Source organism: Duganella lactea, assembly GCF_009857505.1.
In the GTDB taxonomy this organism is placed as follows: Bacteria; Pseudomonadota; Gammaproteobacteria; order Burkholderiales; family Burkholderiaceae_D; genus Rugamonas; species Rugamonas lactea.
Genome location: NZ_WWCP01000018.1, coordinates 57,672 through 109,498 on the forward strand (window position 1 = coordinate 57,672; position 51,827 = coordinate 109,498).

At 64.8% G+C, this 51,827-nt stretch carries 36 protein-coding genes (1 of these 36 only partly in view); 20 read left to right on the forward strand and 16 right to left on the reverse strand.

What is annotated here, in order from left to right:
- The 3 genes in view from GTP44_RS15625 to GTP44_RS15635 are tightly spaced (each overlapping or abutting the next) and all read left to right on the forward strand, a layout consistent with a single transcriptional unit that may run on beyond the window.
- Positions 1-683 carry the 3' portion of an MFS transporter gene (locus GTP44_RS15625; protein ID WP_161020160.1) on the forward strand. It extends 532 nt beyond the left edge of the window, so only the last 683 of its 1,215 coding nucleotides appear in the window; its start codon lies beyond the left edge, outside the window; it ends in the stop codon at positions 681-683.
- Positions 680-1,450: a TIM barrel protein gene (locus tag GTP44_RS15630; RefSeq protein WP_202424098.1), complete on the forward strand. Its 771-nt coding sequence runs from the start codon at positions 680-682 to the stop codon at positions 1,448-1,450. Before GTP44_RS15625 ends, GTP44_RS15630 begins: the two co-directional genes overlap by 4 nt.
- A complete protein-coding gene (locus GTP44_RS15635; protein ID WP_161020161.1) occupies positions 1,434-2,336 on the forward strand; it encodes a TIM barrel protein in 903 nt (300 codons plus the stop codon). The genes GTP44_RS15630 and GTP44_RS15635 overlap by 17 nt, the downstream gene beginning before the upstream one ends.
- Before the next feature lie 37 nt (positions 2,337-2,373).
- Here GTP44_RS15635 and GTP44_RS15640 read toward each other — a convergent pair whose 3' ends face one another.
- Entirely contained in the window at positions 2,374-3,981 is a 1,608-nt protein-coding gene (locus GTP44_RS15640; RefSeq protein ID WP_161020162.1) for a family 43 glycosylhydrolase, read from the reverse strand.
- 217 nt (positions 3,982-4,198) lie between these two features.
- On the opposite strand from GTP44_RS15640, the gene GTP44_RS15645 reads away from it, so the two are divergent.
- A complete protein-coding gene (locus GTP44_RS15645; RefSeq protein ID WP_161020163.1) occupies positions 4,199-5,167 on the forward strand; it encodes a LysR family transcriptional regulator in 969 nt (322 codons plus the stop codon).
- On the opposite strand, the gene GTP44_RS15650 is transcribed toward GTP44_RS15645, so the two are convergent.
- Positions 5,141-6,460 (reverse strand): family 1 glycosylhydrolase, encoded by a 1,320-nt coding sequence (locus tag GTP44_RS15650; RefSeq protein WP_161020164.1) that lies wholly within the window; start codon positions 6,458-6,460, stop codon positions 5,141-5,143. The two genes, GTP44_RS15645 and GTP44_RS15650, sit on opposite strands and share 27 nt — an antisense overlap.
- A gap of 10 nt (positions 6,461-6,470) precedes the next feature.
- Complete coding sequence (locus GTP44_RS15655) at positions 6,471-9,839, reverse strand: glycosyl hydrolase (RefSeq protein WP_161020165.1); 3,369 nt, start codon at positions 9,837-9,839, stop codon at positions 6,471-6,473.
- 250 nt (positions 9,840-10,089) lie between these two features.
- On the opposite strand from GTP44_RS15655, the gene GTP44_RS15660 reads away from it, so the two are divergent.
- Positions 10,090-12,297 (forward strand): TonB-dependent receptor, encoded by a 2,208-nt coding sequence (locus GTP44_RS15660; RefSeq protein WP_161020166.1) that lies wholly within the window; start codon positions 10,090-10,092, stop codon positions 12,295-12,297.
- A gap of 62 nt (positions 12,298-12,359) precedes the next feature.
- Here the strand turns inward: GTP44_RS15660 and GTP44_RS15665 are convergent, their stop codons facing one another.
- From GTP44_RS15665 to GTP44_RS15680, 4 genes are read right to left on the reverse strand one after another with little or no spacing between them, the layout of a single operon-like run.
- Positions 12,360-14,252, reverse strand: a complete 1,893-nt coding sequence (locus GTP44_RS15665; protein WP_161020167.1) for a glycoside hydrolase family 3 protein — start codon at positions 14,250-14,252, stop codon at positions 12,360-12,362.
- 16 nt (positions 14,253-14,268) lie between these two features.
- Complete coding sequence (locus GTP44_RS15670; RefSeq protein ID WP_161020168.1) at positions 14,269-15,732, reverse strand: MFS transporter; 1,464 nt, start codon at positions 15,730-15,732, stop codon at positions 14,269-14,271.
- 21 nt (positions 15,733-15,753) lie between these two features.
- The gene (locus GTP44_RS15675) at positions 15,754-16,662 is read right to left on the reverse strand and encodes a LysR family transcriptional regulator (RefSeq protein ID WP_160989916.1); all 909 of its coding nucleotides are present in this window, start codon (positions 16,660-16,662) and stop codon (positions 15,754-15,756) included.
- 13 nt (positions 16,663-16,675) lie between these two features.
- Positions 16,676-17,695, reverse strand: a complete 1,020-nt coding sequence (locus tag GTP44_RS15680) for a LacI family DNA-binding transcriptional regulator (RefSeq protein ID WP_160989917.1) — start codon at positions 17,693-17,695, stop codon at positions 16,676-16,678.
- Positions 17,696-17,884: 189 nt separating this feature from the next.
- Here GTP44_RS15680 and GTP44_RS15685 point away from each other — a divergent pair, with 189 nt between their 5' ends.
- From GTP44_RS15685 to GTP44_RS15725, 9 genes are all read left to right on the forward strand, one after another.
- The gene (locus tag GTP44_RS15685) at positions 17,885-19,117 is read left to right on the forward strand and encodes an MFS transporter (protein ID WP_161020169.1); all 1,233 of its coding nucleotides are present in this window, start codon (positions 17,885-17,887) and stop codon (positions 19,115-19,117) included.
- Positions 19,118-19,147: 30 nt separating this feature from the next.
- Positions 19,148-20,137, forward strand: coding sequence for a sugar phosphate isomerase/epimerase family protein (locus GTP44_RS15690; RefSeq protein WP_160989919.1), 990 nt, complete (start codon positions 19,148-19,150; stop codon positions 20,135-20,137).
- 12 nt (positions 20,138-20,149) lie between these two features.
- The gene (locus GTP44_RS15695) at positions 20,150-20,527 is read left to right on the forward strand and encodes a C-glycoside deglycosidase beta subunit domain-containing protein (RefSeq protein WP_160989920.1); all 378 of its coding nucleotides are present in this window, start codon (positions 20,150-20,152) and stop codon (positions 20,525-20,527) included.
- A gap of 4 nt (positions 20,528-20,531) precedes the next feature.
- Positions 20,532-21,590 carry a sugar phosphate isomerase/epimerase family protein gene (locus GTP44_RS15700; RefSeq protein WP_161020170.1) on the forward strand — a complete coding sequence of 353 codons (1,059 nt, stop codon included), beginning with the start codon at positions 20,532-20,534 and terminating at the stop codon, positions 21,588-21,590.
- 9 nt (positions 21,591-21,599) lie between these two features.
- Positions 21,600-22,760, forward strand: coding sequence for a Gfo/Idh/MocA family protein (locus tag GTP44_RS15705; protein WP_161020171.1), 1,161 nt, complete (start codon positions 21,600-21,602; stop codon positions 22,758-22,760).
- 222 nt (positions 22,761-22,982) lie between these two features.
- Positions 22,983-25,196, forward strand: coding sequence for a TonB-dependent receptor (locus tag GTP44_RS15710; protein ID WP_161020172.1), 2,214 nt, complete (start codon positions 22,983-22,985; stop codon positions 25,194-25,196).
- An 11-nt stretch (positions 25,197-25,207) separates the two neighbouring features.
- Entirely contained in the window at positions 25,208-26,368 is a 1,161-nt protein-coding gene (locus GTP44_RS15715; protein WP_161020173.1) for an alpha/beta hydrolase family protein, read from the forward strand.
- A gap of 12 nt (positions 26,369-26,380) precedes the next feature.
- Entirely contained in the window at positions 26,381-27,316 is a 936-nt protein-coding gene (locus GTP44_RS15720; RefSeq protein ID WP_160989925.1) for a VOC family protein, read from the forward strand.
- A 3-nt stretch (positions 27,317-27,319) separates the two neighbouring features.
- Positions 27,320-28,132, forward strand: coding sequence for a cyclase family protein (locus GTP44_RS15725; protein ID WP_161020174.1), 813 nt, complete (start codon positions 27,320-27,322; stop codon positions 28,130-28,132).
- 12 nt (positions 28,133-28,144) lie between these two features.
- Here the strand turns inward: GTP44_RS15725 and GTP44_RS15730 are convergent, their stop codons facing one another.
- The 6 genes from GTP44_RS15730 to GTP44_RS15755 are packed head-to-tail and all read right to left on the reverse strand — an operon-like array spanning position 28,145 to position 34,989.
- The gene (locus tag GTP44_RS15730; RefSeq protein ID WP_161020175.1) at positions 28,145-29,518 is read right to left on the reverse strand and encodes an FGGY-family carbohydrate kinase; all 1,374 of its coding nucleotides are present in this window, start codon (positions 29,516-29,518) and stop codon (positions 28,145-28,147) included.
- Positions 29,515-30,531, reverse strand: a complete 1,017-nt coding sequence (locus GTP44_RS15735; protein ID WP_202424099.1) for an ABC transporter permease — start codon at positions 30,529-30,531, stop codon at positions 29,515-29,517. The genes GTP44_RS15730 and GTP44_RS15735 overlap by 4 nt, the downstream gene beginning before the upstream one ends.
- Positions 30,528-31,526, reverse strand: coding sequence for an ABC transporter permease (locus GTP44_RS15740; protein WP_161020176.1), 999 nt, complete (start codon positions 31,524-31,526; stop codon positions 30,528-30,530). Before GTP44_RS15740 ends, GTP44_RS15735 begins: the two co-directional genes overlap by 4 nt.
- Entirely contained in the window at positions 31,523-33,109 is a 1,587-nt protein-coding gene (locus GTP44_RS15745; protein ID WP_161020177.1) for a sugar ABC transporter ATP-binding protein, read from the reverse strand. Before GTP44_RS15745 ends, GTP44_RS15740 begins: the two co-directional genes overlap by 4 nt.
- Before the next feature lie 12 nt (positions 33,110-33,121).
- The gene (rhaS, locus tag GTP44_RS15750) at positions 33,122-34,126 is read right to left on the reverse strand and encodes a rhamnose ABC transporter substrate-binding protein (protein ID WP_161020178.1); all 1,005 of its coding nucleotides are present in this window, start codon (positions 34,124-34,126) and stop codon (positions 33,122-33,124) included.
- Positions 34,123-34,989, reverse strand: coding sequence for a DeoR/GlpR family DNA-binding transcription regulator (locus GTP44_RS15755; RefSeq protein WP_161020179.1), 867 nt, complete (start codon positions 34,987-34,989; stop codon positions 34,123-34,125). The genes rhaS and GTP44_RS15755 overlap by 4 nt, the downstream gene beginning before the upstream one ends.
- A 311-nt stretch (positions 34,990-35,300) precedes the next feature.
- On the opposite strand from GTP44_RS15755, the gene GTP44_RS15760 reads away from it, so the two are divergent.
- Positions 35,301-37,400, forward strand: a complete 2,100-nt coding sequence (locus GTP44_RS15760; RefSeq protein ID WP_161020180.1) for a bifunctional rhamnulose-1-phosphate aldolase/short-chain dehydrogenase — start codon at positions 35,301-35,303, stop codon at positions 37,398-37,400.
- A 21-nt stretch (positions 37,401-37,421) separates the two neighbouring features.
- Positions 37,422-38,717, forward strand: coding sequence for an L-rhamnose catabolism isomerase (gene rhaI, locus GTP44_RS15765; protein ID WP_160989933.1), 1,296 nt, complete (start codon positions 37,422-37,424; stop codon positions 38,715-38,717).
- A gap of 43 nt (positions 38,718-38,760) precedes the next feature.
- On the opposite strand, the gene GTP44_RS15770 is transcribed toward rhaI, so the two are convergent.
- Both GTP44_RS15770 and GTP44_RS15775 read right to left on the reverse strand, forming a co-directional pair.
- The gene (locus tag GTP44_RS15770; RefSeq protein ID WP_161020181.1) at positions 38,761-40,050 is read right to left on the reverse strand and encodes a glycoside hydrolase family 28 protein; all 1,290 of its coding nucleotides are present in this window, start codon (positions 40,048-40,050) and stop codon (positions 38,761-38,763) included.
- Between the two features lie 86 nt (positions 40,051-40,136).
- Complete coding sequence (locus tag GTP44_RS15775; RefSeq protein ID WP_229256933.1) at positions 40,137-41,798, reverse strand: sodium:solute symporter family transporter; 1,662 nt, start codon at positions 41,796-41,798, stop codon at positions 40,137-40,139.
- Positions 41,799-42,133: 335 nt separating this feature from the next.
- On the opposite strand from GTP44_RS15775, the gene GTP44_RS15780 reads away from it, so the two are divergent.
- Entirely contained in the window at positions 42,134-44,872 is a 2,739-nt protein-coding gene (locus tag GTP44_RS15780; protein WP_161020182.1) for a glycosyl hydrolase, read from the forward strand.
- Positions 44,869-46,065: a glycoside hydrolase family 88/105 protein gene (locus tag GTP44_RS15785; protein WP_161020183.1), complete on the forward strand. Its 1,197-nt coding sequence runs from the start codon at positions 44,869-44,871 to the stop codon at positions 46,063-46,065. The genes GTP44_RS15780 and GTP44_RS15785 overlap by 4 nt, the downstream gene beginning before the upstream one ends.
- Here GTP44_RS15785 and GTP44_RS15790 read toward each other — a convergent pair.
- Positions 46,050-47,462 carry a glycoside hydrolase family 88/105 protein gene (locus GTP44_RS15790; RefSeq protein WP_371867232.1) on the reverse strand — a complete coding sequence of 471 codons (1,413 nt, stop codon included), beginning with the start codon at positions 47,460-47,462 and terminating at the stop codon, positions 46,050-46,052. The genes GTP44_RS15785 and GTP44_RS15790 overlap by 16 nt on opposite strands.
- A 264-nt stretch (positions 47,463-47,726) precedes the next feature.
- Here GTP44_RS15790 and GTP44_RS15795 point away from each other — a divergent pair, with 264 nt between their 5' ends.
- Together GTP44_RS15795 and GTP44_RS15800 are read left to right on the forward strand one after the other, a co-directional pair.
- Positions 47,727-50,678 (forward strand): TonB-dependent receptor, encoded by a 2,952-nt coding sequence (locus tag GTP44_RS15795; protein ID WP_161020184.1) that lies wholly within the window; start codon positions 47,727-47,729, stop codon positions 50,676-50,678.
- A 52-nt stretch (positions 50,679-50,730) separates the two neighbouring features.
- A complete protein-coding gene (locus GTP44_RS15800) occupies positions 50,731-51,741 on the forward strand; it encodes an RpnC/YadD family protein (protein WP_161020185.1) in 1,011 nt (336 codons plus the stop codon).
- The last annotated feature ends 86 nt before the right edge of the window (positions 51,742-51,827 follow it).

Genomic DNA, 51,827 nt, shown 5'->3' on the forward strand with positions numbered 1-51,827 from the left:
ACTGGCGTTATCCGTTCCTGTTGTACCTGAGCGGCTTCGCGGTGCTGGCGCTGGCGTGGGCGGTGTGCTGGGAGCCGGTCAAGGCGGCTGCGGCGTCGGACCAGCCGCCGCGGCCCGCCGCCGCGCCGTTCCCGTGGCGCTTGTCGCTGCTGGTGTGCGGCGTGACCGTGTTGTTCTCGCTGGTGTTCTTCGTCCAGGCGGTGCAGCACGGCCGCATCTTCGGCGACATGGGGGTGGCGTCGCCGGAGCGCATCAGCGTACTGGCCACCATCGCCAGCCTGGGCACGGTGGTCGGTGGCTATCTGTTCAAGCGCTACGCCAACGTCACGGTCACTCGCTGGATGGCGATCCTGCTCGGCTTCTACGGCGTCAGCTACATCGGCGTGGCGTGGGCGCCGAATCTGAGCGTCGGTCTGCCGCTCGACGCGCTGGGCCAGATCGGCGGTGGCCTGATGCTGCCGGTGCTGGTGACCTGGGCTTTGCAGCACTACGGCTTTGAGCATCGCGGCCGCGGCATGGGCCTGTGGGGCGGCGCCTTCTTCCTTGGCCAGTTCCTCAGCCCGCCGATGGTGACGCTGATCGGCGGCTTCGGCTTCAGTTTCCTCGGCAGCGTGGCGGTCATCGGCGTGGTTTGCCTGATCGCGTCCGCCATCCTGACCCTCACTCACAAGAAAGAGCAATGATCATGCAATTAGCAGCTTGTATCGAATGGATGTTCCCCGAGGCCGGCGACGCGCTGGCCGACCGCATCCGCGCCGCCCATGCGGCCGGTGTGCCGGCCGTCGAGTTTCACCTGTGGCGCGAGAAGCCGCTGGACGCGATTGCGGCGGCGCTGAATGAAACCGGCGTGCGCCTGCTCAGTTTTTGCGTCGAGCCGCGCCGCAGCCTGGTCGATCCGGCCGATCACGAGGCGGTGCTGGCCGCCGTGGCCGACGCCATCCCGGTGGCGCGGCGCTTCAATAGCGCGATGATTCTGGCCTCCGGCTTTACCCGGCCGGGCGTGGCCGAGGGCGAGCAGTTCGACGCCGCCGTCAGCGTGCTGCAACGCGCCGCCGAGCTGGCGCGGCAGGCCGGCGTGATGCTGTGGCTGGAACCGGTGTACATGGTGATCAATGGCCAGCGCATGTTCGTCGACACGGTCGGCCGCGGTCTTGATATCGTCGCGGCGGTGGACAGTCCGGCGCTGCGCCTGCTGGCCGACGCCTACCACTCGGCGCAGACGCAGGAAGACTTTGCCGCAGCAATTTCCGGCCGGCTGGCGCTGATCGGTCACGTGCAGGTCGCCGATACCAACGGTCGCCACGAACCGGGGACCGGCGACATCCCGTGGCGGCGCATCATGACGGTGCTGCGCGAGCAGGGTTATTCCGGCCAGATCGGCCTGGAATACTTCCCGACCGTTGGGGATGGCGCATCGCTGACCCAGAGCCGTCATGCGCTTGGTCTTTGATCGTCGGCAGTTTTTATCGGCACTCGCCGCTGGCACGGCGCTGGCAGCGAGTCCGCGTGTGCTGGCGCGCGGACGCCTGCGCCAGGGATTGACGCCGCACCTGTTCGATGCCGATATCGAAGCGACCTGCCGCATGGCGAAGCGGCTGGGGATCGACGGGCTCGACTTCGTCAGCCATCCTGCCGACTGGCCCACGCTGAAGCGTCATGGTCTGACTATGACCGTCTTGCGTGTCGATTATGGCGGCGGCATTTCCACGCTGGCCAGGGCGCCGGCGGGGCCGCCCGGCTGGAACGCCATCGGCACGCCCGATCAGCACGGCCAGTTCGAAGCGGCGTTGCGCGAGCGGATTGATGCGGCCGCCCGCGAAGGCATCCCCAATATCATCGTGACCTGCGGTGCGCGCGGCAGCTTGTCCTACGAGGAAGGCAAGCGCAATGCGATCGGCTTTTTGCAGCGCGTCCGTGCCCAGGCCGAAGCGCGCGGCGTGACCCTGGTGATGGAGAATATCAACTCCGGCCACGCCGGCGGACCACCGGCGCCGCCAGGCAGCATGTTCGACCATTTGCCCTGGGGGCTGGACGTGGTCACGCAAGTGAACTCGTCACGCGTGAAGTTGCTGCTTGACCTTTATCACGCCCAGCTTATGGACGGGAATATCACCAACTTCCTGCGCAACAATATCCAGTGGATAGGGCACATTCATACGGGCGGTGTGCCTGGCCGGCATGAAATCGACGAAACCCAGGAACTGAACTACCGCCACATCGCCCGCACAATCGTCGAGCTGGGCTATAGCGGCTTTATCAGCCATGAATGGACGCCCTCGGCCGGGCAGGACAAGCTGATCGCGCTGCGCAACAGCATCGCTATCCTCGACGTTTGACAAGCATGGCCTGGCGCTGGGACTGAATCGGCGCCGCTTACCCGCGCGCCTGATAATGGAAGTTGCGGAAACGGACGCTGCCGCTGCCCGTCGCGAACAGGGCGGGCCGCAGGCTGAGCAGCTCGCCGCCGGTGTTGGTGTTGTAGCCGGAGGTCTCGGCGCGCAGACCGTGACGCTTCCATTGGCGGCCGTCCTCGCTGTAGTACATGGTCACGATGTGGCGGTCATTGACGATTTTCAGGTGCAGCCGGCGTACCGCCGGCGCCGGCTCCTTCCAGTACGGCGAGGCCTGGCCGAAACGGTAGCTGCTCATGCGCGTGCCATTGTGGCCCATGCCGACATACAGTGCCCGGCTGTAGAACAGCAGCAGGCCACCCTGTACATCGCCGATCAGTTCCAGTTCGACGCTGAACTCATAAGCGTGGTCGCCCACCAGGCAGGTGAGCGGCGAACAGTCCGACGGCGTGCTCCCTTTGCCTTGCAGTACCAGCGCCGCCGGTTCGTAACGCACGCGCCGCAGTTCGTTCAGGCCCGGATCGTAGAGGTTCCATTTAAGGCCCAGCAGGTTCTGGCTGAAATCGTCCGACAGCGCGATGCCGTGCGCCTGCGCCTGGCCGCCGCGCGGCTTGGGCAACGGTTGCGACAGGTCGCCGCCGCGCGCCTTGAACCAGCCGTCGCTGGTCCACTCGACCGGTTCGAGCAAGGTCTGGCGACCGAGCGTCCAGTAGCCGTTTTCGTAGCCGTGGTAGACCATCCACCAGTCGCCGGCCGGGCCTTCGACCAAGGTGGCATGGCCGCGCGACCACCATTTTTCGCTGGCGTCGCGGGTGCGCACGATGGGATTGTGCGGGCAGTTTTCCCACGGGCCGTTGACCGAGCGCGAACGGGCGGCGATCACCATGTGGCCGGTCGGCGGGCCGGCGGTGCCGCCCACCGCGCTGACCATGTAGAACCAGTCGCCGCGCCGGATCAGTTTGGGGCCCTCCAGCGCGTAGGCCTCGGTGACCCAGTCGTCCGGGTAGCGCCAGCCGTCGTAGACGTGCTCGATGGGACCGCTGGTGGACAGGCCATCGTCGCTCAGTTGCACGCGGCTGACGCCGCTGAGAAACAGGTAACGCTTGCCATCCTCGCCGACAATGTGACCGGGATCGATGTGGCCGGCGATGTTGAGCGATACCGGTTCGCTCCACGGTCCCTCGATGCGCTCGGCGTGAATGACGTAGATGCCCGGCTGCTGGCCCAGCCCCTGCGAAATGGCGGTCGGGATGATCGGAATGTAGAGGTAATAGCGGCCCTGGTGCTTGACCAGATCGACGGCGAATACGCTGCCCGGCGGATGGGCCAGCGCCGGCCCCAGCGGCTGCCAGTTGACCAGATCGCGCGAATGCCAGACCACCAGCGCCGGCGTGGCTTCGAACGAGGTGAACGTCATGTAGTAATCGGCGCCGTCTTTCAGGATGCTGGGGTCGGGATGGTCGCCGGCGAAGATCGGGTTCAGGTAGCGGCCGTCGCCGAGGTCGGCGACGCGCTGGCCGTCATGGCCCCGGCGATACGGCGGCGCGGCCCTGGCGACGGCGGCGGCCGGCACACCAAGGGCGGCACCGCCCAGCAGGGTTTGTTTCAACATCTGACGACGGCTGTTCATCTTTATGCCTCCTTGTTGTTTATCTGCCGCATGGCAGGGAATTTTTGTCAGCCATTCTGCGGCGGCTCTGTCATTCGGACAAATGGCGAAAGCCGATACCTGCTAGCGTCAATGCGGATAGCAGGGGCATGGCGCGCATGGTGAAAATAGCTATAATCGAAACGCTGGTTGTGCCTCAAGCCGTCACGGCCAGCGATAAAAAAAAGGAGACATGAACATGAATGTTCAGAGTATGCGGTTCAATCGGCTCGACCTGAATTTGCTGATCGGTCTGGACGTGCTGTTAAACGAATGCAATATCACCCGCGCGGCCGGCCGTTTGTGCCTGAGCCAGTCCACGGTCAGCGGGATACTGGCGCGCCTGCGCGAGTATTTCGGCGACGATCTGCTGGTGCAGTCCGGCCGGGCCATGGTGCCGACGCCGCTGGCGCTGTCGCTGATGGAGCCGGTGCGCGACATCCTCACCCGCATCAAGCAGACGGTGGAGACGGTCACGGAGTTCAACCCCGAGACCACGCTGCGCCATTTCCGCCTGGTGGCCTCGGATTATTTCAGCTCGGTGGTGATGACACGGCTGGTGGCGCAGCTGAATCAGATCGCGCCCTTCGTCACGGTGGAAATCCTGCAGCTGACCGATCGCTCGATGCTGCAACTGGAGCGCGGTGAAATCGACATGGTGGTGCTGCCCGAGCGCTATCTGTCGCGCAGCATGCCATCGGAGACGCTGTGCTCGGACCATTTCAGCTGCATCGCGTGGGACCGCAACCTGGAGGTGGGCGCGCAGTTGAGCGAGAGCGACTACCTGCGGCTCGGGCATGTGGTGACGTCCTTTGGCTCGCACCAGGAGTTCGCCTTTGACGAATTCTTTTTCCGCAGCGTCGGGCTGAGCCGGCGCATCGAGGTCACCTGCGCCGCGTTCAACCTGCTGCCGCAGTTTGTCGTCAACACCCAGCGCATCGCCACGTTGCAGACCACGTTGGCCAGGCAGCTGGCGCACCATTATCCGATCCGCGTGATGGACTTGCCGGTCGCGGTGCCGCCCCTCGTTGAGTGCATGCAGTGGCACGCGTCGAAACACAACGAACCGGCCCATATCTGGTTGCGCTCCATGCTGCGGCAGGTGGCCAAGGCGGCCGGTGACGCGCCGGCCGCCACCGCGTCAGAGCCCGTTCTTGCGGGCGATTGATCCCAGCACCAGCGCGCTGGGCTTGGCGGTGCGCTGGAAGGTGGTGCGGTCGACGCTGTGCAGGCCGAACTTGGCCTTGTAGCCGGCGTTCCATTCGAAGTTGTCGACCAGCGACCAGTGCAAGTAGCCCAGCACCGGCACGCCGTCGTCCATCGCCTTTTTGAGTGCCGCCAGCGCCGGCGGGATCAACTGGGCGCGGACGCGGTCGTCCACGCTGTTGACGCCGTGTTCGGTGACCATCACCGGCACGCCGGCCACCGCATGGGCATAGCGTACCGCGCCCGCCAGCGATGGCGGATAGACTTCGGAGCCGGCCATGTTGCGCACCACGCCGGCCGGCGCCGGCACTTTGCCTTGCGCGTCCCAAACCGTGCGTTCATAGTTCTGCACTCCGACAAAGTCGTCGTGGCGGACCGCGCGCAGCCACTCGCCGTACAGTTGTTCGCGCATCGCGTCGCGCTTGCTGTCGGGGCCCGCGGCCTGGTCGTCGATAATGGCCAGGCTGGCGCCGACCGGCAGATCGCCGCGCACCGCCTTGATGGCTTGCCGGCCCAGCTTGTGCGCCTGCAGCATGTTGCGGCGCACCCGCTCGGCATCCGGCAGCCACAGGCCATTGCCCAGCAAGAACAGTGGCACGTTGAATTTTTTCGCGATCGCCTCGCTCATGGCCTTATCGGATGCATACAACCGCTCGCCGACGCCAGGCGGGAGCACCAGGTGCAGCACGCCGGACAGGTTGGGCTCGTTGAGCGTGAGCGCATAGCCGATGTGGGCCGACAAGTGGCGCGCGGCGCGGTCGCAGAAGCGCGCGAACAGGTCGGGCGAGTCATCGTTCATCCAGCCGCCGCGCAGGGCGAACCAGCGCGGCGTGGTGAAGTGGTTGAAGGTGACGACCGGCACGATGTGGCGCGCGCGGCAGCCCTCGATCATGGCTTTGTAGTGGTTCAGCATGGCGATCGAGAACATGCCCGGCTCCGGCTCGATGCGCGCCCATTCGAGGCTGAAGCGGTAGCTGTTCAAGCCCATGCCGCGCACCAGATCGAGATCGGCCGGCCACAGTTCAAAACTGTTGGCGGCGTCGGCCGACGGTTCCTCGAAGCCGGAATTTTCGATGTGTTCGGCCACCCAGCAATCGCTGTTGACGTTGTTGCCTTCCACCTGGTGCGCGGCGGTGGCGGCGCCCCACAGAAAACCTTTGGGGAATTTGGCGGGTGCGCCACCGGCGCCCAGTGCGGGTACGCTGCTCACCGTTGCCGCGACACCGGCGGCGGCCATGAAAGTACGACGATCCATAAAGTCTGCCTTAAAAATGAAGAGGGGAAGAAACCGCGCCATCGAGACAGCTGGCGGCGGGGGCGGTGAGCAAGCGAACCGGCCCGATCAGGCCGGACCCGCGTAACGGCGCTTGCGCGTCGTAGACGCCGCGCATGTTGGTGATGCTGGTGGCGCCGGGCTGGGCGTCGCCGATCAGGCGGTTTTGCCACGGGTTGGTGACGTCGACCTCCAGCCGGTTGTCGCCGGCTTGCAGCAGTTGACCCAGGTCGATGCGATAGGGCGGCTTCCAGGCGATGCCGGCGTCCTTGCCGTTCAATCGCACGCGCGCGATATCGCGCACCTCGCCAAGGTCGAGGATGACCCGCGCCGGTGCGCCCGCGCCGACGCTGATGGTGGTGCTGTAGGTGGCGGTACCGGAGAAGTAGCGGATGCCGGGAACCGGACTCTGGGTCCACGACTGGAGTTGCGTCAGACGGATGCTGTCGTCGGGCGCGCCGCGGCCGGCAGCGAATCTGAGTTGCCAGGGTTGGTCCAGCGTGGTCCACGACGTTGGCTCGGCCAGCGTCGCGGCGCGACCGGGCGTGGCCGCGCGCGGGAAGACGACGAACAGCGACTGCTGCGGCGCCAATCGCAAAGGCAGGCGGACAGCGGCTGCATCGGCGCCGCGCTGGTGCGGCGCGGCGGCGATGCAGCCGCTGTCCGCCTGCCAGATTTCCGGTGCCTGCCGGCTGTCATGGCCATCGCGGAACAGCGCCTCAATGGTGCGTGTCGCGCCGCCGGTGTTGGCGATGAAGTAGATTTCATGCGTGCCGCTGTGGCGCTGCGTCACCATGACATCATCCCCGGCGCCTTTGATTTGCACCGACGGCGCCAGTTTGATGCGGGCCAACGCGGCGCCCAGGTGGCCGCCGCCGTCCACGCTGCCGCGACCGACGCGGCGCACACTGGCGCGGCTGCCGGTCGCGCCCCACAGGCTGTCGGCCAGCCGCTCGAATGTGCGCCGGTCGTCCGCCAGGCTGGGTGTGCCTTGCGGCCGTTTGCCGACCACGGTGGCGCCGGCGCGCGCCAACGCGACGATGCGTTGTAGCGCGCCCAGCGTCATGCGGTTGCTGGAGCCGCCGAGATACAGCACGCGGTAGCGCGCGCCGCTGCGGCTGAGCAGCTGATTGCCGCGCACCGACAACTGCTGGCGCAGCGCGGTCAGATTCACGTAGTCGTAGGCGTAGCCGGCTGGCACGTCACGGTTCGGCGCGTTGCCGAACAAGCTGGTGATGGGCGCGTCCTCGCCGTAGAAGTAGGCGATATCGGCCACATGGCGGCCTTGTTGCAGCAGGTAGGCGCTGCGCGCCAGGTAGTCGATCCACGGCCTGGCCTGATCGGCCCAGGTCTCGTGACGCGAGAAGTACTGGCCGAGGAAGGGCGCCAAGCTCATGCCCGGCGTCACGCCGTCGAGCGGCTGGTGTGCCGAGGTGTGGAGGACGATGCGGTTGACGCCCAGCGCGAATTCAATGTCGGCGGTTTTCTTCAGGTCGCGCGGCGTGGCGTTCCATGGTTGGCCGAACACGGTCATCGATTCGGCGGCCACCAGGTTCTGACCCCACACATGGGCCACCGAGGCCGCGCCCTGCACGTCGGCCACAAAGGTGGGGCGCGGCTGGCCGCCGGCCGGCACCGACCACATGGCCGCCATCGGCACATCGGCGTGGCGGCGCATGTCCATGTCGTCGCCCAACTGCGGGCGCTGGTCTTCCAGCGCTTCGCCGTACACCTTCATGCCGCGCTGATGCACCTCCCGCGCGATGGTGGCGTAGTGGCTGTCCGAGAACAGCTCGCCGATGGTGCGGCGGAAGTCCCACAAGAAGCTGTCGCTGGCCGCGGCGCTGTCGACGATGCGGCCGGTGATGGCCGGCAGCCAGCGCGTGAGCGCATAGCCGCGCCGCGACTGGAAGGCGGCGGCCATGTCGTCGGTCCAGTTCTGGAAGCCGGACTCGATGGAGTCGTTCAGCAGGGCGCGCACGCCGCGCTGGCCGATCAGGTCCGGGCCCACGGCCTGTTCGATTTTTCCGAGATAGGTGTGCAGGTAGTCGCGCACATGGGTGGCGCTGAGTTTGTCCACTTCCAGTCCGGTGGCCTCGCTGGGCGCGGGGCCGTTTTGTTTGCCGGTCAGCGTGTAGCCAAAGCGCAGCACGGTCCAGCGGCCGGGCGGTGGTGTCCAGTCGAGGTGGCCGTCGGCCCGCATCCTCGCGCTCAGGTCGATGATGTCGCCGGCAGCGATGGCGCCAGGGGCGTCCGTGCCGGACGGCGTGTCAATGGCGTAGTAGTCCGGCGCGGCGGCGTAGCCGGCCTTTTCCTCGGCGCGGTGCACGCGTGGTTCGGCGTGCAGGGTTACTTCAGATAAGGGGACGGTGGTGGCGGGCTGGCCGAACGGCGGCAGCAGCACGCCCGGTGCGGCCGGCGGCGCGGCGCTGTTGGCGGCGCCCTGCAACCGCACGCGCCAGTGCTGCGCGGTGTGGGCGGGGAAGGCGATGGTTTGCTGTGGCGCGGTGCTCAGGGGCACCGGGGCGATGTCGGTGTAGTGCGCGCCGTCCGCGCTGGCTTGCAGCGTGACCGTTGGCAGCGGGGCGGCGCCGAAGCCGCGTGCCGCCGGCAGCGCGAGGGTCAGGGCGCGGAAGGTTTCGGGGCGGCTGTAGCTCAGCGTGACCCAGGTCTGGCCATCGGCGGCGAGCGGCAGATTGACTGGGTCGCCGAGCAGGCCGTCGCTCAGTTGGCGCGCCACGTCGGCGTGGTCACGGCTGAGGATACGCGCCGGCGTCGCGGTCGGCGCGCCGGCCGGCACGGCCAGCACCGCGATGTCGCGAAACCATGGGGCGGGCGCCGCGTCGGGGTTTTCCAGACGAGCTGCGATATCCAGGTAGGGGCCGGCCACGGTGGGCGGCTGCGGCAGCAGCAACGATTGGGGTTGCGTGGCGCCGTCGATCGTCAGCTCGCTCCATACCAGTTTTTTCATCGCCTGTTCCGGCCTGACCCACGGCCCGCCGGTCTCGCTCCAGCCGGGGGCGCTGGCGACGGCCATTTCCAGTCCCAATCGCTGCGCTTCGGTCGCCGCGACCCGCAGCAGTGATTGCCATTCCGCACTGCCATACACCGCCCGCTGCGCCACCACCTGCGGCGTGTGCAGGTTGCCATCGAATTGCTGCATGCCGCCGATGCCGGTGCGCTTCATCCATTGCAGGTCTTGCAGAATGCCCGATGACGTCACATTGCCGTCCATCCAATGCCACCACACCCGTGGCCGCGCGCTGTCCGGTGGCTGGGCAAAGCCTTCCTCAAGCGGCGCCGCCAGCAGTGGCAGGGAGCACAGCGAGGCGAGTGCAAAACAAAGTCGGCGGATGCGCATGATGTGGCCGGGAAGTGATCGTCAGCGCCGATTGTAGGGATGGCCGCGCCGCCGGCGTTAGTTGGCATTATGGATACCTGGGATTGGTTTTACCGATACCCGGCGCTATTGGAAAAGCTAATACATCACCATCGGGAATGCCCACTTTCCGATGCGTTTCAATTGCCGTACCCTGATTTGGTCGCTGCGCAAGGTGGTGACCAACAAGAGAATAAATCTGTCCCCAAGGGACTTCCACAGGAGACGCTTCATGCAATACAAACGATTACTTGAGTGCCTGCTCGCTAGCGGCGCGATGATGATTTCCGCGCAAACCGCTTTTGCCCAGGTCGGGCCGCAGCCGGCGAGCGACACCGCCAAGGCCGCCGTGCCGGAAGAGAACACGGTGGTGGTGACGGCCAACCGGGTCCGCAGCAACGCCCAGACCACGGCGGTGGCGCTGTCGGTGTTCAACGGCACCGCGCTGGCCGACGCCGGCGTCGGCAACGTGCAGGCGCTGCAAACCATTGATCCCAGCATCAACGTCACCAGTGCCGCCGGCGGCGCCTATGTGGCGGTGCGCGGTGTCGCCTCGACCGACACCACCGAGACCGGCGATCCGGCGGTGCCGATCGCGCGCGACGGCTTCTTCACCAATCGTTCGTTCAGCATCGGCTCGTCGATGTACGATCTGGAACGGATCGAGGTGCTCAAAGGCCCGCAAGGCACGCTGTTTGGGCGTAACTCGACCGGCGGCCTGATTAACATCATCACCGCCAAGCCGCGCGAAACGCTCGGCGGTTATCTGAGCGTGGACCTTGGCGCCTTCAGCACCGTGAACCTGGAAGGCGCGGTGAATGTGCCGCTGAGCGACACGGTGCAGATGCGCTTCTCGGCCGTCTCGCGCCGCCATGATGGCTACCGTCAGCTGACCGGTGTGAATATGGACGGCGACGATGAGGACGCCAAATCGGCGCGCCTGCAATTTGCCTTCCAGCCGGTGAGCGGCTTTGAAGGCTTGCTGTCGTACCAGAAGGACAAAATTGGTGGTGTTGGCGAGGTGACCAAGAATTCGCCGCTGGGCGTGGCGACGCCCGTCGGCGACGCGCGCACCTTCGAGGGCTTTGCGCCGGTATCGACCAAACTCGATGGCGAGCGTTGGCGCTGGGAGTTCAGCTACAACCGCTTGCCGGGCGACCTGACGCTGACCTACGCCGGCGGCTACGATACGCAGGACTACCGGCGCAACACCGACGCCACCGGCTTCACCGTGTATCCGGCCACGCGCTGGTTCCGTCAGGGCGAGTCGCCGGCCACGCGCAACCATGAGATTCGGCTGTCCACGCCGCAGAACGGCCGCTTTACCGCGCAGGCCGGCTATTTCTACTTCACCGAAAAGAACGTCATCGACAGCGGCATCTATAACCTGGCGATGCAGCCGGGTGTGCCGGTTAGCTTTGCCAACACCTACGGCCTGAAGTTCGACTATCTGATCGAGACCAAGACCCAGGGCCTGTTCAGCCAGCTTGGCTGGAAACTGACCGATGACCTCAAGCTGACCGTCGGCGCGCGCTATTCACGCGACGAGAAACAGCGCACCGGCAACGCGCGCCTGTTGCTGGGGGCACTGGTCAATCCTTTCATCGGCGCGCCGGCCATCGTCAACCCTGGCAACGGCAACATGGAAGAATCGAAGCCGACTTTCCAGGTCGGCCTGGACTGGATGCTGACGCCGCAGAACTTCTTGTACACCAAGTACGCGACCGGCTACAAGGCGGGCGGCTTCAACTCCAATGGCAGCGCCGCTTCGATTCCCTACGATCCGGAGACGGTCAAGTCGTTTGAGGTGGGCAGCAAGAACAGCTTCTGGGACCGCAAGGTCAAGTTCAACGCGGCGCTGTTCTACCAGGATTACCAGAACTACCAGGCCTCGCAGATGACCGATGCCTTGAGCAGCGGCGGCATCTTCAACGTCGGCAAGGCCAAGATCAAGGGGCTGGAGACGGAGCTGGTGGTCACGGTGCCGGAGCTGGCGCGCTTTGACTTCAACGCCACCTTCCTCAATACGCGCTTTGGCGACGGCATCGTCGTCAGTGAAGCGACGACGCCGCCAACCAATCGCAATATCGGCGGCAATGCGTTGCCGAACGCGCCCAAGCTGGCGATGACGGCTGGGGTGCAGCGCAACTTCGGCGTGGCCGGGGGCGATATGATGGCGCGCCTGTCGGTCAAACATTCGGATGATTTCTACTACTCGGTGTTCAACGACCAGGACACGCGCTCGTCAGCCTACACCACGGCCAATGCGCTGCTGACCTTCAAGCCGGCGGACAGCGCATGGGAGTTCCAGACCTATGTCAACAACCTGACCGATAAAGTGGTGGTGTCCACCATCACGCGCAACTACAACAGCCGCCAGAACGTGACGCAGTTCCAGCCACCACGCACCTACGGCCTGCGCGCCCGCTACAGCTTTTAGACGAGCAGCATCGTCTCCTTTCACCCGTACATGTCAATGTACGGGTTTTTTTTCGTTCACGCTTAGTAGGACAGACCGTGGCCGAACGGGAACAGCGGCTTGACGCTGTCGTGCGGCAGGTCGGAGCGTTGGGCGGCCGCCGCCGCGTCGGACGAGGGCAGTTCGATTGGCAGCTTGCCTTGCGGCGCGCTGCGACCGGTCAGCACGTCGAGCAGGGCGATATCGCTGACGCCGAAATTGGCCACCACGGCGGCGGCCTTGTCGACGATGTTGGTCAACACCGCCGGACGGTCCAGATAAATGGTGACGATGGTCGGCACTTTGGCGGCGCTACGCTTGATGGCCGCGTAGTCGGCGTTGTCGTCACCGAATTCCAGATTGCCTTCGTGCGTCATGGCGCCAAAAATGTAATTCGGGTGCAGCATCTGCGATGGCGCGGCCACGCGCATGATGGCGACATCGGCCAGCTCCGGCGCGTCAACCACCCGCATGCCATAGCGCTGCGCCACCTTGGCGTCGACGCCGTGCAGGTACACCCGCTTGCCGCCGGCCAGCGGCAGGATGCGGTCCTTGTTCTGCAACAGCACCAGCGAGCGGCGTTGCGCGTCCAGCGCCTGCTGTTGCGCTGCCGGGGTGTTGACGCGCGCCGCCGCTTGTTGTTCATCGACGAACGGCGCTTCAAACAAGCCTTGCTGGAATTTTTGCAGCAGGATGCGGCTGGCCGCGCGGTTCAGATCTTCCACGCCGAGTTCTCCCGCGTTGACCGCCTCGACCAGCAGTTCGGACGCCTCGGTGCCACCAAACTGGTCGACGCCGGCCCGCACCGCCTTGACCATGCGCGCGCGTGGGCTGAGCTGTTCGACGCCCCACGGCGTGCCCCATTTGGCGAAGTAGGCGAACGGATTGGCGCCTTTGGGAATGCCTTCGGCGCAGTCCTCGGCACAATCGCTGGTCACCGCCCAGTCGCTGAGGACCACGCCGTCAAAGCCCCTGTTTCGGCGCAGCAGACCATCGATCAGCGGCTGGTTGAAGGCGCCGCCGACGCGCTCCAGCGTGACGCCTTCCACCGTCACTTCGCCATCCGGCATCGAGTAGGTGGGCATGACGGCGCCCACCTTGGCGGCAAAGGCGCCGTCGAAAGGCTTGAGGTGGTAGGCGAAATTCGCCGACGGGAAGGTCATGTGTTTGCCGTAGGGGTTGTGGCTGTCCCAGCCATCCTTGGCGGCGCCATAGCCGGCCCAGTGCTTGACCACCGCCACCACGCTGCCGGCGCGCACGCCGTCGGCGCCGTTTTGCACGCCCTGGATATATGCCTGCACCTGCCGGCCGGCGATGGCCGCGTCCTCGCCGAAGGTGCCGGCGACGCGCGACCAGCGCGGATCGGTCGCGAGATCGGCCTGCGGCGACAAGGCTTGCCGGATGCCGACCGCCAGATATTCCTGGCGCACGATGTCGCCAAAGCGCGCCGTCAGCGCTGGATCGTTGATGGCGGCCATCCCCAGCGGGTCGGGCCAGGCCGAGAAGGAGCCAGCGGCCACGCTTTGCCCCACGGTGTGCTGGAACTGGTTGCGCGGATCGGTGCTGACGGTGACCGGTATGCCGAGGCGCGTGCGTTCCGCCGAGGCTTGCAGCGTATTGTTGGCCGCCGCCAGCGCGGCCGCATCGCCGCTTTGGCGGGTGATCAGGGTGTTGAGGTGTTTTTTGCCGATCAGCGCGGCGGCGGCGGCGCCGTCCAGCTGCTTGCCGCCGGTGGCCAGCGGCACGGTGCCGTGGATCATGGTGCCGGCTTTTTCCTCCAGCGTCATCCGCGCCACCAGATCGCGCGTGCGCTCGGCGGGCGACAGGCGCCAGTCTTCGTAGGGATCGAGGCGGCCATTGTGGTTCAGGTCACGGAACTGCTGGCCGTCCACCGTGAGCAGGCTGGCCGCCAGCAGCGGCAAATAAAGCAGGGGCATAAAAGTCTCCTTTGTTTTAATGACGGCTGGCGCCCATGACCCTGGCCAGGCGATGGGCACCGGCCATGGCGATCATCACCAGGCCGGCGAACAGCGGCAACACGTGCAGATACGCTTGCGCGTAGTGCGCGGCGGCGGCCAAGGCCGTTGGCTGGCGGTGAAAGAATACCAGACCGGCCAGCGCCACGCCGAGCGCGGCGGCGACTTGCTGTACCGCCGTCAGCAGCCCGGCGGCGACGCCGGCGTCCGACATCGGCACATCCTGCAAGGTGGCGTTGGACAGTTGTGGCCCGCACAACCCCATGCCCAGTCCCATGCCGAACTGCGCCACCAGCAGCGGCCAGTATTGCAGCGCGCCGCCGTACACCGACCAAGCGGCCAGACACAGGCTGGTGCTGGTGATGGCCAGGCCGACCATCATCACGCGCACGCCCAGCAGTTTGAACAGCCTTGGTCCGATCAGCGTGATGCCGCCCATGGCGCCGAGGGCGATCGGGGCGCAGGCGTAGGCCATCTGCAAGGCGCTCAGGCCGATGCCTTGTTGTAGCACGAAGGTCATGACCAGCAGGTAGCCGGGCAGGATGGGATTGATGCTCAGCGTGCAGATCAGGCCGAGCGCCACCTTGCGCAGCTTGAACAGCGACGGCGGCACCAGCGCGTCGCCGCGCGCGGCCTGGCGCCAGCGCAGGTAGCGCAGCGCGCCCCAGGCCAGCGGAACGGTGGCGATCAGCAGCATGATCAGGCCGACCGGCCAGCCATGTTCGGGCCCCTCGATCAACGGTCCCAGCAGGGCAAACAGCACCAGTACCGACAGCGCCGCGCCGATCACGTCCACCGGCACGGCGTTGACACCACGGCCCGGCGGCAGCAAGCGCCACCCGGCGACCAAACTGAATAAGCCTATCGGCAGATTAATCAGGAACGTCAGCCGCCAGCCCAGGTTGAACCAGTTGGCGTCGATCAGCAATCCGCCGATGATCGGCCCCAGCGCGGCCGAGAAGCCGCCAAGAAAACCGAACACCGTATAGACCTTGTAGCGCTGCTCGGGCGGATACATCACCTGCACCAGCGCCATCACCTGTGGCACCATCATGGCCGCCGTCGCCCCCTGCAGCACCCGCGCGATCTGCAGCGACAGCGCGTCCGGCGCCAGGCCGCAGGCCATGGAGGTCAGTGTGAACAACGTTATCCCCAACAGGAACATGCGGCGGTAGCCGTAGCTGTCGCCCAACCGGCCGCCGACGATCAGCAGCACCGCGAAGGCGGTGGCGTAGCCGGCGATGATCCATTCCAGCGCGGCGCGGTCGGCGCCGATGGTGCTGCCGATCGACGGAATGGCGACGTTGACGATGGTGGTGTCGAGCAAGTCCATGACGAAGGCCAGCGCCACCGCCACCAGGGCGAGCTGGCGGCGGCGCGGCGAGAACGCGGCGGCGGCGGCGTAGGCGCTGCCCTCCGTACCTGAAACGGCGTGGTGCATCGGTTTTCCTTTGATATTGGTTTAGACGCCGGCGGCGGCGGTGACGATTTTGTCGCGTATCCAGCGGATGGCCGGATCGTTGCTGCGGTGCTTGTGCCATTGCAGCATCTGCACCAGCCGCGGTATGCGCGGCGGCGGTTCCCAGACCTTGATCGGCAGCGTGGCCTGGGCGCGCAGCGCGATGCGGCGGTGCACGGTGGCGATGCGGTCAGTGCCGATCACCATCGAGGGCAGGGCGCTCAGCGTCGGCGCGGTGACCTCGACCCGGCGCTTGACGTCGAAGCTTTCCATGAACCAGCCGTCGAAGGTGGACAGCGGGTTGGTGTGCTCAAAGGTGGCGATCACGTGGCCGCAGGCGAGGTAGTCGTCGAAGGTGAGGCGCTCCTTGACGCGCGAGTTGCCTTCCCAGGTGACGCACAGGTAATCTTCCTCGAACAGCGCGGCCGACGGATGGTCCTTGGCCAGGTATTGCGACGGGATCACCAGGAAATCGGCCTCGCCCTGTTCCAGTACCTCGTCCGGACGCTCGGCCTGGTTGCGCAGGCGGATGCGCAGATTGGGCGCCTCCCGATACAGTTCGGCCAGCAGGGTCGGGATCAGCACCGTGGAGGTGTAGTCGGACACCAGCAGCGTAAACACGCGCGACTCCGTCGCCGGATCGAACTGCGGCTGGGCGGCGATGGTGGTGTCGATGCGCATCAGCACCTCGCGCACCGGGTCCACCAGCTCCTTGGCGCGCTGCGTCAGCATCAGCTGGCGGCCGGACGGCACCAGCAGCTCGTCGTTGAAATAGGCGCGCAGGCGCGACAGCGCGCCGCTGGTGGCGGGCTGACTCAGGTACAGCTTTTCCGCCGCGCGGCTGATGTTGCGCTCGGTCAGCAGCGCGTTCAGCGCCACCAGCAGGTTGAGATCGAGTTTATTGAAGCGCATGTGGGCTCCGCAATCAGGCCGAGGCGCGCACGATCAGCGCGTGGTCCAGCGTGAGCGACTCGCTGGCGCCGCCGGCCAGGCGCTTGAGCAGCAGCTGGGCGGCGGCGGCGCCCAGTTCGCGCACCGGCTGGGCGATGGTGGTCAGCGCCGGCTCGAACACTTGGGCTACCGGGATATCGTCGAAGCCCATCACCGCGACGTCTTCCGGCACGCGCCGGCCGACGCGGCGGAAGGCCTTGATGGCGCCGATGGCCAGCGTGTCGGCCACGGCGAACACGGCGGTGGGCGGCTGTTCCATCGCCAGCAGCGCGCCGGCCGCGTCCATGCCGTGTACATAGTCGGTGCCGCGCGCCACCCGCACCAGTTGCGGCTCGATCGGGATGTTGGCGCGCCGCAGCGCGAACTCGTAGCCGGCATGGCGTTGGCGCGCCCAGCGGTAGTCCTCGCTGGCGCTGAGCAGGGCGATGCGCTGGTGGCCGCGGTTGAGCAGGTACTGCACCGCGTCAATGGCGGCCTGGCGGTGGTCGATGCTGACGCTGGGCACGTCGCTGTCGTCGACGAATTCCGAGCAGGCCACCCACGGCAGATCGGGGATTTCCTGCAGCAGCGGCTTGAGGTCGGCGAAGCGCGCCAGGCTGATGACGCCGTCCGCCATGCGGTTGTACAGCGAGTCGAGGGCGGCGCTGTCGCGCGACAGCGTTTGCGAAGCCTCGGCGATGACCAGGCCGTAGCCGTTCTCGCGGGTCACCGATTCCACGCCTTTGACGATTTCGGCGAAATACGGATTGGCGAAGTCCGGCACCAGCACCAGCAGCAAGCGCGTTTCGCCGCGCATCAGGCTGCGCGCCAGCGCGTTGGCGCGGTAGCCCAGCGCCCCGACCGCCGCCTCGACCCGGGCGCGGGTGTCGGCGTTGACCGCCTTGGTACCGTTGAGCACGCGCGAGACGGTGGCGATGGACACGCCGGCATGTTCGGCCACGGCGGAGATGGATGCGGTGGCGGACGCCTTGGCTTTATTGGTTTTAACGGACATCGGATGTAAAGATGGGAAAAGTTTTCCTAATATAGCCGAAAACCGCCCGTTGCAATACATTCCCGGGTATCCAAGATATGAATACGACATATCGGTAAAAAGCCAAAACGGCAAGGTGGGAAAGCGTTATCATTTTTTGCCGTATAGATTTTCCTGCATAGACAGGCAAACAACAATAGGAGACAGACAATGCGTAGTTCTGAATACCCGCAAGGGCAGGGAGGTGCGCCGGCGGCGCCACGAAAAGCCGACTGGCGCCAGGGCTGGATACTGGTGTTTTCCGGCTTCCTGCCGGTGATGGCGATTATCGCGCTGGCGCCGACCCTGCCCACGCTGCTGGCGCACTTCCACGACGTGCCGAACGCCAGACTGATGGTGCCGCTGCTGATCACCGCGCCGAGCGCCTGCATCGCCCTGTTCGCGCCAGCCGCCGGCGCCATTGCCGACCGCTTTGGCCGCCGCCGCTTGCTGCTGTGGTCGATGGCGTTTTATGGCGCCGGCGGCCTGATGCCGTTCGCCATCGATAATTTCTGGGCCGTGGTGGCCGGCCGCGTGGTGATCGGCGTCGGCGAAGCCGGCGTGCTCACGGTGGTCAACACCCTGCTGGCCGACTATTACGAAGAGAAGGAGCGCCACCGCTGGCTGATGATTCAGGGTGTGGTCGGTTCGGTGCTGGGCACCGTCACCATCGCCAGCTCCGGCTTCCTGGCGGCGCAGGGCTGGCAATATCCGTTCCTGGTGTATGCGGTCGCCATTCCTATCCTGCTGGCCAGCCTGGCCTTCCTGTTCGAGCCCGAGCCGCGCAAGCAAGCCGCCGGCCAGACGGCGGCCACCACGCCGTTCCCCACCATGACGGCGTTGATGGTGTGCGGCGTGACGGTGGTGCTGTCGACCATCTACTACGTGCAGGTGATTAACTTCTCGCTACTGCTGAAAGAACTGGGCCTGGCCGATCCGAAATCGATCGGTTTGAGCATGGCGCTGCCCAGCATCGGCGTGCCGATCGGCGCGGTGCTGTTCAAGCTGACCACCCGCTACGGCGCCGGCGCGCAGATCGTGCTGGTGTTCCTCGGCTACGCGATTGGCCTGGGCGGCATCGGCATGGCGCCGGATTACCAGACGGCGCTGGCCTTCGCCTTTGTGCAGCAGCTGGCCAACGGCATCATCGTGCCGGCGCTGATCGCCTGGACGCAGAGTAAGTTCTCTTTTGAGCACCGTGGCCGCGGCATGGGCTGGTGGGCCAGTTCCTTCTTCGTGGCGCAGTTCCTGTCGCCGGCCGTGGTCAACCTGATGCGCGGCTATGTCGGCAACCTGCAAGGCGCCTTCCTGGCCTTCGGCCTGATCGCCGCCGCCTGCGCGCTGCTGGCCTGCCTGCTGCGCTGGCGCGCGCCGGCGGCGCCGTCGTCGAGCGCCGTTCTTTGATTTTTGTTTGACTTAACCGAGGTCCATAGTATGAATACTCAACACAGCATCAAGCGCGGTGTCTCGCTCTACAGCTACCAGTACGAGACGTTCCTGCGCAAGATGAATCTGGACGACTGCATCGCCCACGCCGCCGGCCTTGGCGCGCGCGGCATCGAAGTGGTCAGCGAACAATCGTTCACCGGCTTTCCCAATGTGCCGCAAGCGCAGATCGACGGCTGGTTCGCGTCGCTGGAGCGGCACGGCGCCTACGCGCAATGCCACGACATGTTCCTGGACGTGAAGCTGTACAAGGATCGCAAGCTCAATTTCGAGGAGATGGTGGCCTCGCTGAAGCGCGATCTGCACTTCGCCAAGCGCGTTGGCTGCCGCAATGTGCGCGTCATCGTCAACACGCCGCCGGAAGTGGTGGTGGCCTGCGTGCCGCTGGCCGAGCAGCTCGATGTACGCATGGGCATCGAGGTGCATTCGCCGTTCCACTTCGACCATCCATGGATTTTGCGCTACACCGAGCTGACCCGCGCCACCGGCTCCGATCACGTTGGCTATGTGCCGGACATGGGCATGTACACCAAGAACTACCCGCCGGTGTTCCGCGACCGCTTCCTGCGTAACGGCGCGACGCCGAAGATTGTGGAATTCATTCTGGAAGCGCATGCCGCGCGCGTGCTGGCCGACTATGTGCTGATGGATGTGCGCAAGCTGGGCGGCAACGCGGTCGACCTGCAAATGGCCGAGACGCTGCGCCACAATATCTGGAGCAATCCACGCCGTATGTTGGAGTTCATGCCATGGATCTTCAACATCCACGCCAAGTTCTACGAAATCGACGACAGCGGCAAGGAGCCGGCGATTCCGTATGAGGAAATCATTCCGGTGCTGATCGAGGGCGGTTACGACGGCCACCTGTCGAGCGAATACGAAGGTCAGCGTCACATCGAGGATGCCTTTGAGGTCGATGGCCGCGAGCAGGTGCGCCGTCAACAAGCAATGTTCAAGCGCCTGCTGGGCGAAGCGTAAGGGAAAGCAGATATGTACGATCAACACATCATTTATCCGGGCAGCGTGGAAAACACCAGCGATGGCTGGCGCCTGGGCGCGCGGCTGCCGTATTATCGCGGCCAGATCCTGTCTGCCGTGGAGGACGTGGCGCTGACCGTGGACGGCGTGCAGGTGCCGCGTGAGAACGTGCGCTTCACCGTGCGCGGCAAGACCTACACGCTGGCGCAGCTCGAAACCACCTATGACGAGCGTTGGGAGTTCGGCGAGGTGGCCGAGGTGTCGGTGCTGCAGCCGGGCGGACTGACGGCCGGCGAGCACACGGTGACGGCGGCGGTGCAGTTGCGGATTTCGTATCTGCCCTGGAGCCCGGTCACCAGTTGCACCGTCAGCGCCACCGTCGCGGGTTAAGATCATGGCGACCACCATCAAGGGGCCGGCCATCTTCCTGGCGCAGTTCATGGGTGAGCAGGCGCCGTTCAACAGTTGGGACGTGATCACGCGCTGGGCCGGCGATCTGGGCTACCGTGGCGTGCAGTTGCCGACCAACGACGCCCGCATGTTCGACCTGAAGCTGGCGGCGGAGAGCAAGAATTACTGTGACGAGGTGGCCGGCATCGCGCGCCAGAACGGCGTCGCCATCACCGAGCTCAGTACCCACTTGCAGGGCCAGCTGGTGGCGGTGCATCCGGCCTACGACGAGGCGTTCGACGGCTTCGCGCCGGCCGAAGTGCGTGGCAAGCCGCAGGCGCGCCAGCAATGGGCGGTGCAGCAGATGCTGTTGGCGGCGCAGGCCTCGGCCAACCTCGGACTGGACGCGTCGATCAGCTTTCCCGGTGCGCTGGCGTGGCCGTTCGTCTACCCTTGGCCACAGCGTCCGGCGGGCCTGATCGAGTCGGCGTTCGATGAGCTGGCGCGGCGCTGGCTGCCGATCCTGAACGCATATGACGAGGCGGGCGTCGATCTGGCGTTCGAGCTGCATCCGGGCGAAGACCTGTTCGACGGCGCCACCTTCGAGATGCTGCTGGAGCGCGTGCAGCATCATCCGCGGCTGTCGATCGCCTATGATCCGTCGCACTTCCTGTTGCAGCAGCTCGACTACCTGGGCTTCATCGACCGCTATCACGAGCGCATCAAGGTGATGCACGTGAAGGACGCCGAATTCCGTCCCGATGCGCGCCAGGGTGTGTACTCCGGCTATCAGCCGTGGACCGAGCGCGCCGGCCGTTTCCGCTCGCTAGGCGATGGCCAGGTCGATTTCAAGGCCATCTTCTCCAAGTTCGCGCAGTACGGCTTTAAAGGCTGGGCGGTGCTGGAATGGGAATGCTGCCTCAAACACCCGGAGCAGGGCGCGGCCGAAGGTGTGGCCTTCATCCGCGATCACATCATCCGCGTCACCGACAAGGCGTTCGACGATTTTGCCGGCAGCGGCGCGGACCCGCAGCGCAATCTGCGCATGTTGGGCATAGGCTGAGGAGCGGGCATGCAACACGATTCCTCATTCCCGGGGCGCGTGCGGCTCGGCATGGTCGGCGGTGGCGAGGGCGCTTTCATCGGCGCCGTGCATCGCCATGCGGCGCGCTTCGACGACCGTTACGCGTTGCTGGCCGGGGCCTTGTCGTCCCGCGCCGACGCGGCGCAGCGTTCCGGCCTGGCGCTGGGCCTCGACCCGGAGCGCATCTACGACGATTACCTGCAGATGGCGCGTGCCGAAAGCGTCCGCGAGGACGGCATCGAGGCGGTGTGCATCGTCACGCCGAATCATATGCACGCGCCGGTGGCGCGCGCTTTTCTCGAAGCCGGCATCCACGTCATCTGCGACAAGCCGGTGACCACCAACAGCGACGATGCGCGCGCGCTCAAGGCGCTGGCCGAAGAGCGTGGCCTGCTGTTCGCCGTCACCCACAACTACTCGGCGTATCCGATGGTGCGCCATGCGCAGCAGATGGTGCGCGAGGGTGCGCTGGGCACGATCCGGGTGGTACAGGTCGAGTATGCGCAGGACTGGCTGGCGTCTCCTCTGGAGCAGAGCGGGCAGAAACAGGCGGCATGGCGCACCGATCCGGCCAAGGCCGGCGGCGGCGCCATCGGCGATATCGGCTCGCACGCGTGGCAACTGGCGGACGCCATCACCGGCTTGCGGCTGGAGGCGCTGGCGGCGCAACTGAGTTCCTTCGTGCCGGGTCGTGTCATCGACGACGACGTGCAGGTGTTGCTGCGTTACGAGGGCGGCGCGCGCGGCATGCTGTGGGCCAGCCAGGTGGCGCCGGGTTGCGCCAATGAGCTGCGCATCCGCGTGTTCGGCAGCGCTGGCGGCATCGAGTGGGCGCAGCAGCAGTCGAACGAGCTGCATTGGACGCCGTTGGGCGAGCCGACCCGCATCCTCACCCGTGGCAGCGGCGCGATGAACGCGGCCGGCGCGCGTGTCAGCCGCATTCCAGCCGGCCATCCGGAGGGCTATATCGACGCCTTTGCCGCGTTGTACAGCGAGATCGCCAGTCATCTGCTGGCGCGACGGCACGGCGGCGATCCGGGCCCGGCGCATTTCCCGACCATCGATGACGGCTTGCGCGGCGTGCTGTTCATCGAAACGGTGCAGCAATCGTCTCTCTCCGGTGGTGTCTGGACGGCGCTACGTACTTGACCGTCGCCGTCCGAGCAGCACCACCCTTCGGCCCCGTCAGGCAATTGACGGGGCTGTTTTTTTGGTGGGTAAGAGATTTCCCCGCTGGGGCTGCTATCCGGCGGACGAATGTCAGCTATCCAAACAATAGGCTGGAGGAATAACTGGGAAAACGCCTATCATTTTTACGCATACTCAACCAGAGCGGCGCCGACAGAGCGCCGCGCAAATCAGGAGACTTTCATGCATAAACCACAGCTCACTTCCATCGCCAGCGCACTGCTCGCCATCGGCGCCATCTCCACCTTCAACCTGGCCGCGGCAGCGGAGGCGGACGACAAGAAAGACACCGGCCTCACCGAGGTCATCATTACCGCACAAAAAATCGCCCAGCCGGCCAGCAAGACGCCGCTGGCGCTGTCGGTGGTCTCGGGCGAGGACTTGAAGAACGCCGGCACCGTCGATCCACGCGCGCTGGCGGCCACGCTGCCGAACGTCGAAATCGCCCAGGAAAGCGGCATGTTGCAGGTCTCGATCCGCGGCGTCACCAGCCTGGACATGACCGAGAAGGGCGACCCGTCGGCCGCCTTCCATATCGATGGCGCGTATGTGCCGCGCTACGAGGCGCAGGCCGTGGCCTTCTATGATCTGGACCGGATTGAGGTTCTGCGCGGCCCCCAGGGCACGCTGTACGGCCGTAACGCCACCGCCGGCGCGATCAACCTGATCACCAACAAGCCGACCCGCAAGCTGGAAGGCAAGGTCGGCTTTGAGCTGGGCAACTACAACACGCGCCGTTATGATGGCGTGCTGAATATTCCGCTGGGCGATGTCTGGGCCTTCCGCGCCGCGCTCAACGCCAACAAGCACGATACCTACCTGAATCCGGGCCCGAACAAGATTCCGCTGGAGAGCCAGGACGACCAGTCGGCGCGCCTGCACCTGCTGGGCAAATTCAATGCCGACACCAGCCTGCTGCTGACCGCGGAGCACAACAAGATCGGCGGCGGCGGCGTGTCGCCGGTGCCGCTGACGAACTTCTTCAACGGCACGCCGACCGGCACCTTGCCGTTCACCGCGCCGGGGCGTGGCAACGATCTGCTCAATCCGGTGTACGTTGACCGCGGCGCCGATGCCCAGCGCACCGCCGGCTGGGAGTTCAAGGCGGATAACACCAAGCCGCGCGACAACTTCGCCAATTCGCTGCGGGCCGAATTCAAGACCGTGCTGGCCGGCACCGAGCTGACCTATCAGGCGGCGCAGATGCGCATGCACACCAATCAGACCAACAATGGCGTGTACTTTGGTTTCCCATTCACCAACAGCAATAACGGCGACTCCAAGGCGCTGTCGCACGAATTCCGTCTGAACTCCACCGGCAACGGCGCGCTGCGCTGGGTGGCCGGTTTCTACCACTTCGACGAGAGCGTGTTCCGCGACGCCCAATACAATACCTACGTCACCGCGCCATTCGGCCAGTTGGTCGTCAACCTGCCGTTCCTGGCGTCGATCAACAATAAATCGAAGGCGGTATTCGGTCAGGCGACTTATTCGCTGCGCGAAGACACCCGCCTGACCATGGGGCTGCGCTACACCAAGGACCGCAAGTCCGGCTATGACCCGTTGAGCGGCGAGGCGGCCACGCCACCGGCGACCACCAGCTCGAAGGCGTATTCCGAGGACGTCAGCTTCAACAACACCAGCTGGAAGGTCGGTATCGACCATGATCTGATGCGCAACGTGATGCTGTACGCCAGCGTCTCGACCGGCTACAAATCGGGCGGCTTCAACGCCGAGCGCGACACCGGCATCTACCAGCCGGAGACGCTGAAGTCCTTCGAGACCGGCGTCAAGGGACGCTTCCTTGAAAACCATCTGCAGGTGTCGGCCAACGTGTTCTACTACGACTACAAGAACCAGCAGATGACCATTACCACTTGCCGCACCAACGATCCGGCCACCTGCCACTCGTTCACCAGCAACGCGGCCAACTCGGTGGTCAAGGGCGCGGAACTGGAAGGCAAGCTGAAAGTCGGCGACAACGGCGAGCTGCGCGCCACCGCCGCCAGCACCGATGCGCACTACAAGGACTACCATCCTTCGAGCACTATCGACTACTCGGGCAAGAAGCTGGACCGCGCGCCATCGACCACCATCGCGCTGGGCTATACCCACCACTTCCCGCTGTCCAACGGCGGCGAGGTCACGGCCAATCTCAACACCCGCCATTCGACCTCGTACTACCTGAGCGACCCGACCCAGGACATCCGTTATCGCCAGCCGTCGTTCCACAAGTCGGATGCGTCGATCGGTTACGAAAGCCCGGACGCCAAGTGGAACGTGCAGCTGTTCGTCAAGAACATCGAGAACGAAATCACTTTGCAGAGCCGCGTGCCGGGTTCCTTCTTCATCAGCGACCCGCGTACCTATGGTGTGCGCGCGGCGTATAACTTCTAAGCCGGAGAACCATGTTTAAGTACTTCCCCACCAACTACGTCTGGAATCTCTCGGTCGATCTGGCCATCGAGATGGGCGCGCGCATCGGCGAAATCGAGGAGATGTGCGCCCCGTTGCAGGAGGCCGCCAGGCAGCCCGACGCCGCCGGCACGCAAGCCTTCCGCGCCACCTGGTCACGCATGGCCGACAAGCTGTGCGAGCTGGCGGCGGAAGACGAGGCGCGCGGCCGCCTGATCTCCGCCGGCGAAAAATACGGCCGCGCCGCCACCTACTACCTGACCGCCGAGCGCCTGCAGGCGCATGGCGCGCCGGGCCGGGTGGCGTTGTATCAGCGCTTCCTGGAGGTGTTCGCCCAAGGCCTGCGGCTGGCCGGCGAGAACTGCGAGCGGGTCGAAATTCCTTACGGTGACCAATATCTTTCCGGCTTGCTGGTGCGCGCCGAGGGCGTCGATGGCCCGGCGCCGATACTGGTACAGGTCAACGGCCTGGATTCGACCAAGGAGATGAAGTACCGCGTCGGCCTGCCACGCTGGCTGGCGCAGCGCGGCGTCTCCTCGCTGGTGGTCGACCAGCCGGGCACCGGCGAGGCATTGCGCCTGCATGGTCTGACCGCCGTCCACGACAGCGAACGCTGGGCCAGCAAGATTGTCGACTGGCTGGAGACACGCAACGACATCGACCCGAAACGCATCGGCCTGGAGGGCGTATCGCTGGGCGGCTACTACTGCCCGCGTGCGGTGGCCTTCGAGCCGCGCTTCGCCTGCGGCGTGGTGTGGGGCGCCAATCACGACTGGCGCGACGTGCAGAAAAAGCGCCTGGCGAAAGAGGGCAGCTTCCCGGTGCCGCACTATTGGGAGCATGTCCGCTGGGTGTGGGGCGCCAAGGACATGGACGACTTCATGGCCAACGCCGAACAGGTGCATCTGGACGGTGTGCTGCAGCGCGTCGAGGTGCCGTTCCTGGTCACGCATGGCGAGAAGGACTCGCAGATCCCGCTGCACTGGGCGCAGCGCACCTACGATCAACTGGTCAACAGCCCGAAACGCGAACTGAAGATTTTCACCGAGCGTGAAGGCGGCGTGCAGCACTCCAGCTTTGACAATTCCGCCAACGCCGGCGCCTACATCGCCGACTGGGTCGCCGAAACCCTGGGCGGCCGCACCGCACTTTAACAAGGAGCCAGTATGAATATCATAGGACCAGACGCACTCGTATTCGGCGTCGACGACGTTGCCGCCTGCAGCCAGTACCTGACCGACTACGGCCTGATTCCTGCCGGCGGCGGCCGTTTCGAAGCGCTGGACGGCACCGCCATCGTCATCGCCCACAAGGACAGCGCGGAGCTGCCGCCGTCATTGGGTAGCGCCAGCATGCTGCGCAAAACCATTTACGGCGTGGCCGACCAGCAGACGCTGTCGGCCATTGTGGATGAACTGGCGCGCGACCGCGAGGTGCGCAAGCTGGCCGACGGCAGTATCGAAACCCAGGACGACATGGGCTTTGCGCTGGGCTTCCAGGTCACGGTACGCAAGCCGCTCGACCTGCGCGCCGAAGCGATCAACGCGCCGGGCGCCTCGGTGCGCCGCGCGATCAATGTCCCTGCGGTGGACGAAAACGCGGAAGTGCGTCCGCGCTCGCTGTCGCACGTGGTGTACTTTGTGCCGGATACGGCGAAGGCGGAAGCCTTCTACTGCGAGCGCCTTGGCTTCCGCTGCACCGACCGTCTGCTGGGCGCCGGGCCGTTCCTGCGTCCGGGCGGCACCGACGACCATCACACGCTGTTCATGATCCAGACGCCGCCGTTCATGAAGGGGTGCGAGCACTTTACCTTCCACATGGGCGGTCCGACCGAAGTCATGCTGGCCGGCACCCGCTTCGTCAACAAGGGTTATCAGTCGTTCTGGGGACCGGGACGCCACAAGATGGGGTCCAACTGGTTCTGGTACTTCAACAGCCCGCTGGGCTGCCATGTTGAATACGACGCCGACATGGACACCCATGACGAATCCTGGGTGGCGCGCCAGGCGCCGATGAGCGCCGACGCGTCGCAGCTGTTCCTGTTCCAGTCGCGCGAGAAGTGGGCGCCGGGCGGCCCGCCACCGCCAGCGGCCAAGGGGTAAGCCATGAGCCGTCAATTCATCGACCTGTCGATTTTCCTGGAAAACGAGGTGCTGTCCGACCCGCCGCCGCTGGCGCCGAAGATCACCTACCAGAAGCACACCGATACGCTGCACGAGTTCATCGCCATGATCCCCGGCACCACCGCCGAGGATTACCCGGATGGCGAGGCGGCGGCCGCCGAGTGGGTGACCATGACGACCCATAGCGGCACCCACCTCGACGCGCCGTACCACTTCCATTCGACGATGGACGCGAAGAACGGCGAGAAGAAGGCCTCGATCACCATCGACCAGGTGCCGCTGGAGTGGTGCTTCCAGCCGGGCGTGAAGCTGGACTTCCGTCATTTCCCGGACGGCTATGTGGCGACGGCGGCCGACGTCGAGGCGGAACTGGCGCGCATCGGCCATGTGCTGCAGCCGCTCGATATCGTCATGGTCAACACCCGCGCTGGCAGCCGCTATGGTCACAACGATTACGTGTCGGCCGGCTGCGGCATGGGCTATGAGGCCACTATGTATCTGCTGGAGCGCGGCGTGCGTCTGACCGGCACCGACGCCTGGAGCTGGGACGCGCCGTTTTCCTACACCGCCAAGAAGGTCGCCGAAACCGGCAACAAGGCGCTGATCTGGGAAGGCCACAAGGCCGGACGGGACATCGGCTACTGTCACCTGGAGAAGCTGCACAATCTGGAGGCGTTGCCGGGACACGGCTTCTACGTCAGCTGCTTTCCGCACAAGGTGCGCGCCGGTTCGGCCGGCTGGACCCGCGCCGTGGCCATCGTCGATGACGCGCTGTTGGCGCTGCCGCGCGGCTGACGGACGGCATCCTCAAGTACCGCCGGGCTGCGACTTGGCCAGCCAGCGCTGGCGATATTCCTGCCAGCCGCGCAGCTGCAAGGGCGTGGCCAGCGCGTTGCCACCTTGCGGCGCCGTGCCCCAGTGATGCAGCATCCAGCCGCCGCAACTGGTGCCGCTGGTGTCGCTGGAGGAAGCGATGGACTGCTGCGGGCGCAGCGCCGCCAGCAGCGGGGCGAAATGCGGATTATCGGTATAACTGCCTTCCACCACCACCGGCCCGCTGGCGCCGAGCGCGGTCAGACAGTAGTCGCTCATCAGCACGCAATACAGCGTGGCCAGCGCGTAGGCTTGCTGGCGGCTGTGCGGCGCCGGACCGTCGATGCGGCCAGCGCGGCCGGCGAACGGACCGCCGGCGGCCGCGAAGCAGGGCAGCGCCATGCTGTCCTGGTCGATCAGCGCTTGCAGATCGTCGATGCCGCAGACTTGCGGCTCGGCGCCGGCCAGTTCGGCAAATTCGCGCCCGCCCATGAAGCGCATGCAGGCCACCGGCTGGCCCAGCGCATTGCTGTTGGCCAGCATGTCGGCCTCTTCACGCAATCCGTCCAGCGGCATGCCGATGGCGGCGGCGATCACCCAGGTGCCGGTCGACAGCACGGTCAGCGGTTCCCCTTGGCCACCCACAGGCAGGTGGCGTAGCAATGAGGCGTTGCTGTCATGGATGCCGCAGATGACCTGGCAACTGGACGGCAGGCCGCTGTGCGCCGCCACCTCCGGCGTGAGCGTGCCCAGCGCTTCCCAGGCCGGCCGCATCGGCGGAAACAGCCCGCGCCAGCCCATGCCATCAACCAGCGACGAATAATCCTGCCGCGCCGGTTGCCACAAGTCGGTATGGCAGCCGAGCGAGGTCACCTCGCTGGCGGCCACGCCGGACAGGCGCCAGGCCCAGTATTGCGGATACATCAGAATCTGACGCGCCCGGCTGAAATCATCCGGGAAGGCATGCGCCAGCCACGCCAGTTGGCGCCCCAGGTTCAGGCCGGCCGGCAGTTGCGGTGAATGCGTCGATTCATAGGCGGGGCGCAGTGCGGCGTAGTGTTGCAGCTGGGCGGCCGGCGGCTCGTACTCGTAATCCAGCACCGGCAGCACCAGTCCGTTGTCGTCCACCAATGCGGCGGTGGCGCCGTGTGTGACCGGCACAATCGCCGCTACCGGCGCGATGTCGCCCAACTCGCGCAGCGTGTCCAGCATCCAGTTCCAGATGCGCTCGGTGTCGTGACGCGGATAGGGACCGTCGCGCAGCACCGCGTTCGGCATGCGGCGGCTGGCCAGCGTGGCGCCGCCTTGATCGAGCAGCACCAGCTTGACGTTGGTCTTGCCGATGTCCAGTACGATGGTGGCGCTCATTTGGCCACCTTCTTGCCGCGCAGCAGACGCGGCAGGGCGATGGTCACCAGCAGCAGCACGCCGACCACGATGGTCATGTAGATGCCCGGAATATTCGCCAGCGACAGGCCATAGGTGACCGTGCCCAGCGTCAGCACCGCCAGCAGCACGCCGCCCATGGTGCCGGCGCCGCCGGCAATGCTGACGCCGCCAAGAATCACCATGGTGATCACTTCCAGTTCCCAGCCCATGGCGATATTCGGCCGGGTGCTGCCGATGCGGCCGGTCAGCAGCCAGGCCGCCAGGCCGGCCATCAGGCCGGTCAGCACGAACAGCGCCAGCCGGTAGCGCTCCACCGGAATGCCGGAGAAGCGCGCCGCCACCGGATTGTTGCCGATGGCGTAGATGCGGCGTCCCCACGCGGTCGCGTGCAGCATCAGCGCGAACCCCGCCGCCAGCACCAGCAGCAGCACGAACTCGCGCGGGATGAAGTCAAAGAAATAGCCCTGGCCCCAGTCCGCCATGATTTGCGGATAGCCGGTGTAGGCCTTATCGCCCAGCACCACGCTGGCCAGGCCGCGGAACAGCGATACCGTGCCGATGGTCACCACAATCGATGGCAGCGCGAAGCGCGTCACCAGCAAGCCGTTAAGGCAGCCGCACGCCATGCCGGTGGCCAGCGCGATCGGCAGCAGCGACGCCGGCGGCGCGCCGGCGCTGTGCGCCATGCCCATCGCCACCGACGCCAGCGCCAGGATGCCGGCCACCGAAATATCGATCTCGCGGATGATGATCAGCAGCGCCATCGGCAGCGCGATCAGCGCCTTTTCACTGAAGTTGAAGGTGCCGTCCGCCAGGTTGTACGGATCGAGAAAGGTCGGCAGCAGCGCGCCGTTGACCGTGAAGGCGATCGCCAGCAGCAGGAGCAACAGCATCTCCCAACTGCCCAGCGCGGTGCGCAGGCAGAACACCGGCTGGTCGGCGATGACGTAGCGTGACGTGTGTGCCACGGAAGTGAGGACGGTCTGGTTCAAGTGCCACTCCTGCGCGCCTGCGGCTGGATCTTGTGCAGCGGCAGAATCTGTCGCCCTTTGCCGAGGCCGCCGCGCGAATTGATCAGCACGGCCGTGAGGATGATGGCGCCGGTCAGCGCACCTTGCCAGAACGGCGACACCTTGACCACCGGCAGCGCATTGCCGATCACCGACAGGAACAGGCCGCCCAGCACGGCGCCCGCCACGCTGCCGCTGCCGCCGGCGATGCTGATGCCGCCGATCACGCAGGCGGCGATGACGGTGAATTCAAAGCCGTAGGCGATCTCGGTGTAGGCCACGGCGTAGCGCGCCACCCACAGATAGCCGCACAGGCCCGCCATCAGGCCGGACAGGCCGTAGGTCCACAGCAAGCGCTGCGCGATTGGAATGCCGACATAGCGCGCCGACGCCGGTTCGTTGCCGATGGCGTACAGGTCGCGGCCGAAACGGCTGTGCCGCGCCAGATACCAGGCCGCCAGCACCGCCACGGCGGCGATCCACACCAGGTGTGTCAGGCCGAACAGGCGGCTCAGCGGGAAGGCAATGAACTCGGGCGGCATCTGGTGCGACGACACCCAGGCGCCGCCGGACAGCACAAACACCAGCCCGCGATAAACGCTCATGGTGCCCAAGGTGACGACGATCGGCGGCAGTTGCAGATAGCCGATCAGGTAGCCGTTGACCAGACCGAGCAGCAAGCCGATGCCGGCCGCCGTCAACATCACGAGCAGCAGTGGCAGTTCCGGATGCTGCGAGGCCAGCAGCGCCGCCAGCATGCCGGACAGTGCCAGGGTAGAGGCCACCGACAGGTCGACGCCGCGTGTCACCAGCACCAGCATCTGCGCCAGCGCCATCATGATCAGCAGGGTGGAATCGGTCAGCAGATTGGCCAGGCTGCCGCCGCTGAGGAACACCGGCGCGCGCCAGCCGACCAGCAGGATCAGCGCCACCGTCAGCAGCGCCAGCTGTACTTCGCGTAATTTCAGAAATGTCATTGCTGCTCCCCGGCGGCCAGTTGCACGCCCGACGCCGCCGCCACCACGATTTCCGGCGTGGCCTCGGCGCGGCGGTATTCATTGATGATGTGGCCCTGGTGCATGACCACCACGCGGTCCGCCAGTCCCAGCACTTCCGGCAGTTCGGACGACACCAGAATCACCGACAGTCCCTGCGTGACCAGTTGCGCGACGAAGCGGTGCACGGCCGCCTTGGCGCCGATATCGATGCCCTTGGTCGGCTCGTCGAGGATGATGACGCGCGGCTTGGTGGCCAGCCACTTGCCCAGCACCACTTTCTGCTGATTGCCGCCGGACAGCTCGGACACCAGCTGGCACAGGTTGTGCGCCTTCAGTTCCAGCTGTTCGGCAAAGTGGCGCGCCACCGCGTTTTCCTGCTGGCGCCGTCCGCGCAGCAGAAAGCCCAGTTGATTCAGGATCGGCAGCGTGATGTTGTGCAGGATCGGCAGCGACAGGTGCGCGCCTTGCTGCTGCCGGTCTTCCGGCACATAGGCGATGCCGTGCTTGATGGCGTCGGCAGGGCAGCCGATGTTGATCTCGCGGCCATCCAGCGTCACCTTGCCGCGCGCCGCCGGACTGAGCCCGAACAGCGCCTGCATCACCTCCGAGCGGCCGGCGCCGACCAGGCCGTAGAAGCCGAGGATCTCGCCCCGGCGCAATTGGAAGCTGACATCCTGGAACTCGGTCGGATGGCAGAAGCCGTCCACCGCCAGCAGCACCTCGCCGGGCGTGACATCGGCCTTCGGGTAGGCCTGATGCACGGCGCGGCCCACCATCAGCGCCACCAGTTCCTGTTCGCTGATGTCGTTCAAGGCGCCTTCGGCGACGAACTGGCCATCGCGCAGCACGGTGTAGCTGTCGGCCACCGCATAGATCTCGTCGAACTTGTGCGAGATGAAGATGACGGCGGTGCCGGCGGCGCGCAATTGATCGATGATGCGGTACAACTCCTGAATCTCGCGCTGCGACAGCGCGGCGGTCGGCTCGTCCAGAATCACCACCCGCGCATCCTGCGACAGGGCGCGGGCGATCTCCACAAAGTGGCGCTGCGCCACGCTCAGGTCCTTGACGCGGGCGCGCACCGGCAGTGCCACCTCCAGCCGCTCAAACAGCTGCTCGGCCTCGGCCTCGATGCGGCGCCAGTCGATGCGGCCGGCGGCGCGGCGCGGGTGGCGGCCGACGTAGATATTCTCCGCCACCGTCAGCTCGTCGAACATCACGCTTTCCTGGTGCACGGCGGTGATGCCGGCGCGGGTGGCGTCCTGCGCGCTACTGAAGCGCAGCGGCTTGCCGTCAAGTTCCAGCGCGCCCTCGTCCGGCTGATAGATGCCGGTCAGGGTTTTCACCAGCGTCGACTTGCCGGCGCCGTTCTCGCCGATCAGGGCCATCACTTCGCCCGGACGGACGCTGAGCGACACCTGGTTGAGCGCCACAATGCCGGCAAAACGCTTGCTGATGCCGGACAGCTTGAGCACCGGCGCCGCCTGGCGGTCGAGCGGAGCGCGGCCTGGCGTGTTCGGGGCTGGAACAGGGGCCGGGGCCGCCATGAGATTCATCTGCATAAAACTATCCGCTTAAAAAATACTGGAGAACTGATCGACGTTGCTCTTATCGTAGACAAACGGCGGCGCCATCGCGCCATCGCCGTTGGCGTCCAGCGCGATCTTGCCCATGCGGCCGGCGCTGACGCTACCGCCCGGCTTGGCCGCCGGATCGCCCTTGACGAAGTCGTAGGCGGCGTAAGTGATGGTGTAGCCGAGGTCGATCGGATTCCAGATCGCGAACTCGCGCACCGCGCCGCTCTTGACGTGGCCGGCCATTTCGGACGGCAGGCCGAGGCCGGTAACGGCGACCTTGCCGACCAGCCCCTCGTCAACCACCGCCTTGCTGGCGGCGTTGATGCCGACCGTGCTCGGCGAAATGATCACCTTCAGGTGAGGATAGCTGCGCAGCAGGCCGACCGCTTCGCGGTAGCTCTTGTCGGACTGGTCGTCGCCGTAGGTGGTGGCCACCAGTTTCAGGCCGGCATATTCGGGTTTTTCCAGCACCTTCTTCATCACGCCGATCCAGATGTTCTGGTTGGTCGCCTGCGCCGAGGCCGACAGGATGGCGATTTCGCCGCTGCCGCCGGCCGCCCTGGCCGCCATCTCGATCTGCTTCGCGCCGATCAGTTCGGCGTTGGATGGATTCAGCTGCATCAGCCGGCCTTCCGGCGCCAGGCCGCTGTCGAACGACAGCACCTTGATGCCGCGCGCCATGGCCTTCTTGGCGATCGGCACCAACGCGTTCGGGTCGTTGGCGGAAATGACGATGGCGTTGACCTTCTGGCTGATCAGCGAGTTGATGATTTCAATCTGCCCCTCGGCGGATGGCGTGGTCGGGCCGGTGTAGATGATTTCGACGTTTTTCAGCTCGCCGGCGGCCTGCCTGGCGCCGTTGTGCGCGGCGTCGAAGAAACCATTGCCCAGGTTTTTGACCACCATGGCGATGCGGATCTTTTCATCGGCCGGCGGCTTGCCACAACCGACTAGGAGGGCGAGGGCGGCCAGCACGGCCGCGATGGATGGATAGTGTTTCAATGCGAAATCTCCGGTTGGTACAAGGCTTCCAGTTGCGAGTCAAAAACGTTACCGTAGGTGGCGGGCGCGGCTTCAGGGGGCAGGGCTTCCGGTTCGACGGTGACCACGCGCACGCCGTTCTGCTCCAGCTGCTGCACGGCGGCGTCGGAGGCGTGGGTGTCGGTGATCACGGTGGACACGCGACCCAGGCCGCACAGGATCAGGCCCGCCTTGCAGGAAAACTTGGAGCTGTCGGCGAGCACCACCAGTTGTTCGGCCTGGTTGATCAGGCGCTGCTCGGCCTGGATCAGCAGCGGGTCGGCTTCCAGCAGGCCCAGCAGCGAGACGCCGTAGACGCCCATGAAAATCTTGGCGGCGTAGTGGTGCTGGGTGATGTCGTTGTCGAACGGGCTGAGGATGACGTTCTGTTCGCGATAGACCTTGCCGCCGGGGACGATGATTTCGTTCTCGCTGGTGGTCAGCAGGCGCTCGGCCATCAGGAAGGAATTGGTCAATATCTTCAGTTGTTTGTCGACCAGGAACTCGGCCATCATGAAGGTGGTGGTGCCGCCGTTGATGATGATGGTTTCGCCGTCGTCGCACATGGCGGCCGCACAGCGCGCGATGCCGCGCTTGCGCTCGGCGTTGTTCTGCATATTGTTCTGGAAGGTTTCGCTGGCGTGGGCCAGCCCGCGCACCTTTTGCGGCAGGTTGGCGGCGCCGCCACGCGTGCGCGTCAGCAGGTTGCGCTCGGCCAGCCAGCCGATGTCGCGCCGCACCGTGGCTGGCGATGAGCTCAGCCATGTCACCAGCTGCGGCACGGTCACGCTCTGGTGCTCGGCCAGCAGTTTCAGCAAACGCTTGCGGCGCTTGTGTTTGATCACGATGGTCTCCTGTTGTTTTGTGCAATCACTTCGGGCGGCATGCGTCGCGCTCGCGAAATGTTGCTTTATTGTTTCCAAGGCTAATGCATTTCAAAAACCGCCGTCAATCATTGGATGATCAACTCGGTGATTGTTTTGCGTTACGTGTCTCATCACATGATTTCTCCAATCACCATTTTGATTATTTAACGCTTAATCATGATCTTGATCGTTCGCCGATTGACACCCGCCGGCCTGCTGATTTCTACTGGCTGCCATCGCCACCAATGGCCCTCATCGCACCAAGCACACATCAACAACGGAGATCAGCAATGAATCAAGCGAAGCAGAAAGAACCGATCAGCTCTTTGTGGGACGACAGCAAGGCCGCTCAAATGAGCGAACCTGAACTGCTGCTGTACCGCTCCAACCTGCTCGGATCGGATCTGCGCATCACCAATTTCGGCGGCGGCAACACCTCGGCAAAAGTGACGATGCCGGACCCGCTCAACGGTGAGCAGGTCGAAGTGCTGTGGGTGAAAGGCTCGGGCGGCGACCTCGGCAGTATCAAGCTGGACGGGTTCTCGACGCTGTACATGGACAAGCTGAACGCGCTGAAAAACCGTTATCGCGGCCTGGAGCACGAAGACGAGATGGTCGGCTACCTGCCACACTGCACCTTCAACCTGAACCCGCGCGCCGCCAGTATCGACACCCCGCTGCACGCCTACATCGCGCGCAAGCATGTCGACCACATGCACCCGGATTCGGTGATCGCCATCGCCGCCTGCGCCAACAGCAAGGAACTGACGCAAAAGATTTTTGAAGGCGAACTGGGCTGGCTGCCATGGCAGCGTCCGGGCTACGACCTGGGCCTGAAGCTGGAAGAGGTGTCGAAGAATAATCTTCAACTGAAGGGCATCATTCTCGAAGGCCACGGCCTGTTCACCTGGGGCGACACCGCCAAGTCCTGCTACGAGACCACGCTGGCCATCATCAAGCGCGCCGGCGACTGGCTGGACGCCAATGTCAAGCAGCCATCGTTCGGCGGCGCCGCCGCGCAGCCGCTGCCAGCCGAACAGCGCGCCGATTTCGCCGCGCGCCTGATGCCCATCCTGCGCGGCAAGATCAGCAAGGATGAGTTCAAGCTGGGCCACTTCGACGATCAGGACGCGGTGCTGGAATTCGTCTGCAGCCGCGACCTGCAACCTCTGGCCGCGCTCGGCACGTCATGCCCGGATCACTTCCTGCGCACCAAAATTCGTCCGTTCGTGGTCGATTTCGACCCGGCCAAGCCGGACTTTGACAAGCTGGTGGCCGGTCTGGACGACGCGCTGGAAGCCTACCGTGCCGACTACAAGGCCTACTACGACCGTTGCAAGCGCAGCAACAGCCCGGCCGTGCGCGACGCCAATCCGATCATCTACCTGATTCCCGGCGTGGGCATGCTGTCGTTCGCCAAAGACAAGGCCACCGCGCGCATCGCCGGCGAGTTCTACGTCAACGCCATTAACGTGATGCGTGGCGCGAATGGCGTCGATAAATATGTTGGCCTGCCGGAGCAGGAAGCCTTCGACATCGAATACTGGCTGCTGGAAGAAGCCAAGCTGCAACGCATGCCGAAACCGAAATCGCTGGCTGGCCGCATCGCGCTGGTGACCGGCGGCGCCGGCGGCATCGGCCAGGCGGTGGCGAAACAGTTGCTGCAAGAGGGCGCCTGCGTGCTGCTGACCGATATCGATTCGGCAGCGCTGTCTGAAGCGCACAAGAATCTGGCCAAGGTGGCCGGCAAGGACGCTGTCGCCAGCGTGGTCGCCAACATCACCGGCGAGGACGCGGTGGACGACATTCTGAAAGCATCGTCGCTGAACTTCGGCGGCGTTGACTTGCTGATTTCGAACGCCGGCATCGCCTCGTCGGCGCCGCTGGAAGACACCACGCTGGAGGTATGGAACCGCAACCAGGACATCTTGGTCAAGGGCTACTTCCTGGTCAGCCGCGCCGCCTTCCGCATCATGAAGCAGCAAAAACTGGGCGGTTCGATGGTGTTCGTCGCCAGCAAGAACGGTCTGGTGGCGTCGGCCGGCGCGTCGGCCTACTGCACCGCGAAGGCGGCGGAAATCCACCTGGCGCGCTGCATCGCGCTGGAAGGCGCGCCGCACGGCATTCGCGTCAACGTGGTCAATCCGGACGCGGTGATTCGCGGCTCGCGCATCTGGGACGGCAAGTGGAAGGAAGAACGCGCCCAGTCCAACAAGATCGAAGCCGACGACGTGGAAGACTTCTACCGTCAGCGCAGCATGCTGAAACTGAGCGTGCTGCCGGAGGACATCGCGGAAGCCGTGTATTTCCTGGCCTCCGACAAGGCCGGCAAGAGCACCGGCAACATCATCAACGTGGATGCCGGCAACGCCGCAGCCTTCACCCGATAAGAACAACAGAGGAGACAAAACATGGGTACGCTCATTGATCAGGCCCTGGTGGCCGAACATAACGCCAAGCTGAAAGCCGACCTGGACGCCGACTACGAGGCGCTGGCGGGCAGCTTGTCGCGCCGCGGCGTCGACATCGAAACGCTGACCGCGCAGGCGGAGAAATTCGCCGTGGCCCTGCCCAGCTGGGGCGCGGGCACCGGCGGCACGCGCTTCGCCCGCTTCCCCGGCAAGGGCGAGCCGCGCAATGTATTCGAGAAGCTGGATGATTGCGCGGTCATCCACCAGCTGACCCGCGCCACGCCGGGCGTGTCGCTGCACTTCCCTTGGGACAAGATCAGCGATACCGCCGAGCTGCGCGAGAAAGCCCGTAGTCACGGCCTGTATTTCGATCTGGTCAACTCGAATACTTTCCAGGATCAGCCTGGACAGGCGCACACCTACAAGTACGGCAGCCTGACGGCGCAGAACGCCGCCGCGCGCGAGCAGGCGGTGGCGCACAACATCGAATGCATCGAGCTGGGCCGCGCGCTGGGCTCGAAGGGGCTGACGGTGTGGATAGGTGACGGCGCCAACTTCCCCGGCCAGAACAATCTGCGCGGCTCGCTGGAGCGTTATCTGGACAGCATGCGTGCGATCTATGCGGCCTTGCCGGACGACTGGCAGGTCTACATCGAGCACAAGTTGTTCGAGCCGGCGTTCTACGCCACCACGATCGCCGACTGGGGCACCAGCTTTGCGTGTGCGCAGGAGCTGGGGCCGAAGGCTAAATGCCTGGTCGATCTGGGTCACCATGCGCCCAACACCAATATCGAGATGATCGTGGCGCGCCTGGCGCAGTTCGGCAAGCTGGGCGGCTTCCACTTCAACGACAGCAAGTACGGCGACGACGATCTGGATTCCGGCTCGATCAACCCGTTCCAGCTGTTCCTGGTGTTTAACGAGCTGGCCGACGCCGCCCAGCGGGAAGGCGCGTCGTTCAAGACCGCCAACATGCTGGACCAGTCGCACAACGTCACCGATCCGATCGAAAGCCTGATGAGCAGCGCGGTGGAAGTGCAGCGCGCCTTCGTGCAGGCGGCGCTGGTGGATCGTGAGGCGCTGCGCGGTTTCCAGGAATCGAACGATGTGCTGAACGCGGCGCAGACGCTGAAGAAGGCGTTCCGCACCGATGTCAGCCCGATTCTGGCGATGGCCCGTCTGCGCATCGGCGGCGCGATCGATCCGGTGGCGGCGTATCGCAGCGCCGGTTATCGCGAGCAGGTGGCGGTGGCTCGTCCGGCCAAGGCCGGCGCCAGCAGCAGCGGTATCGTGTAAGAGACCGTACTCCGTCATTCCCGCTTTCGCGGTAATGACGGGTTCAGGCGGTGTATGGCTTGCCGTTGACGGTGACGTTCTCTAGCCTGAGGTTGCTCACACCGGTGGCGTGCAACTCACCGTCGCCCAGGCGAACATCGAAGTCCTTCAACAAAATATCGCTGATCGTGGTCTGCCCCGGATTCGGCGCGATATTCCCCAACGTCCCGGCCGTGCCGCTGAAACCCGTGAAGCTGATGTTGCGCACGGTCGATTGCGGCGGCTTGTTACCAAGCAGATTGGTGTACTGCGACCACGGAATGATGTCCACAATGGACGCGCTCTTGCCAGCCAGCCTGATGTTGCGGTAGTGGATATCCTCGTAATGCTGCGGCGTGTCCGAGCGTAGCTTCAGGTGCGCAACGCGCACATCGCCCACCTCGCAATCCTCGATCAGCACGTCGCGCACAATGGTGGCCTCGCTGCCCAGCGTCAGCACGCTGTGGCCGCGCTTGAACACGCAGTTGCGTACGCGGATATGCTCCACCGGCGGGCTGCTGCGGTCTTCCAGCGCGAGCGGACCTTTCGAGCCCTTGGCGGCGATGCAGTCGTCGGTGACGGAGAAGTAACAGCCTTCGACGGTGACGCGCTGGCAGCTGTCCAGATCGATGCCATCGGTGCTCGGCGCCTGCGGGTAATCGTCCGGCACCAGGAAGCGCGCCTTGCGCACCGTGACATCCTGACAGTTGTAGATATGCAGGTTCCAGAACTGTGCATCCTTGAACGTCACTCCCTCCACCAGCACATCGCGCGATTCTTCGAGTAGCGCCAGGCGCGCGCGCGGCAGGCCGAGGTTGGGGAAGTTATGCGGATCTTTGGCGGCGTTGCGCAGTTGCCAGAACCGGTCCCAGACCGGCCTGCCGGCGCCGTCCAGCGTGCCTTCGCCGGTGATGCGCAGGCCGTCGCAACCCTTGGCGTTGATCAGCGCGGGCGTGAAGTTGTCCTCGAAGTGGCCTTCGATGCGGGTGCGGCGACCGGGGAAGTTGCGCATGTCGGTCGAGCATTCCAGTACCGCGCCGGGCTCGAAGTGCAGGTGTACGCGCGGCTTGAGGAACAGCGCGCCGCTGACGAACCTGCCAGCCGGCACCACCACCGTGCCGCCGCCTTGCGCGGCCAACTGGTCGATCGTCGCCTGAATGGCGGCGGTATTGACCGTCTTGCCATCGGCGACGGCGCCGGATTCAGTGATCGGTTTGCGGACGGCGCCTTGCGCGGCGACCTTGCCCACCGCGATGGCGAGCGAGGAGGCCAGCAAGGCCCGGGTGAAACGGCGGCGAGTGGCATCGGCTGACATGGGGTCCCCTGATAAATAAATCAGCGGTCATGATGAGCCTGATGCGACCCGCCGCGCAAGCGGGTAGCAATCAATCCCGTGAGTAATTACCACCAGACCGTGTACACCACCACCAGCAAGGCCAGCACCACCGCGCTGCCGAAGGCGAAGCGGCGATCGACACGGAACATGGCGAGCTCGAATTCCAGCGGCTTGGCGGATTTGTCCAGCGGCTTCGCCAGGCTGAGCAGAATCATGCCGACGACGCAGATCAGGAACACAAAGCCCATGCGATCAAGGAACGGAATCTCATACACACCCGCCGCGTTGGGCACGGCGAAACCGGAGCCGGCCAGAAACGACAGGTTGACCCAGTCCGGCAGGAACTTGAAGATCAACGAGCAGATGAAGCCGCCAATGGTGGCGAACATCGCCGCCGCCGCCGTTGTGCGTTTCCAGAAGAAGCCCAGCAGGAACATGGCGAAGATGCCCGGCGACACAAAGCCGGTGTACTCCTGGATGTACTGGAAACCGCCTTTCTTGTCGATGCCGAGGAACGGTGCGATCACCACCGCCAGCAGCAGCGAGACCACCACGGTGACCCGTCCCATCCACACCAGCCGCTGTTCGCTGGCGTTCGGTGCGAACACTTCCTTGTAAATGTCGAGCGTGAAGATGGTGGCGATGCTGTTGGCTTTGCCGGCCAGCGAGGCGACCACCGCCGCCGACAACGCGGCGAACGCGACGCCTTTCAGGCCCGACGGCAGCAGCGCCAGCAGCACCGGATAGGCGTGGTCGGGATTGAGGCCACCGGCGTCGGTCATGGCGGTGCCGAGCGCGCCGGACTGATGCAGCACGAACGCGGCGATGCCGGGCACCACCACAATCAGCGGCATCAGCATCTTGAGGAAGCCGGCAAACAGCAGCCCGGCGCGGGCGGTCGCCAGATCGGCGCCCAGCGCGCGCTGGGTGATGTACTGGTTGCAGCCCCAATAGTTCAGATTGACGATCCACATGCCGCCCAGCAGTACGGTCAGGCCCGGCAAGTCGATGTAGTTCGGGTTCGACGGTTGCAGCACCATGTGGAAGTGGTCCTGCGCGCGTTCGGTCATCAGCTTGAAGCCATGGATGACCGTGCCGCCGCCGTCCAGGTCGGCCACCATCTCCAGCGCCAGCCAGGTCGTCGCCAGGCCGCCGGCCACCAAGCAGGCCACCTGGATCACGTCGGTATAGCCAATCACCTTCATGCCGCCCAGCGTGATAAACATCGCCAACACCGCCAGCACGACCATGCACGGCATGATGCCGATGCCGGCGATGCCGCTGATGGCGATCGCGCCGAGGTACAGGATCGAAGTCAGGTTCACCACGATATACAGCGTCAGCCAGAACACCGCCATCACCGTCGCCACCGTGTTGTTGTAGCGCTGACGCAGGAACTGCGGCATGGTGTAGATGCGATTCTTCAGGTAGACCGGCATGAAGAAAATCGCCACGATGATCAGCGTGGCCGCCGCCAGGAACTCATAGCTGGCGATCGCCATGCCCATCTTGAAGCCCGAGCCGCTCATGCCGATGAATTGTTCGGCGGAAATGTTGGACGCGATCAGCGAGGCGCCGATCGCCCACCAGCTCAGCGAACCTTCGGCCAGGAAGTAGGCATGGGACGGCGACGCCGCAGCCTGCCGCTTACGATAATGGACCCATAGGCCATAGCCGGCCACGAGCAGGATGTAAGCGAAGAATACAAACAAATCCAGATGACTCAAGATATTAGTTCCTTCTTAATAAAAGAAAAGGCCGGGCAAATGTCGCAAATGCTAGCGTGAAAACTTGTCGAATAGGCATAAGTAAATTCACGTTAGCCATGCGAATTTCGTATAAGCGTCGCGCCGCCAGGCCCGGCGATGGCGGCAGGTAGGTCGTGGAAATCGCAGGTTTCGGCGTGGGTGACCAGCGCCGGCGGGCAAGCCGCAAGTGTGAGGGGGAACCGCATTTGTCTCGTTATCGTAATGTTATTTGCCGACATGATACCGCAATCACGAGCTTGATTATTGTCCTTTCGCGATTGACATGCGTTGGTCGGCTGATTTCTACTGAAGGGATGAAAAAACGTATCCTGTGCCTGCTCATTTGCGCGGTGGCGTGCGCCCATGCGGAGCCGCCCGGCGGCGACGACAGCGCCTTCCGTTTTTCCACCGTGGCCGAGGTGCAGCGTTATCTGGCGGCGCCGCCGGACGAGGCGCGGCCGATGGTGCGCTGGTGGTGGTTTGGTCCGGCCGTGGTCAAGCCGCAGCTGGAACGCGAAATGCTGGCCATGAAGCAGGGGGGCTTTGGCGGCTTCGAGATTCAGCCGGTGTATCCGATGGAGCTGGACGATCCTGCGCGCGGCATCCGCAATCTGCCTTATCTGTCGGCGGATTTTCTTGATGCGGTCAGCTTCGTCAACCAGAAGGCGCATGAGAATAATCTTCGGGTCGATATGACGCTGGCCAGCGGCTGGCCTTACGGCGGGCCGCATGTGCCGGTGACGGAGGCGGCGTCGCGCCTGCGCGTGGCGCCGGTCACGCTGCCGGCCGGCGCGGACTCGGTGGCGCTGCCGCCGATCGGCAGCGGCGAGAAACTGGTGGCGACGTTTGCCGGCGCCGGTGACGCCAAGCAGTTTGACGCCACCCGGCTGGCGATGATCGCGCCGGTGTTGGCCAATGGGCGCGCCCAGGTGCCGCCAGCGGCGGATGAGCGGGTCGTGGTGTTTTACATTGCCAGCCGCACCGGGCAGCAGGTCAAGCGCGCCGCCGTTGGGGCGGAGGGCTTTGTGCTGGACCATTTGAGCCGCACGGCGATCGATCATCATTTGCGGCAGGTGGCCGAGCCGCTGCTCAAGGCGTTTGGCGACCAGCCGCCGTATGCGGTGTTCTCGGATAGTCTGGAGGTGTACGGCACCGACTGGACCGACGATTTCCTGGCCGAGTTCCAGCGTCGTCGCGGCTATGACCTGACGCCGCATCTGCCGCTGGTCTATGGCGGCCAGGGGCCGGATGCCGGCGCGCTTCGGCGCGATTGGGCGCTGACGCAGACGGAGCTGGTCAACGAACGTTATCTGACGCCGGTTGACGCTTGGGCGAAACAGCATCGCACGCGTTTCCGTTCGCAGACGTATGGCGAGCCGGCGGTGTCCTTGTCCAGCAATCGGCTGGTGGCGTTGCCGGAGGGTGAGGGCCCGCAGTTCCGCGAGTTTTCCTTCACCCGGCTGGCCACGTCGGCCGGCCATCTTTATGGCCGCAACGTGATCTCGGCCGAAACCTGGACCTGGCTGAATTCCCCGGCCTTCGCCGCCACGCCGCTGGACATGAAGGTGGAGGCTGACCGCATGCTGCTGCAGGGCGTGAACCTGTTCGTTGGCCATGGCTGGCCGTACACGCCACCGGGTGCGCAGGAGCCGGGATACGCGTTCTATGCGGCGGCGGTCTTCAACAATCACCAGCCCTGGTGGAGCGTGATGCCGGATGTGAATGCGTATCTGCAGCGCACCAGCTATCTGCTGCGACAGGGCGAGCCGGCCAACGACGTCGCGCTGCTGCTGCCGAATAATGATGTGTATGCCGAATCCAAACCGGCCAAGGTTTCGCTGTCGGCCGAGATGCATCGACATGTGACGCCAGTGGTGATGGAGCAGATTCTCGATGCCGGCCACAATCTCGACTTCCTCGACGACGAGGCGCTACGCGACAGCGGCAAGCGCTATCCGCTGATCGTGGTGCCGCATGCCACGCGCATGTCGGTCGAGACGCTGGAGCGGCTGATTAAGCATGTGCGCGGCGGTGACAAATTGATCGCGGTCGGCGGCAAGCCGTCGCTGGCGCCGGGCTATCTGGATGCGGCGGCGCAGACAAAGCGGGTGCGCCAGTTGAGCGATCAGTTGTTCGCGCTGCCCGGCGTGTCGGTGGTGGCGGAGGAGGGGGCGCTAGGCGCGGCGGTCGGCAAGGCGATCGCGCCGGATTTCGCGGTGGCGTCGCAGGCCGCGTCGATCGGTTTTATCCGCCGCAAGCTGGCCGATGGCGACATCTACTTCATTGCCAACACCAGCAACCGCGAGGTGCGAACCAGCGCAAGGATCGCCGCGCGGCGTGCCTCGGCGGCCTGGTGGAACCCGCACGACGGCTCGGTCACGCCGGCCACGGTGCGGCCATCGCTGGAATTGACCCTGGCGCCATATGAGTCGCGCGTGCTGGTGCTGTCGGATAGCGCGAGTGCGGCGCCCGCACCCGTCGCATCGCGCATCGCCACCGTGGCGGATCTGGGCGGCGACTGGCAACTGCGCTTCCCCGGCGCCGGCGGCGCACTGGCGCAACCGCGCATGCTGACGCGCCTTACTTCCTGGACCGACGATCCGGCCACACGCTACTACTCCGGCATCGGCATTTACAGCAAGACGGTCAAGCTGGACGCGGCGCAACTGCAAGCGCAGCGCCTGACGCTCGATTTCGGCCTGGGGACGCCGCTGGAGAGCAGCCCCAAGGTCCCCGCCGGCATGCGCGCCATGCTGGACAGCCCGATCCGCGAAGCCGCCGTGGTCTACGTCAACGGCCAGCGTGCCGGCGCCGTCTGGCACCCGCCGTATAGGGTTGATGTCGGCAAGCTGCTCAAGTCCGGCGACAACCGCATCGAGGTGCAGGTGGCCAACCTGTCGCTCAACCTGTTGGCGGGCCAGGAGCGTCCCGACTATCGCCTGCTGTGGGCGCGTTACGGCCAACGTTTCGTGCCACAAGATACGCACCTGATCAGCCCCCGGCCATCGGGCATGCTGGGCCAGGTACGGCTGCTTTCGGAGACCCTGCAATGAACAAAAAGACCCTGTGGCTGGCGCTGACGCTGGCCTGTGCATCCCACGCAAACGCGCAGCAAAACTACCCGCTGCCGACGCCGGAGATGCAAGCCATCATCGACAAGGACTCGACCCGTTTCTTCGGCGACGCGCCCGCCGACGCCGGCCCGCGCGCGACCGACCTGTCGCCGGAGCTGAGTCCCGCCGCCATCGACAAGGCGATGCGCAAGGTGGCCGACTGGCAGCTGGAGCGCACCATGCGCCATCTGGACAAGATCTGGACTTCGGCGGTGCTGTTCAGCGGCTTCATGGCCGTCGCCGAATCGACCGGTGATCCGAAATACCGCGACGCCATGCTGGCCATGGCCAATGGCTTCGAGTGGAAACTGCGCACGCCCTATCCGAACGCCGACGATCTGGCCGTCGCCCAGACCTATCTGGAGCTGTATTTCGAGCAGCCGTCAGCGGAGCGCATCGCTCACACCAGGGCGCAGCTGGACACGCTGATCGACCTGAAAACACTGCGCCCCGGCGATGACCGGCTGCCCTGGTGGTGGTGCGACGCGCTGTTCATGGCGCCGCCGGTCTGGGCGAAGATGTACCAGGCCACCGGCGAGCGCAGATACCTGGACTATGTTCACACGCAGTGGCGTCGGACCTATGATCTGCTGTATGACAAGGACGAACACCTGTACGCCCGCGATGCCAGCTACAAGAGCAAGCGCGAAGCCAATGGACAGAAGGTTTTCTGGTCGCGCGGCGAGGGTTGGGTAATGGGCGGCCTGGCGCGTACGCTGGCGTACATCCCGGTCGATGATCCGCAGCGCCCGTTCTATATCGAACAACTGCGGCAGATGTCGGCCCGCATCGCCCAGCTCCAGGGGCCGGATGGTCAATGGCACGCCGGCCTGCTGGACCCGACCAGCTATCCGCTGCCGGAAACCTCCGGCGCGGCGCTGTTCGTCTACGGCATGGCCTATGGCGTCAATCAGGGCTATCTGGACGCCGGCACGTATCGCCCGGTGATCGCGCGTGCGTGGGCCGGGCTGCTGACCAATATCTACGCCGACGGCCGCCTGGGCGGCATTCAGCAGACCGGCGCCGAACCGGCGTTTTACCGTCCGGCGTCCAGCTACAACTACGGTGTCGGCGGCTTCCTGCTGGCCGCCGCCGAACTGAAGAAACTCGCCAGCCGTCAGCGCGCTCCCTGATACATCAAACCGCTGTCGTTCAGGCCGAACTTGAACTTGCGGTTCATCTCGATGATCTCGGCGCCCGCCAGCAGCACCGGGCCGTATCCATGGGCGGCCTTGGTGCTGACCGGGCGATAGTAGTAGAACGCCGGGTCGAACGCCATGCCGGTGCCGACGCACGTGCCTTCCACCTCACCCTTGGCGTTGACCTTGGCGGCCACCGCGTTCCAGGCCAGGTTGGCCATCGGGCCGAACATCTCCTTGTCCAGATAGCCGCGGTTGACGCCGCGCGCGATCGCGTAGGTGTAGATGGCGCTGGCCGAGGTTTCCAGGTAGGAGTCCGGGCGGTCGATCAACTGGTGCCACAGGCCGTCCTTGTGCTGATACCTGGCCAGGCCGTTGGCGTGCGCGCGGAACTGCGCTTCCACCGCCTTGTACTGCTTGTGATTCTTCGGCAGCACGTCCAGCACTTCCACCATCGCCATCAGCGCCCAGCCGTTGGCGCGCGCCCAGTGCAGCTCGGGATGGTCGCGCATGCCTTCGACGTAGCCGTGCATATAAATGCCCAACCGCGGGTTGAACATGCGGCGGGAGAATTGCAGCACCTGGCGGGCCGCGTCGTCATAGTATTTGGCGTCGCCAGTGCGCTTGCCCATCAGCGCAATGGTCGGCACGCCCATGAACATGTCGTCCAGCCACAGCGTGTTGGCCAGCGGCCGCATTTTCGGCTGGCCATCGGCGCCCGGACCGCCGCGCGCCAGCGTGCCGTCCTTCAGGCGATATTCCTTCTCGGTGACGAAGGTGCCGCAGATCGGTACCAGTTGGCTGTAATCGACCTTGATGCCGGCTTGCTGCGCCTTCAGAAAGCTCATGCACAAGGCGCCGGCGTCGTCCAGCGCGTGCGGGTTGAGGAAGCTTTTGATCGGCGCATGGGCGTTGGCCTTGTCGGCCTGCACCACCGGCAGGTAGAGCCGGGTCAGGTCGGCCATCAGTTGGTGACGCTTGACGGTGTAGTCGGTGTAGCGCTGGTCGCCGGTGGCGCTGCCGGCGGCCAGCATGCCGGCGTAGGTCACGCCCCATTCATAGCTGGTCAGGCGGAAGTCGCCTGGCTTCAGCACCGCGTCCGGATCGGGTTTGTCCAGTTTGGCGATGGGGGCGTGGCTGTCCTTGTTGATCAGTTCGGCGGGGGTGACGGCGTCCAGATAGCCGAACACGCGGTCCAGCACCGCCTTGACGTCGGCCGCGTCCATGGCGCGGTAGGGATTGGGGTAGGTGACGGTCAGTGCGTGCAGCATGGCGTCCGCTGTGTTGGGGCCTTTTTCCTGCGCCGGCGGCGCGTGCTGGGCCAGCACGTGGCCGGACAGGGGCAGGGCGGCGGCGATGACGGCGGCCATCAGCAGATGTTTGGTATTCACTTGTTGCGGTCTCCACTATAGGTATTGATCACGTCACACTAACCGATACAGGCAGAAATTTGCACCGGAAATGATCGAATAATCTTATTGTTGATTGAAGCCGGACGGCCCTGTGATCAACTCGTTGAGTATTTCTTAAAAGCGAGGCAAGGCCGCCACAACCTCAGTCTACCGTGCGGCGTTTGCTACGTAACATGGCCGGTGAGCACCAAGCTCGGATAAAAATAACCGGAGACTCGTATGCACATCAGTAAAAAGAGAGGAATGCAGCCGACATTGATCCATATCGGCGTGGTCGCCATGCTGGCGTCGCTGTCAGCACACGCGCAGCAGGTCGCGCCGCCGGCGGAGGACAATCAAACGGTGGTGGTGGTGACCGGTTTTCGCGCCAGCTTGAACAGCGCGCTGAACACCAAGAAGAATTCCGATGGCATTGTCGACGTCATCAAGGCCGAGGACATCGCCAAATTCCCCGACGCCAATCTGGCCGAATCGCTGCAGCGCGTGCCCGGCGTGGCACTGGCGCGCGGCGACGGCGGCGAAGGCAAGCAGATCACCGTGCGCGGCCTGAACGCCGGCTTTACCCGCGTGCGCATCAACGGCATCGAGGGCGTGGCGGCGACCGGCGCTTCCGACATCAACGGCAGCACCAACCGTGGCCGCGGCTTCGATTTCTCGGTGTTCGCCTCCGAGCTGTTCAACAGCCTGGAAGTGCGCAAGACGTCGGAGGCCTCGGTGGAGGAGGGCTCGCTGGGCGCCACCGTCGATCTGCGCACCGCGCGGCCGTTCGACTTCAAGGACCGCACCATCAGCCTGGGCGTGCAGGAATTCCGCAACACGCTGACCGAGAAAACCCAGCCGCGCGTGACCGGCCTGATCTCGGACCGCTGGAACACCGACTACGGCAAGTTCGGCGCGTTGATTTCCGGCGCCTTCGCCAAGCGCCGCGCCACCGAGGAGGGCTATGAGGCGGTCGAGCTGCTCAGCGCCAGTGCCGACGGCGGCTTTTGCTCGCCGGTGGGCGCCGCGGTGCAGAATCCGGGCAACAACGCGGTCAAAGGCATCAACGCCGCCAATTGCGGCTTCAATCTGCCGCGCACCTCGGTGCCCAGCGCCTACAACGATGTGATGTCGCGACTGGACAACTATGGCGGCACGGTGGCCAGCCCGGCGGCCGGCTCGGGCGCCTTCGCGCCGCGCATTCCGCGCTATCGCCGCTCGCAGACCGACTATGAGCGCACCGGCATCACCAACTCCTACCAATGGCGGCCGAACAACGAGACGGAGTTCAATCTGGACTTCATGTACGGCAAGTTCGCCAACACGCGCTATGACAACTACATCTCGGCCATCTCCTTCGGCCGCACGCTGGGCGCGGCCAACGGCAAGCCGCAGACCTCCATCGTCGATAGCCATTTCGACGGCAACGGCAGCTGGGATTACGGCAAGTTCAACGGTGTCGACGTGCGCACCGAGGGCCTGGTGGACGTCTACACCACCAAGTTCCGCCAGCATGTGCTGTCGGGCAGCCACAAGTTCAGCGACACCGTCAAGCTGGACTTCATGACCGGCAGTTCCAACAGCAACCTGAACGAGCCGATGCGCGCGACGGTGCAGTTCGACTCGCCGAACGCCAACGGCTTCTCCTGGGACTTCCGCAACAACCGCAACGTGCCGGCGCTGAACTTCGGCATCGACATCACCAATCCGAACAGCTTCAGCTTCGGCCCGCAGGAGACGGACGGCACGGTGCACGGCCAGTTCGTTGGCCGCTACCTGGACACCACCAACAAGTTGCAGACCCATGCGGCCAACCTGAGCTGGGAGGTCAACGACCATCTGACCACACGGGTCGGCCTGTCCAAGCGCAAGAACACCTGGAGCAATTACGAGGTGGGTTCGGGCGCCAACGGGCTGACGCTGCCGTCGGGCGTCACCATGGCCAGCATTTCGCGCCAGATCACCGGCTTTGGCAGCGGACTTGGTGGCACGGGCGTGCCCTCGTCGTGGGCGGCGGTGGATCTGGATAAATTCCTGTCCGTCTACAACATCGAGTGCCATTGCTCGGCGGTGCCGGGGTCGGAATACAATCTGCTCGGCCAGACCAACCGCAACGTCGAAGAGAAGATCGATGCCGCCTACGGCATGCTCGACTTCAACTACGACGCGCTGGGCATCGGCTGGCGCGGCAACGTCGGCGTGCGCGGCGCCGATACCACCGCCACCTCGTCGGCGCTGATCAACGTCAACGGCAAGCTGCAGCCGAACGTCGGCGTGAAGAAGTACCGCGACTGGCTGCCGGCGTTGAACCTGACCGCACAGTTGCCGAAGGATGTGTTTGTGCGCTTCTCGGCGGGCAAGACGCTGTCGCGGCCGGAGTATGTGGACCTGGCGCCGTCGGCCACCGTGTCGCAGATCGCGCAGTCGGTCTCGATCGGCAATCCGCAGCTGGACCCGATCCGCGCCAAGACCTACGACCTGCAGGCCGAGTGGTATTACGCGAAGAACGCCATGGTGTCGCTGGGCTACTTCCACAAGGACATCGGCTCCTTCATCCAGAGCGTCAACGAACGCGTGCCTTACAACACGCTGGGCCTGCCGAACGAGCTGCTGGTCTTCAACGGCTGCTCGATCACTGGCGCCACGCCGGTCTGCCCGACGCTGCCGAGCACCGAAGTGGTGGTGAGCCGCAAGGTCAACACGGCTGGCGGTCCGCTGAACGGCCTGGAGTTCAATTTGCAGGCGCCGTTCAGCTTCCTGCCAGCGCCGTGGAACAACTTCGGCGTGCTGGCCAACGCCACGCATGTGAAGTCGAAGATCACCTACATCACGCGGGTGGACAATCCGACCACGCCGGCCAACGAGCAGCTGACGCAGGTGGCCAACTTTACCGGCTTGTCGCCGAATACGCGCAACCTCACGCTGTACTATGAGGATCAGAAGTTCAGCGCGCGCGTGTCGGCGGCTTATCGTTCGTCCTACATTCTGGCGGTGCTGGGGGATGTGAACGGGGCGGACTACACCACTGTCGATGGTTCGACCAATGTGGACATGAGCCTGTCGTACAACGTCACGCCGCAGTTGCGGGTCAGCCTGGAGGGGCAGAATCTGCGCGACACGCCGTTGCGCTATGGCCGCGACACCCAGCGCAACGACACGCTGCTGTACGTGCACTCGGGCCGGACCTTCGTGCTGGGGCTGAACTATAAGTTCTGAAGTTTTGTCGTTCCTCATACGGCCTGGGCAAGCCAGGCCGTAGACTGAGCGGATGCCATCCACCGCGCCATCCGCCCGTTACGACTCGCCTTGGAAAGCCGCGCTGACGCATGCTTTCCGCGCGTTCATGCGCTTCTACTTCGCCGAACTCGGCGCCGCGATCGACTGGTTCAAACGGCCGCGCTTCCGCGACAAGGAACTGGCCGGCATCAGCCTGGGCGGTACGCCCGACGGCCTGATTGCCGACAAGCTGGTCGAAGTCCACCTGCGCGACGGCAGCGTGCAATGGGTGCTGATCCATATCGAAGTCCAGGCCCAGTATGAAGCCGGCTTCGCGCGGCGCGTGTTCGATTACAACTACCGGATTGAAAAGGAATATGCTCAGCCGGTGGCGAGCCTGGTCCTGCTGGCCGATGACAAGCCCGATTGGCGTCCGGATGCTTATCATCGCCAGACGTTGGGAACGGCCACCACATTTCACTTTGCCCATGCCAAGCTGCTGGACTATACAGACCGGACGGATGAGTTGATGGCCTCGCACAATCCTTTTGCGCTAGTCACGTTGGCGCATCTGCGCACGCAGCAGGCCGGCCATGACGCGGATCGCTTGTACGCCGCCAAGTGGCAACTTACAAAACTACTGTATCAACATCGTTGGAGCAAGGCGCGCATAATTGTGCTGTTCAAGGTAATCAACTGGATGATGGCCTTGCCGGAGCCGTATCAGCAACGCTACTGGCAAGCCATCCTGAAGCTGGAGAAGGAGCGGAACATGGAATGGATCAGCCCGTTAGAACAGTCGTTCATGGACAAGGGATGGGAAAAAGGACTGAAAAAGGGCCGCAAAGAAGGCCTGCAAGAAGGCGTGCAGAAAGGATTGGAGCAAGGTCTGGAGCAGGGGCTGGAGCAAGGACTGGGGCAAGGCCGCAGGGATGGTGTGGTGGCAGTGCTGGAACGGCAGCTGACGAGGCGGTTCGGGCCGCTGTCGAACACGACGCGCGTCAAGCTGGCGAAGGCCAGCAGGACGTGTAAGAAATTCTGTGTGTGCGGGGCCGGTTTTTAGTTAATCGCGTTCGTGAAGCGTTCGCCAAACATGATGGCAAATTGATTGGCCGCCAGCTTCCAAGTCCGCTGTGGCATCTTCCAATC

Excerpts from the sequence above, each read along its gene's own strand:
- GTP44_RS15700 (WP_161020170.1), top strand. The coding sequence starts at position 20,532 with ATGGCGACCACCATCAAGGGGCCGGCCATCTTCCTGGCGCAGTTCATG.
- GTP44_RS15780 (WP_161020182.1), top strand. The coding sequence starts at position 42,134 with ATGAAAAAACGTATCCTGTGCCTGCTCATTTGCGCGGTGGCGTGCGCC.
- GTP44_RS15785 (WP_161020183.1), top strand. The coding sequence starts at position 44,869 with ATGAACAAAAAGACCCTGTGGCTGGCGCTGACGCTGGCCTGTGCATCC.
- GTP44_RS15670 (WP_161020168.1), bottom strand. The coding sequence starts at position 15,732 with ATGCACCACGCCGTTTCAGGTACGGAGGGCAGCGCCTACGCCGCCGCC.
- GTP44_RS15645 (WP_161020163.1), top strand. The coding sequence starts at position 4,199 with ATGAATGTTCAGAGTATGCGGTTCAATCGGCTCGACCTGAATTTGCTG.
- GTP44_RS15795 (WP_161020184.1), top strand. The coding sequence starts at position 47,727 with ATGCAGCCGACATTGATCCATATCGGCGTGGTCGCCATGCTGGCGTCG.
- GTP44_RS15760 (WP_161020180.1), top strand. The coding sequence starts at position 35,301 with ATGAATCAAGCGAAGCAGAAAGAACCGATCAGCTCTTTGTGGGACGAC.
- GTP44_RS15710 (WP_161020172.1), top strand. The coding sequence starts at position 22,983 with ATGCATAAACCACAGCTCACTTCCATCGCCAGCGCACTGCTCGCCATC.
- GTP44_RS15745 (WP_161020177.1), bottom strand. The coding sequence starts at position 33,109 with ATGCAGATGAATCTCATGGCGGCCCCGGCCCCTGTTCCAGCCCCGAAC.
- GTP44_RS15725 (WP_161020174.1), top strand. The coding sequence starts at position 27,320 with ATGAGCCGTCAATTCATCGACCTGTCGATTTTCCTGGAAAACGAGGTG.
- GTP44_RS15720 (WP_160989925.1), top strand. The coding sequence starts at position 26,381 with ATGAATATCATAGGACCAGACGCACTCGTATTCGGCGTCGACGACGTT.
- rhaI (WP_160989933.1), top strand. The coding sequence starts at position 37,422 with ATGGGTACGCTCATTGATCAGGCCCTGGTGGCCGAACATAACGCCAAG.
- GTP44_RS15640 (WP_161020162.1), bottom strand. The coding sequence starts at position 3,981 with ATGAACAGCCGTCGTCAGATGTTGAAACAAACCCTGCTGGGCGGTGCC.
- GTP44_RS15665 (WP_161020167.1), bottom strand. The coding sequence starts at position 14,252 with ATGCCCCTGCTTTATTTGCCGCTGCTGGCGGCCAGCCTGCTCACGGTG.
- GTP44_RS15655 (WP_161020165.1), bottom strand. The coding sequence starts at position 9,839 with ATGCGCATCCGCCGACTTTGTTTTGCACTCGCCTCGCTGTGCTCCCTG.
- GTP44_RS15705 (WP_161020171.1), top strand. The coding sequence starts at position 21,600 with ATGCAACACGATTCCTCATTCCCGGGGCGCGTGCGGCTCGGCATGGTC.
- GTP44_RS15695 (WP_160989920.1), top strand. The coding sequence starts at position 20,150 with ATGTACGATCAACACATCATTTATCCGGGCAGCGTGGAAAACACCAGC.
- GTP44_RS15770 (WP_161020181.1), bottom strand. The coding sequence starts at position 40,050 with ATGTCAGCCGATGCCACTCGCCGCCGTTTCACCCGGGCCTTGCTGGCC.
- GTP44_RS15650 (WP_161020164.1), bottom strand. The coding sequence starts at position 6,460 with ATGGATCGTCGTACTTTCATGGCCGCCGCCGGTGTCGCGGCAACGGTG.
- GTP44_RS15675 (WP_160989916.1), bottom strand. The coding sequence starts at position 16,662 with ATGCGCTTCAATAAACTCGATCTCAACCTGCTGGTGGCGCTGAACGCG.
- GTP44_RS15660 (WP_161020166.1), top strand. The coding sequence starts at position 10,090 with ATGCAATACAAACGATTACTTGAGTGCCTGCTCGCTAGCGGCGCGATG.
- GTP44_RS15685 (WP_161020169.1), top strand. The coding sequence starts at position 17,885 with ATGCGTAGTTCTGAATACCCGCAAGGGCAGGGAGGTGCGCCGGCGGCG.
- GTP44_RS15630 (WP_202424098.1), top strand. The coding sequence starts at position 680 with ATGATCATGCAATTAGCAGCTTGTATCGAATGGATGTTCCCCGAGGCC.
- GTP44_RS15715 (WP_161020173.1), top strand. The coding sequence starts at position 25,208 with ATGTTTAAGTACTTCCCCACCAACTACGTCTGGAATCTCTCGGTCGAT.
- GTP44_RS15740 (WP_161020176.1), bottom strand. The coding sequence starts at position 31,526 with ATGACATTTCTGAAATTACGCGAAGTACAGCTGGCGCTGCTGACGGTG.
- GTP44_RS15680 (WP_160989917.1), bottom strand. The coding sequence starts at position 17,695 with ATGTCCGTTAAAACCAATAAAGCCAAGGCGTCCGCCACCGCATCCATC.
- GTP44_RS15635 (WP_161020161.1), top strand. The coding sequence starts at position 1,434 with ATGCGCTTGGTCTTTGATCGTCGGCAGTTTTTATCGGCACTCGCCGCT.
- GTP44_RS15690 (WP_160989919.1), top strand. The coding sequence starts at position 19,148 with ATGAATACTCAACACAGCATCAAGCGCGGTGTCTCGCTCTACAGCTAC.
- GTP44_RS15730 (WP_161020175.1), bottom strand. The coding sequence starts at position 29,518 with ATGAGCGCCACCATCGTACTGGACATCGGCAAGACCAACGTCAAGCTG.
- GTP44_RS15800 (WP_161020185.1), top strand. The coding sequence starts at position 50,731 with ATGCCATCCACCGCGCCATCCGCCCGTTACGACTCGCCTTGGAAAGCC.